Source organism: Poseidonibacter lekithochrous (genome assembly GCF_018861145.1).
Taxonomy (GTDB): Bacteria; Campylobacterota; Campylobacteria; order Campylobacterales; family Arcobacteraceae; genus Poseidonibacter; species Poseidonibacter lekithochrous_A.
The window spans coordinates 57,672-115,342 of the sequence record NZ_JAHKQT010000009.1 but is presented as its reverse complement, the minus strand read 5'-3'; the positions used below and the strand labels follow the sequence as shown (position 1 = coordinate 115,342).

The window sequence follows — 57,671 nt, the reverse complement described above, 5'->3', positions numbered from 1 at the left end:
ATATTAATGCAAATGCGAATAAAGAAGAGAATACTGAATTATCAAGATTATCAATAGATATTGAGAAAGCTACAAAAGAAGTATTTAATGGCTTAGATAATGTTCTAGTTGAAAATTGTAACTTAACTATGAAAGATTAAAAATAATTAATAAGCCTTATTTTACGGGCTTATTATAATCTCCTATATTCCAACCTTTATCTTCTTTATATTTCCCTAAATTGTAATCTTTCCAAACCTTTTTACATACTTTATTTCCCTGTTTATATTCACTTTTAGCAAAAACATGTGCTCTTCCGAAGTTTGGAAAAACACCTTTTCCACTTGCATACATATATGCAATATAACAGTTTGCTGTATATTCTTTTTGTTTTGAGGCTTCTTTAAAATAATATAAAGCTTTTTCATAATCTTTTTCAACTGCTAGACCAATCAAAAAGAATCTACCAATCAAGATTTGTGATTTTGCATGATTTTCATTTACATTATCTACTAAAAGATTATATGCTTTTTTTATATCATACTCTTTATTTTTTTTTGATGAGTATTTTTTAGCAAGTTCATATCTTATATCTAAAGTATTTAATGTATCAGAACTTAGATTAGTAATAAAAGTTGAAATAAGAATAAATTTTAGAATAGTTTTTTTCATTATTATCTAGTCCTTATAGAGATAAAAGTTTTTCACATGGCTTTTTCACATTTTCTTTTAGAGCCCATAAAATAGAAGTTTGTATAAATAAATTATTATATAAATTATATATATTAATAAGATAGAAAAAGAAATTATTTATTATATAAATTGTCTTACAATACCTATTTATAGGGATTCTTATTGTTTTTATTGAAGTTAGGAAAATGTAAGTTTTTTTACTTAGTTCAATATAAAACTCAGTTTTATATAAGATGTTATTTATTTGATGAATAAAATTTAAAACTATGTGAAAAGTATGTGAATAACTTTTTGTAATTATCAAATTTCTATTCATTTTGATTTTTTTCACCTTTAAAATAATCAATAATAACAAGAGCATCTTTTTTATTTAGCACTTCAGTTAACTCTTGTTCTGTAGCACTTTTGATTTTTTCAAATTCACCAAAATATAAAAGAAGTTTTTTCACTTTAGCTTCTCCAATTCCTTTGATTTGAAGTAGTGAAATTTGCTTATCTTCTTTTCGTTTTTGTTTCTTATGAAAGTTTATTACAAATCTATGAGCTTCATCTCTTTGTCTTTGTACAAATTGTAATCTTTGATCACTAGTTTCTAATTTTAAAGCTCGATACTCACCTTTATCATCTTTATAGTGAACTATATCTTTAGCAGCACCCTTAGCTCTATGTGCTTTTGCATCTACTTTTTCTTTTGCAATCGCAATAACATCAAGATTTACTCCAGTTGAATTTACAATATCATAGGCTAATTTTAAAAGAGTTGACCCACCATCAAGTATCCAAAGATCAGGAGCTGGATTCTTTTCAAAGCTATCAACTCTTCGCATTAGCATTTCTCTCATTTGTGAGTATTCATCTTTTGATTCAAGATTATAATGTCTAAAGTCCTTTTTATCAAAGGCATTTAGCTCTTCATTCCATACAACCATAGCTCCAACAGTTGCTTGTCCCATCATATGAGAGTTATCATAAGACTCAATTCTTGATGGAGTTGTTTGTAATGAAAAAAGTTTTTGAAGCTCTGTATATATAGTACTTTGATTTTTTGATGAGTCAATTCTAAGAAGTTCATCACAGTTATTTAAAGCTATTTGAACTAAGTCTTTTTTCTTATCTTTCTTAGGATTTATAAGTTTGATTTTTTTAGAGAATTTATTATATAAAAACTCTTCAATATCTTCTTTCTCTTCTATTTCTATCCCTGTTAAGACTTCTTTTGGTAATACAGGAATTTCATTATCATAGTAGTTTATAATAGCTCTTTGATATGCTTCATTTAAATCTATATTTAATTCTTCATCTAAGAAATTGATTTTTATAAAATCATAAGAAGAAGAAGTTAGTTTTCCATCACGTATAAACATTCTTACAACAACAGCTTTTTTATTTGAAGCTTTTATTGCAAAAACATCTAGATTTTCGTTTGTTGCTAAATCCATTCCTGATTTTATTTGAGATTTCTCAATAGTTTTTATTCTATCTCTTAACTTCATAGCTTCTTCGAATCTAAAATCTTCAGAGTATTCCATCATCTTTTCATTTAATTTTGAAATTAGTTTTGATTTATTATAAATATAATCAATAGCCGTATCTACAATCTTTGAATATTCTACTGTTGAAATTTTATCCTCACATGGAGCATGACATCTTTTTATTTGATGAAATAGACAAGCTTCTTTTCCTTTAATACAGGATTTTTTTTGAACAAGTGGAACTATTTCATAAATACTATCAAGCATATCTCTTGCACCTGTAGAGTAGGGACCAAAGTATTTTATATTTTTATTCTTATAAACCTTTCTTGTGATTTCAAGTCTAGGAAATAACTCTGCGTAATCTATATAAATATATGGATAGGTTTTATCATCACGAAGTAAAATATTATATTTTGGTTTTAGTTGTTTAATAAGAGAATTTTCTAAAATCAAAGCATCATGTTCATTTGGAACCACAATCCATTCAATCCAAGTTGTTTGACTAATCATCCTATAAATTCTAGGACCTAGTTTATCAGAAGGAAGTAGTTTTGGAGTAAATTTAAAATAAGATTTAACTCTATTTTTTAATACCTTAGCTTTTCCAATATATAATAATCTTCCATCTTTATCAAAGTATTGATAAACGCCAGCATCGTTTGGTAATTGTTTTAATTTCTCTTCTAATTGCATTGTGGAATGATATCTAAATTAAGCTTTTTACTTGTGAAGATGTAAGAAAAGATACTGTTGTAAGTTTTTTGTTTATTTCTCTTGATATTTTATTATATTTAATGAGTAGTTATATTAAAAAATAATAAAATATTATAATACTTAATTATCAAGTTTTAAGGAAAAAATTTTATGAATAAAATCTCAATTAAATTTACTGTCGTTTCCCTTTTTCTTTTTTTATCTGCATTGATAATTTTATCTATGTTTTATATACAATATAGCTTTGGTAAAGAGCTTCTTCAACGTTCAATTAATAATCAAATGAATCTTTTAATCTCAAAAGTAGAAGATAGTATAAATAATATGAATAAAGTAAATTCAAATAATACAATCAATATTAGTAATTTTTTACAAGAAAAATCATTTGATGAAATTCTTGCTAATCAACAACTTTACCTTACAATATTTTCTGATATTCTTATCAATAATAAGAATATGTATGCTGCTTATGTTGGTTTTGAGGATGATAGCTTTTTTGAAATTATCAATTTAAATATTGATAATAATCTTCGTAAAGAATATAATGCGAAACTCTCTGATAGATGGTTACTCATAGTAATTCAAAAAGGGAAGGGAACGATAACGCTTCTGGATAAAAATTTACAAAAAACATCATCCTCAGAATCAAAAAACAGTTATTTATCTACTACTAGACCTTGGTATAAAAAAGCTATAGTTGATAAAAATGTAATTAAAACTAAGCCATATGAATTCTCAAATATTGATTCAAAGGGAGTAACATATGGTAAAAAAATCCCAAATACGCAGAATGTATTTGCATTAGATCTGCTTATTAGTAATCTTAATACTATTTTAAAACAAAATGGAGGTGATGCGTTAACAAATTCTTACCTAATAGATGAAAAAGGATATGTTATAGCAAGTTCTTCAGGAATTACAAATAATATTGTTATCAAGAAAATTAAAACTTTGTTTATTAAAGATATTACAAAAAAACATCTGTTGGAAGAAATTGAAATAGATAATAAAGAATATATTTATTCTATTGTTCCTATAAATGAAGATTTCCTTTATAGTTATAGTGAAGTTGATGCGATTACACAACCTTATAATGAAAAAATAAAAACTATGATTTTTGTTATGCTGGTTCTGATGTTGTTAATTATACCTATCATATTCTATTTCTCTTCTATTATAGTAAAACCTATTTCTTTACTTATGGAAGAGAGTAAAAAAGTAAAAAATAGAGATTTTTCCAAGGTAAAGAAGATAAAGAGTAAAGTTTTAGAGATTGATCAACTATCTACTTCCCTTACTGATATGTCAGAATCTATATCTGAATATCAAACAGACTTAGAACAAAAAGTAGAAGATAGAACAATCCAACTTAGAGAGAAAAATAAACAATTAAAACAACTCTCAATTACAGATAAATTAACAGGACTTTATAATCGTATTAAATTAGATACTGCATTAGATTATGCAGTGGAACAATTTAATCGCTATAATACAATATTCGGAGTTATAATTGTTGATATTGACTTTTTCAAAAGTGTAAATGATACATATGGACATCAAGTAGGAGATACAATTTTAGTTGAATTCTCATCACTTATGAAGAAATATATTAGAAAAACAGACTTTATTGGAAGATGGGGTGGAGAAGAATTTATGATTGTTTGTTCAGAAACAAGTTTAGAAAATATGCTTGTCTTAGCAAATAAACTTCGAGAAAAAATAGAAACTTATAATTTCTCAATTGTGAAGCATAAAACTGCAAGTTTTGGAGTATCCATTTATAAAAAAGGGGAAACTTTAGATAGTATGATAGCTAGAGCAGATCAAGCACTTTATGTAGCCAAGGATCGTGGACGTAATAAAGTTGAAACAATAGAAGAATCAATTTAAAGGTAAAGAAATGGTAAAGTCGAATCTCATTTTTATAGGTTTTTATTTTTTATATATGGATTTTAATTTATGCCAGGACGATTAAGTATATACAAAGACAAAGCATTCAAAGACGATGCAATAGAATTAATCAAAAATGATATGATTGGAGAATTAAACCCTAGATATAATATTCCCCCTACAACTCCAATTCCTGCACTTTTAAACAATGGTAACTATTTATATGCGCACTTTGGTTACTTGCCTTCTTGGGCTAGTTCAAAGACTTCTATGAATATAAATGCACGTAGTGAAAGTATTTATGAAAAGAAAACTTTTAGAGAGTCATTTAAATACAGACGCTGTATCATTCCTATAAATGGTTTTTATGAGTGGGAAAAAGATGATAAAGAAAAAATACCGTATCTTGTAAGTGATTTAAAAAATAACTATTTAGCACTTGCTGGTATTTGGGATGAGTATTTTGATGAGCAGTTAAATATGAAGATTGTTACAATTGCATTAATAACTTGTGATGCAAATGAAAAACTAGGGGAAATACATCATCGCATGCCTATAGTCTTAGAAAAGAAAGATTTTACTACTTGGTTAAAAAGTGAAGATATAAAAGAAGTAAATAGTTTATTTAAAATATATCCAAATGAAAAGATAGATATTTATGAAGTTACGAATGAAGTAAATAAAGTTTTATTTGATGAGGTGATTTGTATTAAAAAAGTTGAAGAAAAGAAAGTAAAAGAGGGGTTAAAAGAAGTAGGGCAACTAACTTTGTTTTAAGGCTTTAAACCACAAACTCCAAAGGTTTTTATATACTATTTTATAGGAAGCAAGTTTTTTAATATCTTTGTTTTTAACTTTTTTTAAATACTTTTTTAAAAGTATTTTTTCTTCATTTTTATCTAATTTAAATTCAAAGCAAATATTTGCAATATCAAAAAATCTATCATTTACACATGCAAATTCCCAATCAATAAACTTTACTATGTTTTTATTAAACAAAATATTGTTCTGATTTAAATCATGATGACATAAAACTTTTTCAAACTTATATTTTTTTATTTTTTTTAATTCTTTTACAGATGCTTTAATAATCTGTTTTGATTTCTTATCTTTTAGTATTTTTTTATAGTTTTTAAAATCATCTTCTATCTTATATGGAGTATCTTTTATTTTTATTTTATGAAGTTTTTTAAGACTTTTTACTAAATCTTTTATATCTTTTTTCTTTAATTTTTCTTTATGATGACCTTGTAAAAAATCACAAATCATCAAAGAATTTTTTTCATCATGAACATAAACTTTTGCAGCTATATTTTTTTCAAATGCTTTATTTTGGATTCTAATTTCATTTTTTCTTGATTGCTCATTTGTATGAGCATATTTAAAAACTCTTAGAATATAGTTTTTTTCAGGAGTTTGTATTTTATATAAAATATTACAAACTCCTTGATTTTCAAGTTTTTCAAGTTTTAGTTTTTTAGTTTTTTTTAATAAATTGTATTTTTTTAGTTCGTCTATTTGCATCTATATTATTAATCTACTTGCTTAAAAGTTTTTTTATATCATCTTCTATATCTTCAGGTTTTGTAGTTGAACCAAATCTATCAATAACTTTTCCATCTTTATCAACTAAAAATTTTGTAAAATTCCATTTAATACTTTCAGTTCCTAAAATTCCAGAAGCTTCTTTTTTTAAATATGTATACAATGGAATTTCATTTTCTCCATTTACATCAACTTTTGCAAACATATCAAACTCAACTCCATATGTTAAACGACAAAATTCTTGAATTTCTTTATTCGAACCTGGTTCTTGATTTGAAAATTGATTTGAAGGGAAACCTAAAACCATGAAATCTTCATCTTTATACTTTTTATATAAGTTTTCTAATCCTTCATATTGACCAGTAAAGCCACATTTACTTGCTACATTTACAATTAGTAAAACTTTATTTTTGTATTTTGACATTGAAATTTCATTGTCTTTTATATCTTTTACATTATAGTCATAAATTGACATTTTATTTTCCTTTGCTATTAAAATTGAAAATGAAAGAATAAATATTAAAAAAATTCTTTGAATCATATTAAATTCCTTTTTTTAGTATTTTAGCCTAAATTATTGTTAATTTGTATAGTTTGTGTAATAGTTTGATAGATTAGTATTGTTTATATTTAGTAAAAAAGTAGTTTCTAAAAAAGTTAGTTTAAATGGTCGGAGTGAAAGGACTCGAACCTTCGACCCCCTGGTCCCAAACCAGGTGCGCTACCAGGCTGCGCTACACTCCGACGATTAATAGGACGGAATTGTAGTATTATTTTTACTTTTTGTCAAGGGTATTTATAAAATTTCTTTAAATTTATTTATTTTTTATTATTTTTATTGAGTTTACATCTTCAATCAAAGACTCTAATTCTCCATCTTTCATCTCAAAATAACCTTTACTTTTTATTCTATTTCTAGAGTTATAAATAAATTTAAAATTTTTATCAAATTTTACATCAATAAACTTATCTTTTTTTACTTCTATTCTCTCATCTTCTGTATTGTTTGAAAAAGCTTTATTTAGTATATAAACTATTGCATAGTTATCTTTTTTGTATTTTGTATTTTCATCATCTTTTTTACCTTTATAATCTTCATTATAAAATACAAACTTATCTTTTCCTAATAAAAACCGTGCAATTTTATTTGTTACACTTGCTTCTAGATAATTGTCTTTTAGTGTATCAAAGTTTTCAATATTTCCAAGTGTTAAACCTTGGTATTTTATAGTATAACTTGCAAATACAAAGTTAGTAAATATGAGTAGTATTAATAAAAATTTCATTTTGTTCCTTTAAAAAAGTAATAGTATATCTAAAAAGTAGAATCATTGTGAAAAATCAAAGTAAGAGATGAATTAATACTTTTTACTTTTAAGTATTTATATTATAAAAACTTATATGCAACTAAGTTGCATTTAATAATTAAAACTATATTATTTCACAAATTATACGACTAGGTTGCATCTAGATTGTAAATAAAGGAAATAAATGAAATACATTGGTTTATCAATAATATTACCATGCTATTTAGTAGCACAAAGTGCAATAGTATTAGATGAAATAAGAATTGAAGAACAAAGTCAAAGACAAACAAATTCTGTTTCAATTGATTTAGAAAAAGAAGAACAAAATCAAGCAAATTCAGTTTTTGATCTTTTTAAAAAAGAAGCATCAGTAGAACTTGGTGGAGGTGGTTCTTCAAATGCAAAAAGAGTTTATGTAAGAGGAATTGAAAGTTCAACTTTAAATATAAGTCTTGATGGTGCTACGCAAGGAACAAATATTTTTCAACATAGAGGTAATGAATTAGGAATAAATCCTGATATATTAAAAGTTGTAAAAGTAAAAACTTCTCCTGATGTATCAAAAGGCGGTTCACTTGGTGGTTCTGTTGAGATGACGACTAAAGATGCACAAGATTTTGTAAAAAATGGAAAAAATGTTGGTGGTATTGTAAAGGCTGGGTATAGTACAAATACTAATTCAAAAAGTGGAAGTTTAACTGCTTATGGTGTTTATGATAAACATTATGGGATTTTAGCATCAGTTTCAGGTGTAAATAGTGATAATTATGAAGATGGAAATAATGATGAAATGTTAGCAACTGCGTACAAAGATAGAAACTATCTTTTAAAATTGACTCTTAATGATCTTAATAATCATGATTTAAAACTATCTTTTAATCAAAACTCAAATAGTGGAGATATGCAATGGGGTAAAACAGGAAGTGATAAAGGACTAAATGTAGACCCAACATTATTAGAAAACGTACTATCAACAACTACAAATTATACCCTTCAACATAACTATAGTAATGGAAATTTACTTAATCTTGATACAAATATGTACTTTACTAATATAGAAGTGGATAGAGAAAAATACGATTATCAATATGATAATGATACAGTAGGCGTAAAACTACAAAACCACTTTTATTTAGATACTGAGTCTATAAAAAATAAAATCTCTTTAGGTGTACAAGTAGAAGATGAGGAATCAACTTCAAATGCATCTGTTACAAGTATTGCTGCTACTCCATCACATTATGCTCCAATTAGTTCAAATAACAAAGCAGTATTTATTCAAAACAAAACAACTATAAATAATCTTGATATTAATTATGGAGTACGATTTGATAAGTATGAATTTGAAACAGGTTTAGGAGAAGTAAGTGATACTACAACTTCTCCAAATTTTGGACTTGATTATAAAATAAATGAAAACTCAAATGTATATGCAAACTATGGACAATCATCAAGAATGAGTGGAACAATTCCTTTTACATGGGCAATGAATATTAGAGATGATACTACATACTCAAAAGATTTAGAAGCTGAAAAATCAACTAGATATGAAATTGGATATGAACTAAGAGGTGAGGAACTTTTTACTAATACTGATGGTTTTATTTTTAATGCAAATATCTTTAGAACAGAAGTTAATGATTTAATAACTTCATACTCAGGTCTTACAAACGCAAGTGGTAAATTTAGTTATTCAGGTGAAGCAGGATTAGCATTAACTGATATTTATAATTCTGATTATGAATATGTTTTAAAAGGTTTTGAGATAAAAGGGTCATATTTTATAGATAACTATTTTGCATCACTTTCTTTTTCTCAAGTTGATACAAATGTTTATGATGAAAAAGATGCTGGACAATCTGGTGAACCATTGGCAATAAGAAGAGTTGGTGGATGGGATAGTAAAAAAGTTGTATTAAATCTTGGAGCAGAACTTTTAGATGGATTGAGTATGGATTATACTTTAACAGCTGTTGCAGGTATTGATAATGCTGATCAAGTTACAAGAGGTGGATATACAACACATGATATTAGTACAAAATATCAAGTAGGTAAAAAATGGACATATTATGCAGCTGTGACTAACTTAACAAATAAATATTATGCTCCTCATACAACATTATCAGGTTCTAGTGATGATGATTATAGAAGAGATATAGGTAGAGATTTTAAATTTAGTGTAAAATATGAATTTTAAAAGAGATTATCTCTTTTAAAATTCTTTAATATTTTTTACTTAAATAGATTTGTTTTTTCAATCAAAATATCTTGATGATTAACAAATCTATCACATCTTAATCCATTAAGTTTTTTGCAAATATTTTGCCATTTTTTTGAATGACCTTTATTTTCATCAGAAAAATCTCTTATTTCAAACATAATTGCATGTGCATATTCGTGAGGCATTACATCATTTATCATATAATCTTCATTTTCTTTGAATCTTTTTTTATTTAAATAAATTGTTATTTTAGAATCTTTTGAAAAAACTGCCATTCCAAATCTACTAGAAGGTAATTCATCTGAGACTATAATAGGAAAAACTCTTTTAATTTTAAAATATTTTGATGTTAAGTATTGTAATTCTTGATGCTTTTTATATATTTTTACTTGTATGTTTTTTGATAGAGGATTTGAAGCAAAAGAGTAATCGTCATACCAAAGGTATGAAAGTAAAATAGAAGCAAAAATAACAACTACTAAGAAAAAATTTCTAAGCTGTTGAATAAACATTAGTTATTCAACAGTACTCATTAAAACATCTTTATAATGATTTAAATCTTTCATCATAGTGTCATCATGGTCGTTTATATCTGGATGATATTTTCTAGCTAATTCTTTGTATCTTTTTTTAATCTCTTCTTTTGTTGGGCTTCCTGTTAATCCAAAGAACTCTTTAGCTTTTTGAACTTCATCCACTCTTGGAGCATTTGAAAAACCATTGAAATTTGAGTTATTAAAATTTGCATTGTTAAAGTTAGCAAAGTCATTTGGGTTAAAATTTGCACCTTGTTTAAATTGAAAATTAAAACCACTTGTTTTCATCTTCTTTTTTAGATTATAAATAAACATAAATCCAAGTATTAATAACACTCCTATGATCATTAGGAAAGTTCCAAAGTTTGTAAAAATTAAGTATAAAATAAAAAATAAAATTGCTACACGAATAATTCTGTTAAAAATATATATAATTGTATAATTTGGCATATAAAATAAGTCCTTTAAAAAAATAGTAAGTATTATAGTATTGTTTACTCTAGAATTAAATTAAACATGTCTATGTTACAAAAGTAATCATTTGAAATGTAAATAAATGCTATTTTAATGCTATTTAGTTTTTATCATAAAAATATCATATCTTAGGATTATTCTTCGCTTTGAAATAAAATCAAGGAGAATCTAATGGATATAGGTTTACAAGCTTTTTTTGCTTCATTACCAATTATATTAGCAGGTATATTACTAGTAGGACTTCGAGTTTCTGCAAAAAAGGCAATGCCTTTAGTTTACATTGCTACAGTAGCTGTTGCTTTTGTAGTATGGGAAGTTTCTTTTAATAGAGTATTGGCTTCATCAATACAAGGTCTACTTATTACAGTTGCAGTTCTGTGGATTATATTTGGAGCAATTTTGCTTTTAAATACATTAAAACATTCAGGTGCAATTGCAGTAATTAGACAAGGATTTAATAATATTAGTGCAGATAGAAGAGTACAAGTAATTATTATTGCTTGGTTATTTGGTTCATTTATAGAAGGTGCTTCAGGATTTGGAACACCAGCAGCAATTGCAGCTCCTTTACTTGTAGCTATTGGTTTTCCTGCAATGGCAGCTGTTATGGTTGGTATGATGATTCAAAGTACTCCTGTATCTTTTGGTGCAGTTGGTACTCCTATTTTAATAGGCGTTAATAAAGGTTTAGATTCAGATGGAATTGGAGCAACTTTACAAACTATGGGTTCTTCTTGGGATGCTTACTTACAAATTATTACATCCCAAGTTGCAATTACTCATGCTATTGTTGGTACTTTTATTCCTTTATTTATGGTTGTAATGTTAACAAGATTCTTTGGTGAAAATAAATCATGGAGTGAAGGTTTATCAATTTTACCATTTGCAGTTTTTGCAGGTATTGCTTTTACAATTCCTTATGCCTTAACAGGTGTTTATTTAGGTGCAGAATTTCCATCATTAATTGGTGCACTTGTAGGTCTTCCTATTGTAACTTTTGCTGCAAAAAAAGGTTTCTTAATTCCTAAAAATACTTGGGATTTTGCTCCAAAAGAAAAATGGCCAGTTTCATGGGTTTCAAAATTTGAGTTTAAATTAGAAGATATGAGTGCTAAAATACCAATGTCTTTAACAAAAGCTTGGATTCCTTATGTATTAGTTGCAGCTATTTTAGTATTAACAAGAGTATCTGCTGAAGCAAAAGCTTTTGTTAATTCTTTTGTTATTCCATTTAAAGATATTTTAGGTGAAGGTTTAGGTTATTCTATTTCTCCATTATATTTACCAGGTGGAATATTAGTATTTGTTGTTTTAATTACTTATTTCTTACATGGTATGAAATTAAAAGAAATTGGTGCAGCTGTTGGTGAATCTTCAAAAGTAATGCTTGGAGCTGGTTTTGTATTGATTTTTACTATTCCACTAGTTAGAATTTTAATTAACTCAGGAGTTAATGAATCAGGATTTGACTCAATGCCAGTAGCCATGGCAAATTTTGTTGCAAGTTCTGTTGGTGATATATATCCATTATTTGCACCACTAATTGGAGCATTGGGTGCTTTTATTGCAGGAAGTAATACAGTTTCAAATATGATGTTATCTCAGTATCAGTTTGGTGTAGCTGATGCTTTAGGTGTTTCAACTGCTTTTATGGTAGCTCTTCAAGCAGTTGGAGCAGCAGCTGGTAATATGATTGCAATTCATAATGTTGTTGCAGCCTCTGCTACTGTTGGATTACTTGATCAAGAGGGTGAAACTTTAAGAAGAACAATAATCCCAACTATTTATTATTGTTTACTTGCTGGAATTATAGGTTTAATTGGTATGTATGGAATAGGATTAATTGATCCATTAATGAAATAGTCAAGAATTAAAAGGAAAAGATATTTTATCTTTTCCTTTTCTTTTTAAAAATAAGTATTTTCAATCATATCTTCAATTTGAGCAAGCATATCTTTATGGTTTCCAAATTTTATATTTATTGGATAAGTCTCTTTCTTATATTTTAATACTAAAGATGGAAACCCTCTAACATGAAGAGAACGTCTGAAATTTAACTCATTATGTAAATCTTCTTCAATTTTTTGTGAATGTAAGTCTTTTTCAAATTTAACTTCATCCATTCCTATTTGTTTTGCAAGATGAACTAATGTTGAAGAATCACTTGGATTCATTGTTTTTAGATAATAAGCTTCTTGAATAGCTTCAATCATTGCATCTTCTTTATTTTCATAACGTGCAAGCATTGTAGCTTGGCATGAAAGATAAGTTGATCGTCTTGGTTTACATTTCTTCCAAAAATCATGATTGAATTTTGTTCCAACTTTTTCTTCTATTTCATGCCAAATATTACTAATCATTTTTTGTTGTTCTTGTGGCATATCTTCATTTGAATGCTTAGCAAGACCTCCAATAACGTGAACTAATTTGATATTATCTTTTAAATTTTTTCTAAGCTCATCAAGTGTAGGTTTAAAAGCATAACACCAAGAACACATAGGGTCATGTACATGATAAAGTGTATAAATCATTAAAATTCCTTAATATAAATGTTAAATTTTATTTTACAATAATTGCACAATAATAACATACTATATTCGTTTAAATAAAATATAGTAGAATGTTATTCATAAAAATATCATAATAGGAAATATTATATGGATTATGAAGAATTTGAAAAAGCTGTTGATACCTTAGGGATATTATCTCGTTTATCAAAAAAAGATGTAAAAGAAAAGTATTTAAAACTATCAAAAAGATACCATCCTGATATGCCAGAAGGTAGTGCTGAAAAGTTTTTAGAAGTAAAAGAAGCCTATGACTTATTATGTAAATATATGGATTCTTATTGTTTTTCATTTGATAAAGAAGAGTTTATTAAACAGTTTCCATCATTTACAAATTACAAAAATTGGAATAGGTAGAAGGTTATGAAAAAAATAAATAGTTTATTAATAGTATCGTTATTAAGTACAGGTGCATATGCAAATATTGATGTAAAAAGTTTAGATATTTATAAAAATAGAACTTTTATTAATCAATACTTAGATACTGAAAAAAACAGTGTAGATTTAATAGGAAAAGTTAACTTTGAAGATATAAGGTTTTTAAATACAGTAGATTGTAAAATAGATAATATATCTGTTATTTCAAATAATTATTCAAATGATGCCTTATCATCAAGAATAAAAGAATATAAACAAAATATAGCGTTTAAAACTAATGAAATAACAAGTATAAAAAATATAATACAAAATTTAAGTTCAATAAAGTTTGAAAAAGATGCAGTAAATTTAAAAAATATTAAAGAAGTATCTTCTTATACACAAAAAGAGATTGAAAGAAATCACAATTTAATCTATAAATTACAACTTGAATTAACAAAATATAATCAAGAATTAAATGAATTAACAAACAAAAAAAATTCAAATGTATACTCAAAGTTAAATTACAATGCCACTTGTAAAAATGGTTCAAATTTAACAGTTTCATATCCTACTTTTAATGTATCAAAAAGTAGTTTTTATGAAATAAATGCAAATTCAAAAGATAAAAATGTAGAGATAAAAAATAAATCTTTTATTACACAAAATTCAGGATATGATTTTAAAAATATTGATATAAATATGTATACATATAATTATTCAAATGCAGTAAATCCACAAATATTTAGAGCTAAATATTTAGATATCATAAAACCAAAAGTTGTTTCAAATACATATGCACAAGCAGATGCAATTGCTATGGAAATGGCACCAAAAAAAATGATGAAATCATCAGCAACAGCTCCAGCTTTTTCATATAATGAGACTACGACAAAAGCATTTTTTAAAGCTTCACACATTAATTTATTAAGTGGTGTTAAAAATGCAGTTATTTTCTCAAATGATAAGTATAAAGCAAATAATCAAATTGAAATTGATGGTTATTCAAGTTCAAATGCTTTCTATAAAGTTGATTTTAAAAGTGATAAATTATATAGTACTCAAAATACTAAGCTTTATCTAGATGGTACATATATAGGACGATCATATATAGGCGAGATTAGAAAAGATAAGGAAACTTCACTTTATTTAGGTATTGATAGTTTTATTGATGTTAAAAAAGATTTAATTAAAGATATGAAAGAAAAACCATTCTTTTCAATGTCTAAATTAAAAACTGAAAAATTATGGAAATACACAATCATAAATAATAGTAAAGAAGAAAAAAATATAACTTTAGTTGAAAGATTACCTATTAGTAAGCATGAAGATATAAAAGTAAAATTAATTTCAAAAGTTAAATATACAAAGAAAGAAGATAATGGAAAAATTAGCTATGATATTAAATTAAAACCAAATGAAAAATTTTCATTTGATTTTGGGTATACAATTGAAAAACCTTATAAAAAATAAAAGGATTTATATATGTTTGATGAAAAAAAAGTAAAAGAATTAATATTAACATCATTAGTTACAGATGCGTACTGTTTAGGTTCACATTGGGTTTATGATGAAAAACAATTAAAAGAAAATGATTTAAATTGGAATGAATTAAATAATCCTTTATCTGTATGGCATAAAGATAAAAGTGCAGGAGAATTTACTCATTATGGAGACCAAACATATTGGCTTTATGAATTTTTACAAAATAAAGAAACTTTTGAAGAAAATGAATATATAAAATTTTGGGAAGAAAGAATAAAATCATATGATGGATATATTGATGGAGCGACTAGAGAAACTTTAGAAAATATTAAAAATAATGTAACTCCAAGTGGTTCAAACTCAAGTGATTTATCTATAGTTGGAAGAATCGCACCTTTATTATTAGTTTCTAATTCTAAAAAAGAGTTTGTGGAAAATGTTGAAAAATTTGTAAAACTTACTCATAATTCAGAAGAAGCTGTAAATGCTGCGATATTTTTTGCTAAAGTATTATTAGAGTGCTTAGATGGAAAAGATGTAATAAGTGCAATTGAGAGTATAAAACAAGAATCAAATACTACAATACAAGCTTTTGTTCAAAAAGGGCTTGAAAGTAAAACAGATGATACTTTTGAAGCAATAAGAGAATTTGGACCCGCTTGTGATGTATCAGAAGGTTTCTCTGGAATTATTCACCTTTTAAGTAAGTATACAAACTTAAAAGATATGTTAATTTGTAATGCAAGAGCAGGTGGAGATTCAAGTGCTAGAGGTATGATTGCTGCTATTATTTTTATGGCAAATCAACCAAGTAGTCAAATACCACAAAGTTGGTTGGCAATTAAAAAAGTAATATAAAATAGAGATAATATGAAAAAAACAATATTAAACTTTTTTAATGATAAATTGTATATAGAAATATCAATAGCAAGTGCTCTTTTTATAATTGCACTTGCCACAAATATGCTTATGGATTTTATTATCTATATGCTATATTTTATTATCTTTTTAGAAATAGTTCGAGCTGTTGTAAACTATGTTAGAGAAGAGAGAGTTGCTTTATCATTACTTGTTGATGCTTTTATAATATTAGCTTTAAGAGAGTTTATTGTAAATGTGGTAAAAGTTAATAAGGAAAATTTATCAACTATAAATGAGCTATTTTCAAGTGCTGTAAATTTAAACTTATTCGTTTTAGCTGGAGTTATTATTTTTTTATTAGGGGTTAGATACTTGTCTGTGAAAACTTCACAAAAATACTTATTTGGAAAAAAAGAAGAAAAAGAAGTAGTTGAAGATGAAGTAATACATGAAAATATAGTAGATTTAACTACTACAAAATGATTGAATATAATCAACCTTTATATCGACCACCTGCTGAAGCAAATTCTGTAATTATACAAGCTACATTAGGCTGCAGTTTTAATAAATGCACCTTTTGTACAATGTATGAATCAAAAGAGTTTATAATAAGACCACTAAAAGATGTTTTTTTAGATATAGATAAAATGGCATCTTTTTATTCAGATGCTAATAAAATGTTTTTAGCAGATGGTGATGCTCTTGCTCTTGATACAAATCATTTAGTAAAGATTTTAGAATATGCTTATAGTAAATTTTCTAAACTAAGAAGAGTGTCTGTTTATGCTTCTGCTTTTAATTTACATGATAAGAGTTTAGAAGAGCTATATTTATTAAAAGAAAAAGGCTTAACTTTAATTTATTATGGAATTGAAAGTGGTTCTTTTGAAGTTTTAAAAAGAATACAAAAACCAATTTCAAACAAAAAAATGTGTGAAGGTCTAAATAAAGCTTATGATGCAGGTATGAAAATATCAGTAACCGTTATACTTGGAGTTGCTGGCAAAAAATACTCAAATCTTCATATAGAAGAAACTGCAAAAATCTTAAATCAAATAAAAATTACATATCTTTCAACTTTACAACTAATGCTAGAAGCTCATACAAAAGAAAGATTTATTAAAAACTTTGATGGGGAGTTTGAACTTTTAAGTACAAAAGAAATGCTTGAAGAGCAAAAGTATTTTTTAGAGCTTTTAAATCCTATAAATAAAGTGATATTTAGATCAAATCATGCTTCAAATTCTTTAGCACTAGCTGGAACATTACCAAAAGATAAAAATAGGTTAGTTGATGAGGTAAATTATGTAATAGAAAATTATCTATAAATAAGCATGTTATTAATGCTTATTTATTGTGATTTTTTTTAAGTTTAGCTTTTTTCTTAGCTTTCTTTTTCTTAGCTTCTTTTCTTTTTTCAAAAGCTTTTTTATCTTCTTTTTTAGCTTTTCTTTTTTTATTTAGTTTTGTGATTTTTGGTTTTCTAGGCTTTTTTACAACTTCCCATTCTTTTTTTTCAACAGCTGGAGTTGGGATGATTTCAGTTGATTCTTCTTGAATTTCATCTATTTGGATTTCTTCTTCTTGCGACATTATGTCTCCTATTGTAATAATTACGTGATTATACCTCTTTTTTATAATATTTTTAATAAAACAAAAAAGACCTAGTGTTTAATTAGTTTATAACCTTCTCCTCGAACATTTATAATCATACCACTTTTGAGTTTTTTCTTTAACTTATGAATCAAACTTCTCATGCTTACAGCTTCCATTTCTTTTGAATCCCAAACATATTCATGAATCATTTCAATTGATGTAATATTATTTAAATTCTGAACAAAAAGAGTCATTAAAAGTTTCTCTTTTATACTTAATTCTATAGCTTGCTGTTTATAATATAACTCTTGTTTTAATAAATCATAAGTGAATGAGTTATCAAGATTTGTTAGAAAATTATCACTAACTTTTAGTTTTTGTACGTGATATTGTATTCTTAAAAATAGTTCTTCAAAATCAAAAGGTTTTTTTATATAATCATTACATCCTAGATTATAGGATTTTTGGATGTTTTCAATATCAATTTGAGCACTTATAATTATAACAGGTATGTCTTTATCACTTTTTCTAATAATCTCTAAGATTTGATGACCATCAAAACCAATTACATTTAAATCTAGTATAAAAAGATCATAAGAGTTATTTAAAATCATTTCAACGGCTTTGTATCCATCATGATAATTATGAACAAAGAAACCTCTATTTTTAAGTGAGTTTGTAATGATTTTATTTAATGAAAAATCATCTTCTAGTAAAAATACTTTCATATTTTATCTTATCAAAATTTGTGAAAAGTCATATGAGAATTCTGTATATTTTTTATCTGTATGTAAATTTATTATTATCTTATATTTTTCACATATCTCTTTTATAATACTTAATCCTAAACCTAAGCCTTTTTCATTATCATCTTGATGAAAAGCTTTAAAAACTTCATCATTTGATTTTATTTCATGACCACTATTTTGTACTCGTATTTTATTTTTTTCTAAATAAATATTTATTATTGTATTTTCAAAAGAGTGTTTTATTGCATTTGATAGGGTGTTATCAATTACTCTTTCAAGTTCATATTTATTCATATTTATAGAGAAATTATCTTCTAAATGTAATTCCATATCTATATTTTTAACATTTGCTAATTCATCAAAAAAAGAGGCTCTTTTAGATAAATAAAGCATCATATCAATTTCTTCTAAAGCTAATATTCTTTTTTCTTTTTTGCTTAAATAATAGATATCTTCATAAATTGAAGATAAAGATTTACATGAAGCTTTAATAGCTTCAAACTCATCTTTTAATCCTATATTCGATTCTAAACTATTAACATTTAAAGTAATTATTCCAAGAGGTGTATTCATCTCATGAATAATCTTTTTTAAAAAAAAGTCTTGTTGTTTATATAAGTTTGCAATAGTTTTTTTACTTCCTGCTAATTCTAATTGGGTTTTAATTCTAGCTTTTACTTCTCTTTGCTCAAAAGGTTTAGTTATATAATCAACCCCACCATTTTCAAAAGCTTTAACTTTGATATCAACATCATCTAAAGCACTAATAAAAATTATTGGTATGTCTTTTAAATTATCATTTTGCTTTAAGATTTTACAAACTTCAAAACCATTTAATACAGGCATTTTAATATCTAAAAGAATTAAGTCAACTGGATTTTCTAAAATTGAATTAATTGCAAACTGGGCATCTATTGTAGCTTTGATTTTATAGTTTTCTTCTTTTAATACTTCATTTAAATACTTTAAGTTTTCAACTTTATCATCAATTATTAGTATTGTATATTTTTTATCCATTTTAACTTCTCTTGATTGTTTTTTATTGTTAAAATTATAAGTAAAATTTAATAAGATAGATATAAGGAAATAGCGTGAATTTGAAGAAACTTTTTATGTTTCTGTTTATTTTAAATACAGTTTCATTTATTTTTGTTGCAGTTGTGGTTAATAAATATCAAAAAGCTACATTAAAATTAGAAAATGCATACCAAATGCAATATAACTCTTTACTTTTAGTTCAAGAATTAAGACAAAGCAGTGATGACTTAACAAGAATGGCTCGAACTTATGTAATTACAGGTAATCCTATGTTTGAAAAGCAATTTAACACTGTACTTGATATTAGAAATGGTGTAAGTCCAAGACCTGTAAGATATAAAGGGATATTCTGGGATTTCTATACTTTAGATGATAAAAAACTAATACTAGAAGGAGAAAAGGTATCTCTTCGTGAACTTATGAAAAGAGCAAACTTCTCAAAAGAAGAGCTTATTTTACTTATTGAATCACAAAAAGAGTCTGATGCTTTAACCTCTTTAGAACTAATTGCAATGAATGCAGTAAAAGGAATTTTCAAAGATGAAAAGGGGCAATTTACAATAAAAGACAAGCCAGATTTTAAACTAGCACGTGAACTTATGCATTCAGATGAATATCATGAAGCAAAAATTAGAATAATGCAACCTTTAGATAAATTTTACAAAGCCTTAGAATTAAGAACTAAAAAAGCAGTAGATGAATCACAAGAAAAAGTAAAAGAGTTAGAGTTTTATGTAAATGTTATTGTTTTATTTTCAGTAATTATCTTTTTACTATCATCTTTTATTATTCTTTTTAGAATTGTATATCCTATTGATTTATTAAGAATTTTGATGCTTAAACTTTCATCAAATGATATGGATGTTGATTTAGACAGAAGTACTTATCAAGATGAAGTAGGTGATATGATAGGAGCAGTTAAAATATTTAAAGATAACACTCAAAAATTAATAGCCAGTCAAAAAGAACTCAAACTTGCGATTAATGATGCCCAAAGTGCAAATAAATCAAAGTCAATATTTTTAGCAAGAATGAGTCATGAGTTAAGAACTCCTTTAAATGCAATATTAGGTTTTTCAAATCTACTTTCTAAATCAAACAATATTAATACAAGTGAAAAAGACAATCTTCAAACTGTTAAAAAAAGTGCAAACTATTTACTAAACATTATAAATGAGATTTTAGAGTTATCAAAAATAGAAGCAGGAAAAATAGAAATTATTCCAAAAACAATTGATCTTTATGAGACTATACAAGAAATAGAAGCTTTATTTTTATTTAGATCAAAATCAAAAGGTTTAAGTTTTAATATTAAATATGATGAAAATCTACCTAGATATATTACTTTAGATGGACAAAGATTAAAACAAATACTAATTAATCTTTTAAGTAATGCTTTAAAATTCACACAAAAAGGTGAAATAAATTTATATATATATGAAAGTATGAATAAACTGTTTTTTGAAGTTAGCGATACAGGAATTGGTATAAATAATATAGATTTAAAAAAGATATTTAAACCCTTTGAGCAAATTAAACAAGAGGATTACAATAAAAATGGTACAGGTTTAGGTTTAGCAATTACTAGTGAACTTATTAGTTTAATGGGTGGTACCATTTATGCAAAAAGCCAAGAAGGAAAAGGAAGTAAGTTCTATTTTAGTGTTTCATATGAAAATGCTACAAAAGATTTTATTCAGACAATAAAAGATAAAAATTTAATACTTGGAATTAAAAATAAAGAGTTTAGTAAAACTATTTTAGTTGTGGATGATATTTATGAAAATAGAAAACTACTTGTTGAATTATTAAACTATTATGGTTTTAAAACTATTCAAGCTAAAGATGGTTTAGAAGCCTTAGATATTTATAAAAAAGAAAAAATTGATTTGATTTTCATGGATATTTTAATGCCTAAATTAAATGGAATAGAAACTATTAAAAGAATTAGAATAGAAGATAAAAACACACCTATAGTTGTAGTTTCTGCAAATGTGTTCAATGAAGATAGAAAAAATGCCTTAGATAATGGTGCAGATGGTTTTATGGCTAAACCAATAGTTGAGAGTGAACTTTTACTAATTTTGCAAAAGTATGTAGATGCAGATTTGATATATGATAAAGAAACAAAAAAAGATATTCCTATAATTTACTGTAATATTGATAAAGAGCTTTTAGAAAAATTAATTCTTTACTGTAATAACATGGATAATGAAAAGATTTATGAGCTATTAAATAATACAAACTTAGAAAAAGAGTTTATACAAGATATAAAAACTAAAATAGAAGAGTTTAAATATCATGAGATAATAATTCTTTGTAAGAGTGCAATAAATATATAAATTTTGTAATCAAAAAAAGCTCTTGTCTAAAAAAGAGACTATTCAGAGTTTTATGATTTTTACAAAAATATCTTTTTATTCATCTTTTTAAACTTTAAAAATAACATTTAAAAGAACTTAAGTTTAATATTTGTTTCTTAGAAAACTTATACTTTAGGCATTCAATTTTTTTTCTATTATATGCTATAATAAAAAAATTAAATAATTATAAGAAACGAGTTTATATGGCAAGAATTACAAAAGAAGAACGAAAAAGTATTATAGTTTTATCTGCATTGAAATTATTTTCGCAAAAAGGTTTTTATACGACAACTATCCCTGATATTGCTAAAAATGTTGGAATGAGTGTTGGAAGTTTTTATAATTATTTCACGTCAAAAGATTTACTAGCAAAAGAACTTGTTTTATTTATCTCTGAATACCTTGGTAAACGAATTAGAAAGATCAATGAAGAAGATATAAGTACGGAAGAAAAGATTTCAAAAATTGTTTCAATGTATTTTGATATGGTTGAAGAAAAACCTGAAATGATAGAATATTTTCTACGAGTTTATTTATCAAATCGTGAAATTTTTGGAGAAGAATGTAAGGGAATGATTTGCGTTTCTTCTTTTGTTACTGAAATGATGATCTTTTTTGATGAAGGAGTTGAATGTGGTAAGTTACATAACCAAGATTTCTTTAGTGCTTTTGGACTTTTTATGGGTTACTTAGGTGGTATGGCTTTTTTACATGGCGAAGAAATTTTACCTGAATCTTTAAACGAATATAAAAAAAATATTTCTGAAAACATTTTTAATGCCCTTAAATCTCGAAACTAAACTTCGTCTTATTTGGATACAAGGGGTTACTTGTAATGCAAATATACATTCTTTTTTAAACTTACCATCACTTCCATCATTACTTAGTAATATTGATATGGTGTATCATCCTTCTTTGGAATGTTCCAATACCCTTGAAGAAATTACTTTGTTAGAAACTTCATGCGATGTGCTAATTTTTGAAGGAGCATATGATCCTCTTTTAAAAAGAAATGATGTATTAGTTAAAGATATTTTGAAATATTATTCAAAAAACGCAAAATATGTTATTGCTTTAGGGAGTTGTGCAAGTTTTGGTGGAATATTTAAGGCTTCTGCTCCTGAACGTAATAGTGGGCTTATATTTAATGAAGAAGAAGAATATGGACCATTACTTAATTCTAAAACTAAAGTGATTAATCTCTCAGGATGTCCAATTCATCCTGAATGGCTTAGTTATACATTAAATATGATTATAAGTAAAAGAGAAGTACTACTTGATGAACTTCATAGACCTTTAGAATTGTATAGTAACCTTGCTCATCATGGATGTACAAGAAATGAATACTTTGAATGGAAAATTGATACAAAAAGTTTTGGTGAAAAAGAAGGTTGCATGTTTTACGAACAAGGATGCCGTGGTCCTATGACACATGCTTCTTGTAATAAAATTCTCTGGAATGAAGTTAGTTCTAAAACACGTGTTGGAACGCCATGTTTTGGTTGTACAGAACCTGATTTTCCAAGATCAAACCTTTACAGTACAAAAACAAATATGTCAATACCTCAAGATGTGCCTCTTGGCGTACCTAAACGAGCATATTTAACTGTTACAGGGATAACAAAAACATTTAGTATTAAAAGATTAGAAGGAAAACTTATTGATTACAAAACAACTGATTGATCAAATTGAAGGCGAAGCCTCTGTTTATTTTGATATGAAAAATGAGAAAGTTAGTTTTTCTACTATTGCATTTCCCCATTTTCGTGGTATTGAAAATATTTTAAAAGGAAAAGATGCTCTTGATGCATTGGTAATAACTCCTCGTGTATGTGGAATATGTGGACATGCACATTTACTAGCAAGTGTAAGAGCTATTGAAGATGCCTATAAAAATGCTGGTTATGAAGTACAATTAAGTACAAAAGCAAAAAAAATACGAGAGTTTACTTTAGTAATGGAGATTATCCAAAACCATTTAAAATGGGTATATATGGTACTGATGCCAGAACTTTCAAAATTAAGAAAGTCTAATGAAGAAAGTCGTGCTTTAAAAGGTGCCTATGGAGCTAGTTTAGCCACTAAGGCAATAGCACTTCTTGGAGGACAATGGCCTCACTCTTCATATATGATTCCAGGTGGAATCACTTCTGACCCAACATATATAGAAATTTTGCAGGCACAAGGCTTACTTAAAGATCTTATACATTTTTTTGAAAAAGAAAGTTTGGGTGTTAACTTAGATGATTTTTTAGCATATAAAACACCTAAAGAACTATCTTTAGGTAATGCTGATGTATCCAAAATTGTAGAACATTTACTGGAATTAGGCATGCAAGAAAAAGGATTAGCTTATGATAGATTTATAGTTTTAGGTAATCATCTTTTTTCTAAGCCTATTAAAATGAATCAAACACGTCCTTTTAGTGTTGATGTTAAGCATGTAAGCACAATAAAGTCATACTCTCCAAATGAAAAAACTTATGCAAGAAATGCCATGTATAAAGATGATTATTACGAAGTTGGTTCTTTGTCTAGGATGATGTCTTTACAAATACCTTTAATTAAAAATATTCATAGACGATATAAAGATAGTGCTTATTCTCGTGTACTTGCACGTATATATGAATTAGCACATTTAATGAAATATGCTAATGAACTGTTGAGTTCAGTTTCTATTACAGAGAATTCATACAATAAACCTATGCCTATAGAAAAAATAACTGCGAGTGGAGTAGGTATAGTTGAAGCACCACGTGGACCTTTAATCCATAAAATCACTATAGAAAAAGGAATGATTAAAAATTATGAAATTATTACTCCTACTCAGTGGAATATTGGAAGTTCTTCTAAAAATAAATTAACTCCTGTTCAAAAAACAATGCTTGGAAATACAAAAGAAGAAGCACTTTTTATCTTCCGTACATTTGATGTATGCTCTGTATGTACAACACATTAATCTCTTTCTCTTAATTATTCCCAATAATTTAAAGTAATATTACTTAATATTAAAAGTGATTATTATTAATGTATCTTTAAGTTATTATAAAATACTATAACTGAATGGTTATTCAATTGAATGAGTATTCAATTGATTAAAAAAAGGGGAAGATAATGAATATAGCAAATGATGAATCTGTCAAAAAACTTTTTACAGCTGAAAGTGCACAAGTTGATACAAATAAAGGTGATACTTATTATGAAAATTTATATGCATCCTGTCAAGAGAGGATTGAGGATTTAAAAAAACTCGCTCCCCTTAATAATAGAATGGATTTTACTGAGAGTATAGAAGAACAAGGTCTTGAACGACGAGATTTCTTGAAATGGGCATCAGCAACTACAGCTATGTTAATGCTTCCTGCTTCATTTACACCACTTGTAGCCGAAGCTGCCGTACTTATGAATAGGGTGCCAGTTATTTGGTTAGAGCTTCAAGATTGTGCAGGTAACTCAGAAGCACTATTACGTTCTGATGGACCAAAAATTGATGAGATTATTTTAGATATTATTTCTTTAGAATTTCATGAAACACTTCAAGCTGCTTCTGGTCATCAAGCTGAAAAACAAATGAATGATGCAATGGAACACTTTAAAGGTAAGTATTTACTTTTTGTTGAAGGTGCGGTACCTTTAGGTATGAATGGAAATTATGGAACTATTGGTGCTACAGGAGAAACTTTTGTTGAGCATTTACATAGAGCTTCAGAAGGTGCAGCTGCAATTGTTGCTGTAGGTTCTTGTGCTACTTATGGTGGTATTCCAGCTGCAGCACCAAACCCAACTGATGCAGTTGGAGTAATGGATGTAGTTAAAGGTAAGCCACTTATAAATATTCCAGCTTGTCCTGCAAACCCATCTAATATGGTTGGTGTAATTTTACACTATGTACTTACGGGTTCAATTCCTGAACTTGATTCACTTTTACGTCCTAAATTTGCATTTGGATATAGAATTCACGATAACTGTGAAAGACGTGCACACTTTGATGCAGGAGAGTATGTTGAGGAATGGGGAGATGAAGGTGCTAAAAATAACTTCTGTCTTTATAAAGTAGGGTGTAAAGGTCCTATGACTTTTAATAACTGTTCTATTATTCGATATAACGAAGGTGTCAATTGGCCAATTGGGGTAGGTCGTGGTTGTATAGGATGTTCTGAACCAGATTTCTGGGATAAATACGCGTATGAAAGACCAATGGCAAACGCTAATATTAAAGCTCCAACGGGTGGAGTTGAAAAAACTGTAGATGAATTTGGACTTGGATTATTAACAGCAGCTGGTGTTGGTATAGCTATACATGCAGCAGCAAGTGCAGTTGCGGGGAAAAAAGAAGCAGGAGAAATAAATGAGTAAATTACATGGAAAAGATGGTAACTTCCATCAAACAGATGTAAACGGTAATAAACATATTATTGTTGATCCAATTACTAGAATTGAAGGGCATTTAAGAATTGAAGCAGTAATCGATAAAGATAATACTATTACTGATGCATGGAGTTCTTCTACAATGTTTAGAGGGATTGAAACTATTGTAAAAAATAGAGATCCTAGAGACGTTGGTTTAATGACGATGCGTATTTGTGGTGTTTGTACAGGTACTCACTACCAAAGATCTATTGAAGCTGTTGAAGATGCATTTAATGTAACTATTCCAAAAAATGCTCGTATTGTAAGAAATCTTATTCAAGGTGCACTTCAAGTACATGATCACTTTGTTCATTTTTATCATTTACATGCTTTAGATTTTGTTGATATTATATCTGCAACTAAAGCAGATCCAGAAGCTACTGCAAAAGAAGCTGTAAAATGGGCGAAAGCAGCAGGAACAACACCTTATATATCAGGTGCTACAGACTTTAAAAATATACAAGACCGAATTGTAAAATTTGCCAAAGAAGGTCGTTTAGGTATCTTTGGAAATGGATATTGGGGAAATAAAGGCTATAAGTTAACACCTGAACAAAATCTTATTGGTGTGGCTCATTATCTTCAAGGACTTGATGTACAAAGACGTATGTCTAAAATGCATGCACTTTTTGGTGGTAAATCACCACATCCTCAATCAATAGTTGTAGGTGGAGTTACATGTGTTCAAGATATACAAAACCCTGCTCGTATAGCACTTTTTCAAGAGTTATTAAGAGAAACAACAGATTTTGTTAAAAGAGCATACCTTCCTGATATTTACATGGCTGGTACAGCATATGCACCAGAAGCAACAGATTCTTCTCAATCTTTTCACGCTACTAAACATAAAGGTACACTAGGAAAAGGTATTGGTGGTTCTGGTGGAGGACTATTATCTTATATGTCATATGGTGATTTTAGACTTGATGATACTGGTTTTTATAACTCAGCACTGTTTTTACCATCTGGTGTAGTTCTTGATGGAGATATCTCTAAAGTATATGAACTTGACGAAGATAAAATTACTGAAGATGTTACTCATTCGTGGTTTGAAGGTACTGGTGCTCCAGAACATCCTTATGTTGGAACAACTGTTCCTGAATATACAGGACTTGATAAAAAAGATGATGGATATGCTTATTTAAAAACTGAAGGTAAATATTCTTGGATAAAATCTCCACTTTATGATGGACGTAAAGTAGAAGTTGGACCTTTAGCTCGTATGGTTATTGGATATGTAAAAGGGGATAAAAATATTAAGAAGTATGTTGGTAATTTCCTTAAACGTTCTGGTTTACCTATTACCGTACTTTTTTCTACTGTTGGAAGAACAGCAGCTCGTGCTATTGAAACAGAAATGATTGCTGATGGTATGGAGGTTTGGGCATCTGAACTTGCAAAAAATGCTGCATCTGGTGACCTTAGTACTTGGACAAAGTTTGATTTTGATGAAGTAAGTAAAGACTGTAAAGGTAGAGGTATGGCAGAAGCTCCTAGGGGAGCATTAGGTCATTGGATTGTTATTAAAGATGGATTAGTATCTAACTTTCAAGCGGTTGTTCCATCAACTTGGAATGCAGGTCCAAGAGGACCTAATGGTGAAATTGGAGCCTATGAAGCATCGCTTATAGGAACTAAAGTTGCCAATCCTGAAGAACCACTAGAAATTATTAGGACTATACATAGCTTTGACCCTTGTATCGCTTGTGCTGTACATGTTATGGACACTAATGGTAAGGAGTTAGCTGTATATAAAGTTGACCCTACTAGTGCATTTTAAGGAGTAAATTGTGGCGAATAAAGAAGGATATAAACGTATAAGACGTATGACTCCTGCAATGAGAATTATTCATTGGGTTAATGTTTTCTCTATGATAGTAGCAATTGCTACTGGTCTTTATATTGCTGCACCGTATTATCAGACTTTTATGGCTGATGATGCTGTGGACAAATATGTAATGGCTTGGAATCGATGGGGTCACTTTATGGTGGCTATTATTTTTGATGTTACTTCTGTTATTATTGCTTATCTTTTTTTCTTTTCACGTTTTGAAAAGCCATGGAAAAAGGTTATCCCTACATGGAAAAATATTAAAGAGTTTGCTGAAGTATTTTTAAACTTAGTAACACTTAACCGACGGAAGGAATTTGATTCGACACATAGTGATAGTTTCAATTCTGTTTATTTTTTGATTTTCCATTTGCTTTTAGGATGGATGCTTTTTACAGGTCTACAAATGTATGTACATGGCTTAGGATCAGGAGAAAGTAGTATTGGAGCATGGTGGCCTTGGATGTTACATGCAACAACAGACTGGACTCAAGTTGTTAGTTCATGGATGGTTGGTACAACAGCTACGGGTGCAAATATAATGGATGTACGTATTTCGCACCATTTGACTATGTGGCTTTTAATTACATGGATAGTTTTCCATGTTTACTATCAAGTATGGCGTACAATCTTTTGGAAAGAAGGAGATATTGCTATTGTTATTGGTGGTGATAAATTTGTAAAAACTGATAAAGAAGCGTAAATTGGAGTATGAAAGAATAGCACTTATTGGCATTGGAAACATAATGTTTCATGATGAAGGATTAGGTGCATATCTTGTAAAATATATTGAAGAAAATTATGAAGACCATCCTAAACTAACTATTGTTGAGGGTGGTACTTTAGGATTTACTCTTATGACTTATTATCAAGAATATGACAAGGTTATTATTGTAGGAACAGGTTCTAAAGAAGGTCCTGTTGGTACAATTAGTTCTGAAAATTCTGAGCAAGTAATGGCAAATGATTCTGATACACGTAAAACTGCTAATGAAGTAGAAATTACAATGATGATTGAAATATGTTCATTTCATGAACAGATGGGCGAAGTACAACTTATTACAATGGTCCCACACGATATTATTGATGTTAAAAATGCTATGACTCCAGAGGCATTAGAACATATGCCTGCACTTGTTGAAGAAACACTTTATGAATTAAAAAACTCTGGTATTGAACTTAAAAGAAAAAAATCTGCTGAAGTAAGTTTTGTAAGTATAATTGAAGACTATGCAAATCCTAAAATTGCAGACTTTACAGATATGTCAAAACTTATTTAGTAAATAAAAATTTAAAATCAGGAAAATCAATGTACTTTATCTTTGAGATAGAATTTAGTTCCAATAAGAATTATATAACAAACTTAATACGTGGATATGCAAAAAAAGTAAGTATTGAAGTAGATATAATTCAAACAAAAGATAAAATAGTTATGATTTTCAATCAAGACGATGAAAAATTAGAAACTTTTTTATTAGATATAGAAAATATTTTACCTGCCTCATTGTTTTTAGGTAATGCAAAACATTATTTTAGCGAAGATAAACCATCTATCTTACCTTTAGAGGAAGCGAATCTTCCTATTAATATTGCACCTTGTCCAAATTGTCAAAAAGAGATGTTTGATGTAAGTTCACGTCGTTTTTATTATCCTTTTACTTCATGTAATAGTTGTGGTTCTCAACATCAATTTTTAAGTAAATATCCGTATATTCGAGCAAATACAACAATGAAGTTTTTAGTACCTTGTTTGGCATGTGAAAAGGAGAAAGCAGATAATTCTTTACGTAAAGATTACCCTCTTATATCATGTATTGAATGTGGTATAGGTTTACGTATGCTTAATACTGAAACAGAATATATGGCTTTAAATAAGGGTGATTATCACAACCTTTTTAAAGTAAGTGCAGGTGCTATAAGCAAAGGTAAAACTGTTCTTATGAAAACAATGCATGGGTACAGAAAGTTTTTTTATCCTAATCATAATTCAGATGGAATAGAAAAAATGAAATTTGGAACTAGTAAAGTTGATTTAGGTTTAAATACATTAGCACATAATTTAGATAAGTCTACAAAAGAAAGTATTGGATTATCAACACTACTTATGGTAAGTACTTCTGGTTTTAACCAACATTTAATGCTAGTTGAACAAGAATTTAATGCCTTAATGAGTATAGAACGTCCATTGTTAAGAGTTGCAACAAAAAGTGACGTAATGAAAAAACTTTATGGTTCTTCTGCTTTAGTTAAATATCCAGATGATGGAATGACTATGCTTTTAGCAGCTGAAGCGGTGAAACATGGTTTAGAGTATATGGCTTATATAGAATGTAGTAGTGATGAACAAGCTGATTTCTTAGTTGATTTTGATATGCCTATTAATACACAAAAAGATACAAAACTGTTTATAAATCAAGATAAAAAGTTTTTTATTTCAGGTGAACGTATTATATATCCTTCTTTAGTTGAGAGTGAAAAAGACAGAGTTACAGTAGCTCATGGTTTAGCTTGTGTAAGTGTTGATGAAAAACAAATTATAGATTCATATAACTTGTTTGATTCTGTATTTACCTCAGAACTTTATGTATTAGATACAGAAGGTTTTGATAGTGGACATCCCAATGAAAAACAATTTGAACAATATAAAGCTTCGATGTTATCTGTACTAGCAGAACATGGTAAAGTTGGGAAAAAAGCTATTGGTGTTCACTTTGATGGAACGTTGAACTTTTTGTATTATAATGGAAAACAGGTTATTAATGCAGTGCCAGCTATACCATTTGAATCTGATAACTTATGGGAAAAAATAAGTACACTTAGAGATGGCTCAGATAGATTAGTCAATAATTATAAAAAGGTTTATCCTGATGTTTGGGAACGTTTAGATAATTTAGAAGGAAATATGGATATCTTTGAAGTAACAGCTATTACGCTTGGCCTTGAAAATGAAAGTTTTGAGGGAATATCAGCTGAGGCAGTTAGTTTTTTAGGTAAAGGTGGATTACAAATAGATACGAAAGTTAAAGATAACCGTTTTGATAATTATGCATTTTTAACAAGTATTATGTCTTATCAACTGGGAGATGTAGCAAATAATTTTATGTGTTATAGTATTTATGAATCTTTTGGTGATTATATTGGAGAACTTGTTCCTCAACTTTGTGATAAAGTAGAAAGTAATATTGTAGTTCTTACAGGTGAAACTTTTGCTAATCAATCACTCTATGGAAGAATACAAAAAACTCTTGGAGTAAAAAATCCTCTTATGAGTAAAAATTTCCCTATAGGTAAGGAGAATGCGGCACATGGAGCTTTGTACTTATAAAATAAATATTACAGGTACTGTGCAAGGTGTTGGTTTTCGTCCTTTTATTTACACCTTAGCTCAAAGATACCTATTAACAGGTACTGTGAGTAATAATAGTAGTGGTGTTGAAATAATTATTAATAGTGATGTCCTTACACTTAAACAGTTTTTAATAGCCATAGAATATGAATATCCTCTTTTATCTAAGATTGATACTATTGAACATAAAGAGATTGAATATAAAACTTTTGATAGTTTTGAAATTATCAAAACTAAAAGTAAGGGTGATGTAGTTGTTAATATTCCTCCTGATGTAAGTATTTGTAAAGAATGTGAAAGAGAACTCTTAGACCCTAAAAATCGTCGATATGGATATCCTTTTATAAACTGTACGCACTGTGGTGTACGCTACTCTATAATCTATAATTTACCTTATGATAGAAAACAAACATCAATGAAAACATTTAAGATGTGTAAGACATGTGAGTTAGAATATAATAACCCCTTAGATAGACGTTATCATGCCCAGCCTATTGGATGTTATGATTGTGGACCAAAACTAAAATTAATGGATAATTTAGGTAAATTAGTAGATACAAGAAATGAAGTAGATAAAACAGTTAAATTATTACAAGAAGGTAAAATTTTAGCACTTAAAGGTGTAGGAGGATACCACTTAATATGTGATGCAAGTAATGAAAATTCCATACAAGAGTTGAGAAAAAGAAAGAAAAGAGAAACTAAACCTTTTGCAGTAATGGTAAGCGATATGAAAATGGCAAGAGAACTTGCAATTATTTCTAAACAAGAAGAAAATCTTTTACTTTCTAAAGAACGACCTATTGTTATTGTTAAAAAAAAGAATAAGCATTTAAATAATATTGCACCAAATATTTCTTATATAGGACTTTTCCTACCATACACTCCACTTCACTTACTTTTGTTAAAAAAGCTAAAGTCTCCTATTGTAGCTACTTCTGCTAATGTCACAGATGAACCGATTTGCACTAATCTTGAGAGTTTAGAGAAGTTACAAGAAATATATGACTATGTGTTAGATCATAACCGTGATATTATCAATGGATGTGATGATTCTGTATTTATGGTCGTAAAAGAGAAAGAAGTTGCGATTCGACGTTCTCGAGGTTATGCTCCCATACGTGTTACTATACCTTTTTTTCTAAAAAATAATGTTCTAGCTCTTGGGGCTAATCAAAAAAGTACTATAGCTATTGGTTTTAATAATCAAGTTATCTTATCTCCTCATATTGGAGATTTACATAGCATCTCATCTGTTGAATATTATGAAAAAAATATTGAAACTTTAGAGCGTATATACAACTTTAAAGCAAAAGTTATTGCTTATGATAAACATCCAAATTATGAATCAACAAAGGTTGCAAATAAAATAATAAAGACAAATAAAGACATAATAGCTAAAAAAGTTCAACATCATTATTCACACATATTAGCAGTAATGGCAGAAAAAAACATAAAGAGTAAAGTCTTTGGCGTAGCATTTGATGGTACAGGTTATGGAGATGATGGTATGCTTTGGGGTGGTGAGTTTATGGTATGTGACTTTGAAGATTATAAGAGAATTGCTTCTCTAGAATACTTTAAACTCCTAGGTGGTGCAAAAGCTATTAAAGAACCACGACGTGTAGCTCTATCAATACTTTTTAGTCTTTATGGAAAAGATGTTTTTAACTTGGATAATCCTACTACAAGAGCATTCTCATCTGTAGAACTTAGAGCGTATTATACGGCATGGGAAAAAGGATTAAATTCACCATTAAGTTCTTCAGTAGGAAGATTATTTGATGCAGTTGCATCCTTACTTGGTATTTGCCAAGTTATGAGTTTTGAAGGTGAAAGTGGAATGTTACTTGAAGAGTTATTTGATAGTTCAGTTATAGGATACTATCCTTTTAATTATGAAAATGAAAAAATAGATATACTTCCTATTCTTCCCTTACTGTTAAAAGAAAAAGATATCTCAATTGCTGTGAGTAAGTTTTTTTATACTTTAGTTGAAGTAATAGTTAAAGTATATGAACCTTATGATTTACCATTAGTTTTAAGTGGTGGGGTATTCCAAAATAGGGTACTTTTAGGTCTAGTCTTAGATAGATTCCCTAAGGCTATAATCTCGAATGCAATTCCTCCTAATGACGGTGGAATTGCTCTAGGTCAAGTTATGGCGACAATAAATACAAAGGAATAAGATGAGTAGAAAGAAGAAAAAAATAGCCATTTTAGGATGTGGATGGGTAGGCAATGCCTTAAAAGAAAAAATGCAAAGTCAAGGAGATGAAGTCAATTGTCTTTGTCGTGATATTAACATGGATTCATTAGTAGGCTTTTACAATTGTGATGCATTAATTATTGCTGTTCCTCCATCAGATGAGTACTTAGATGTAATTGAAGATGTGTTTTTTTCAGTTTCTTTAAATGAGGCTATTGATACACAAATGATACTTTTAAGTTCTATGTCTTTTTATGATAATAATAAGATTATTAGCGATGCAGAAGAATTAGCAAAGATAAAAGATGAAAATACAGTAATTTTAAGACTTGGTGAACTAATGGGATATGATAGAATAGCAGGTGAATCTACATCTGGCAAAACTATAGAAGATGGCCCTACAAACTATGTACATCGTGATGATGTTATAGGAGTTATTGAAAGTATAATAGATCAAAATATTAAAAATAAAATATTTAATGTTGTAGCACCCATTCAAGCAACAAAAAAAGAGATATTTACTCAAAATAGTAAAAAGTTTGGTTTTCAAGAAACATATTTTAGTGATAAAGTTAATAAAACAAAGTCTTTTTCATCTGATGTTCTTTGTGATGTTTTAGGATATAAATTTCAAAAAGAAGACGTACGAAATTTTTGGAGTTAGTTTAGTATAGATTATTCACAGTTTTGTACAAGTAACCGTTAGTTATTACAATCATATGATAGTGTATTTTTCCCTACTTATTTAATGAAAGTTACAAAAGGTACAGGTTGTTGAACTTGTTTTTATGAGTCATCTTTGTAATAAGTTTTACCTATTATAATTCATAATAAACTGCAATTGGATCAACTACAATTTCATTTTCTAGTAGACCAGTGAATTGACTTTCAATATTAGCAATATGATTAATCATATTATATATAGCTTTTTTTATTGACTCATAATTTTCTTCATGATCATCTAAATTAAATTTATTATTAGATTGTGTTACAATGCCAAGTAAAGTAAATTCAATTTCCGTAAACCTTGAATATTTTCTTATTAATAATTCTTCATCTTCTCGTAAATATTCTCTTTTTAAATTAGAAGATATATATTTATTTTTAAAATTCATTTGTATTTCAAATTGTTCTTTATAACCATATTTAATTAAATAAGTTAAATCCTTTATAAATTCATCATCTAATGCATTAACTTTATTATTAGTTAATTGCGATAATTCTCTTTTTAATATGTTTTTTTCATTGTTATTTGAACTATTTGCAATTAAATCCTTTAATTTATTTTTAGCCTCCGAAGTTGTAATATTGTGTAGTGATTTAGTAGTAGTATTAAAATTTTCAAAAGTATTTAAAATTGTTTTATTATCATTAATAATAATTTTAGATTTAACTTTTATAAATTTTTGTTCATAACTAATTTCCTCAATATCAATATCATTAAAATTAACTATTTTATCATTCTCTAATAATTTTTCTTCAAATAGTAAATATAAATAATCATCTAAAAATTTCTTTTCTGATTCTGAATTATTTTGATTTAAAATATCTGCTATAATAGTTTCTTTAGTAATAGACTTTGTTTTGTTTTGGCTATTTGCACTTTTATCAGTCGCAGATTTTGTTATAATATATTCTGTGACACCATTAAACAATTGAGAAGATAAAGATTGTAACTTCTGTACATCTAAGTATATAAAATTTTTAATCATTATTATTTTTCCTTTTATAATAAAAAAATCTTACAATAGCAATTATCCCTGAAGCAAAAAGAGAACCAATTACTCCAAGTATAAAGCCTATAGTTCTATCAGAAAATATATTTTCTTGAATTTTTGTATTTTGATATTCTAATATAGCTTTAATTGCTTTTCTATCAGAATTTACAATAGGTTCTAGTTTATCTTTTTCTGTATATAAGTCATTTAGAGTTTTTTCTGTTTCAATTATTTTTTGTTTCTGGTTAGATACAAAAAGCAAAACATTATTTAAAGACTTTTCAGTATTTGATAATTCATTAAATTGTTCTTTAAAACTTTTACTATTATCCAATTCATCTAATGAAGTTTTAGTATTTAAATTAAAGTATAAAAGCGTTGATATTAAAATTGTAATAAATAGAGTAATAATAGAAGTTAACAAGGGTTTCTTAGTAAAGTAATGTATCTAAAGTTTAACAGCAGAACTAGTTAAAGGTGACATATTCATACTATTAAGTATTTTATCAGCCTTTAATATATTACATTTATTACATAAAAGAACTAGATTATCTTCATTATTAGTTCCACCTTTTGATAAAGGAATTATATGGTCTATTGAAGAATTACTAAAACTCACGTCACAACCACAATTAAAACATTTATAATTATTATTTTTTAATAAATTTTCTTTTATATTTGACAATTTAGTATCTTTATAAGAATTTCAATTATTATACATTAATATAATAAAATTACTAATTACTAATTACTAATTATTAAAAAGATGCGTTAATTTTGCATAAACTTTTAATGTAATTGATACATCTTTATGACCTAACATTTGAGAGACCCAAAGAATATTGATATGTCAACCCCAAATAGGACATAAAATTTTGAATAGTCTCTTCCTCAAACTCTTACTTTTAGAACGCGAAGCACTCATATTAGTTTTACGTCTTCCACAAAGTGTTCAAAAAGTAAAAACTGCAAAGTTCAACAAACCTTAAGGGATTATGGAACAACTAATAAAATTATGAACATTCCTATTTATTCTAATAAAAAATCTAAATCTAATTTTTCTCGTTTTGCATGTGCACCATCACAAAAAGGTGTACATGTACTGTTTTTACATAAACATAGGTGAAACTCAGCATTTCGTGTAGCAATAAATTCTTTAGGTGTAAAGTCTGTGCCTTTATGTTTTCCATTACAAAGTACACCATCATCACTTTTCCCACAAGTACAAAAGTAATAAGTTTTACCTTTCTCAAGGTATGTTCGAACAGGATGTTTCATATCTTTTCCTTTAGTTATTAGATTTGTTTTATCTTTAGATTAAATCTCCACTCTGCTTCTTTAAGATAAAAGATAAATTTTTCATTACTTATACCTTTATAGCGACAAATAAATTCTTCAAAATAATCCCAAAATTTAGTAATAGTATTTTCGGACTTTGAAAGTTTTGAGATGGTATTAAATTTTAGATACTTTAATAAGAGTTTATTCTCTTTTTCATCTTCTTTTTTAAGTAAAGAAACTTTTATTTTAGGCATCATAATATTATAAATCGTATCATCATAACAAAAGGTTAGAAAATGTTGAAGTTTATCTGTATTTTCATTTATATTAAGACTGCGAGGTAAATAAAGATACTCATCATAATCTGTTACTCTATGTGCATTTTGTTGATATAGTTTATCTGCATATATAGCAATATTTTTTCTAAATTTCTCAAAATAATTTTGAACTGTTAAAAAGTGCATTTTACAATCTAAGGCTGTTTGCCTTGCTGTGAAACCTTTTTTAAAATAGGCAAAAAGTTTTTCTTCTCTTTGTATTTTTTTTAGGCTAAACTTTCTCTTACATTTACTACACTTACGTTGATTATTGCTAAGAATATAAGTATGAGGATTGTTACAATAAATACATTTCATAAGAACATTATAGTATTTAGTTCCTAAAATAGAGTAGAAAACAATTTTTTAATAAATATTTAATTATTTAATACTATCATAGTGAATATATATTCATTTTACTGGAGAAATAAATGGAACTATCATTAATTGTTATATTTTGGTATGGAATAATTCATGCCTTTGGTCCTGATCATTTAAGTGCGATAGCAGATTTTTCTATTGGGAAAAATCGAAAGAAAACATTAATTATTACATTTTTATTTGCATTAGGACATGGTATAAGTCTTTTTATTTTTGCAAAATTATTAGAATCTGTAGAAATATCAGAAGAATTATTATCTTATGGAGATATTGTTTCGGCTAGTGTTATTATAGCTATGGGTATTTATTTACTTTTTATGGTTTTTACAAAACGTATCCAATTAAATAAGCATACACATGGAAATAAAGAGCATGTTCATATTTACTTTGGCAAATCACATGAACATAGTAATGATTCAGTTTCAAAAACTTCATCTCTTACTTTAGGTCTTCTTATGGGAGCAGGTGGTGTAAGAGGTATGCTTGTTACTCTTGGTGCTGTAAGTGGAGGTAATGTTGATCTTACAATGGTTGGATCATTTACTTTAGGAGTTATAATTGTTTTTGCAGCATTTGGAATGCTTATGCTTTATATAAACCAAAATTTTTTAGGTAATCTTACAAATGTAAGACGAACATTTACTACAGTAGGAATTATTTCTCTTATTGTAGGAACAAATATTTTATTAGGATAGGAGAGTAGATATGTGTACAGATTGTGGATGTAGTATAAGAGGTATGGAAGAACACGTTGGAGAACATAGTCATGATGGAGGAAAAACATTTCACTCTCATGAAAATAATACAGAAGATAACAGTAATTCTCATAGTCATCAACAAGCACATGAGAATTTACATCATAATCCCCAATTAAATGATAGTAAAACTATTTCTGTTATTCAAAAGATATTGGATAAAAATGATCAAGAAGCAAACCATAATAGAAAGCACTTGGAAGAGAATAAAATTTTAGGTGTTAATCTTATGTCTAGTCCAGGTTCTGGAAAAACTACACTTTTAGAATATCTTAGTGATGTGGCAACGTTTAAATTTGGAGTTATTGAAGGTGATTTAGAAACAGAAAGAGATGCAAACCGTTTACGAGCTAAGGGAATACATGCTGAACAAATTCAAACAGGAACAGCCTGTCATTTAGATGCTTTTATGGTACATAAAGGTTTACACCATATGCCACTTGAAGATATTGATATTTGTTTTGTAGAAAATGTTGGAAACCTTGTTTGTCCTGCATCGTATGATGTTGGAACACACTTAAATATTGTTCTTGTTTCTGTACCTGAGGGTGAAGACAAAATTGCTAAATATCCTGTGATGTTCAGACAAGCTGATTTAGTTCTTATTACTAAAACAGATTTATTACCACATTTCAAATATGATATTGAAGCAGAAAAAGCAGAAGCTAGAAAACTAAAACCAAGTGTGGATATTCTAGAAGTAAATGTAAATGATCTAGATTCAGTTAAAGCAGTTGCTAACTGGATAGAGTTTAAACGTAAAATGAGAGCTTAATATGTGTTTATCAATTCCAAGTAAAGTTGTTAAGATTTCAGATGATCAAACTATGTGTACAGTTGATACAATGGGTGTACAAAGAAATGCTAATCTAATGATGATGGAAGATGGTGAAGTATGTTTAGGTGATTATGTACTTTTACATATTGGCTTTGTTATGAATAAAATTGATGAAAAAGAAGCTCTCTCTTCTATTAATACCTACAAAGAAATACTTGAACATATGAATAATGAAGAAAGACAAAGAGCAATATTAGAAGATGATGAATGCCAATCCCGTGGACAAAAATATGCAGAGGAGATTACGCTCTAATGGAAGAACTTGAACTTAAAAATCTCTATGATAATTTTCGTGATAGTGAGACAATCAAAGCATATGCTAAAATTATTGCCCAAGATGCAAAAAAATTAGAAAAACCTATTAATATAATGGAAGTATGTGGGGGTCATACTCATACTATAATGAAGTATGGTCTTCCTCAACTTCTTCCTAAAAATATAAATTTTATTCATGGACCAGGTTGTCCTGTATGTATTATGCCAAAAGAAAGAATAGATCATGCCTATGTTTTATCAATGCAAGAGAATGTTATTTTAGTTACTCTAGGTGATATGATAAAAATACCAGGATCAAATGGAAGTTTACAAGATGCAAGAGCAAAAGGTGCAGATGTTCGTTTTGTATATTCTCCTATGGAATGTATTAAAATTGCGGAAGAAAACCCTGAGAAAACAGTAATCTTTTTTGCCATAGGTTTTGAGACAACTACACCTATGACAGCAGTACTTGTACAAGAAGTTATAAACCGAAAACTAAAAAATATCTTATTTCATATAAATCATGTAACCGTTCCTGAAGTAATGGTTGAACTAATAGATAGTCGTGATGTGCATGTAGATTCTTATAATAATCAAATTGATGCTTTTTTAGGGCCAAGTCATGTAAGCGTAATAGCAGGTTCTAAGATTTATGATAAATTTCCAAAAGATTATGCTCGTCCTGTTGTTGTAACTGGATTTGAACCCGTAGATGCAATGCAGGGTATTAGTATGATAATTAAGCAATTTATAGAAAAAAGATGTGAACTGGAGATACAGTATAAAAGAGTGGTAAGTACAGAAGGGAATCTTAAAGCTCAAAATTTGATTAATACTTACTTTGAAAAAATGAGTCTTTTCAGATGGAGAGGGATTGGGAATGTACCTAATAGTGGTTTAAAATTGAGGGATATTTATGCACAATATGATGCAGAAAAAGTATATAAAGATGTACTTCCTATCTCTGAGATAGAAGACCACAAACTTTGTATTTGTGGAGATATATTAAGGGGAATGGCTAAACCTCAAGAATGTACTATTTTTGGTACAGCTTGTAAACCTACAAAGCCTGTTGGTTCATGTATGGTAAGTAGTGAAGGTGCTTGTGCTGCATATTATAAATATGGAAATTTAACTTTTAGTACTAGTGCTTAAAAAAGGAACGAGATGACAAAAACAATTACACTTGCCCACGGTAATGGTGGAGAAGAAAATAATGAGCTAATAAAAAAAGTATTTTATAAACATTTTGAAAATGATATTTTAGCTAAAAGTGAAGATGCCGCTATTATTGAAGAGGGAAAACTTGCTTTTACCACTGATTCTTTTACTGTAAGTCCTTTATTTTTCCCTGGTGGGGATATTGGAAAACTAGCAGTTTGTGGAACTTGTAATGATCTTGCTATGATGGGTGCTAAACCTAAGTATCTGACATGTTCTGTTATTATTGAAGAAGGTTTCTCTACACGTGAATTAGAAAAAATAGTTAAATCCATGAAAAAAGAACTTGATATTAATGGTGCTATTGTTGTAAGTGGTGATACAAAAGTAGTTCCAAAAGGAAGTGTTGATAAGTTATTTATTAATACCACTGGTATTGGTGAAATTCAACATAAAGAAATCTCCGCTTCTGCTTTAAAAGAAGATATGAGTATTTTAGTAAGTCGAGATATTGGTACACATGGAGCTACAATTTTTGCAGCACGTGAAGGTATAGAACTTACGAGCACTTTGCAAACTGATTGTGCATCACTTTATCCTGAAATAAAAAAACTTATAGATTCAGGAATTAATATAGTTGCAATGAGAGATGCAACTCGTGGTGGAGTTAGTGCTGTTTTAAATGAATGGGCAAAAAGTTCAGATGTTTGTATCGAAGTTAAAGAAGAAAATATCCCTGTTCAAGAAGAGGTTCGAGGTATTTGTGAAATGTTAGGTTTTGAAGCACTTAACCTTGCAAATGAGGGTACTTTTCTTTTAGCAGTATCAAAAGAGGATGAGTCTAAAGCCTTAAAAGTACTACAAGAAACACATAATACGTCAACACTAATAGCTAGTGTAAGTACTCAATATAAGGGAAGGGTATTATTAAACTCTTCATGGGGAACAAAACGTTTTTTAGATTTACCTACGGGTGAATTATTACCTCGTATTTGCTAAGTGTAGTGCATGAGAATTCTTCTTTTAGTTACATCTTTTAATTCACAAACACAAGCTGTATATACAAAACTAAAAGATTTAAAACATGAAGTTTCTGTATGCTTTTATACGGATGAAGAACAAACTCTCAATGAAATTGAATATTTTGAACCAGAATTAATACTTTGCCCATTTTTAGAAAACTATCTTGGTGCTAAAATTTATGATAAATATCCTGTTTTTATTTTTCATCCTGGTCCACGAGGAGATAGAGGTCCTCATTCTTTAGAACATGCTTTGAAAAGTCATACTAAGAAATGGGGTTTAGTAATTCTTCGTGCAAATAAACTATATGATGGTGGGAATATTTATGCACAAGAAGATTTTAATGTTCGAGATACGTATAAATCTTCTATTTATAGGCAAGAGATTGTATCTGCTTCTCTTAATGCTTTGGATACTTTTTTTGAAAATATAAAAAGTGATAACTTTGTAGAACAAATACCTAATCCTATTCATAAAAAATTAAGTCATGAAGACGAAACTATAAACTGGTCAACAGATGTAACACAGGAAATAATAGAGAAAATACATCTTTGTGATTCTGTTCCTGGAATACTTGATGAAATTCTAGGTTTACCATGTTATCTTTATGGAGCACATAAAGAAAGTAAGCTTAAAGGTAAGCCTAAGGAAATTCTAGCAAAAAGGGATGGAGCTATTTGTTTAGGAACAGTTGATGGAGCTTTATGGATTACTCATTTAAAACAGCTTGATGGATTTAAACTACCCTCTACTTATGTACTTAAGGAAAGACTTCAAGGTATAAAAGAAGAACGTTTACCACTTATTTTTGACAAAAGTTATGATACATTTTATGAATTGAGTGTGGAAAAAAAACAGAATGTTGCTTATGTATATTTTGATTTTCATAACGGTGCTATGAACACTGCACAGTGTATTCGTCTTAAGTATGCAATTGAGTATCTTAAAACAGAATGTGAGGTATTAGTACTTATGGGTGGAGAAGATTTTTTCTCAAATGGAATACATTTAAATATTCTAGAAGATAGCCAAAAACAAGGTGAAGATGGTTGGGCTAATATTAATGCAATGAATGATGTAATTAACGCAATTATTTATGCCGATGAAGTTGTTACAATTGCTTCTTTTTCAACTAATGCAGGAGCAGGAGGTGTTTTTATGGGATTAGCATGTGATTATGTTGTTGCAAAAGAAGGTGTAGTTCTTAATCCTCATTATAAAACATTAGGATTAAGTGGAAGTGAATATCATACATATACTTTGCCTAAAAGAGTTGGCGATAATATAGCAAAAAAATTACTAGAAGAGTGTTTACCTATATCAGTTTCAAAAGCTAAAAAGTTAGGAATAATTGATGAGGTATTTTCTCATACACAATATTTAGAATCACTCCATTGTTTTGCTTTATCGAAATATGATGATGAGTTTCTATGGGATAAAGAAGAATTTTTAGAAGAAAACAAGGCAAAAATTGAAGATTTAAAAGAAAAAGAACTCAAAGTGATGTATTCCGAGTTTTGGGATAATGAAAGTAAGTTTCATAAATTACGTCATGAGTTTGTTTATAAAATATCTCTAAATCATACCCCTTTGAGGTTAAAGTTAAAATGCTAAAGGATGACAAAAATGCATGAATACAGTGTTGTACAAGCATTATTAAACCAATGTGAAGAAGTAGCTAAGCAAAATGATGCGACTAAAGTTGTTAAGGTAATTGTCAAAATTGGTGTTATGGCTGGTATTGAAATACATCTTCTAAAAGTTGCTTTTGATACATTTAAAGAAGGAACATTATGTGCTGAATCTGAGTTAATAATTAACCCTCAAAAACTTAAACTTGAGTGTAAAGAATGTGGTAATGTTTTTGAAGTAGATGAAGTTAGATACTTTTGTATAAAGTGTGAAAGTCTTAGAGTTAAAATACTTGATGGGGAAGATATGTACCTCATGAGTTTAGAAATGAAATAAAGGAATTAGCATGCAAGAATATTGGGAATTATATATGAAAAGTTTAGAGGGGAATCCTGCTTTAGTACAGTTTAATGCTGGGATATCTATGGAAATGGAAGATCTAGAATATACTCATCAAACAGTAGGTTTTGTTAAAGCGAAACTAAAAGAGCCAAATGAAAAAGGCTTCCTATCTCAAAATGAAGAGCCAGAAATACTTTTTATGGAAGATAAACTTGAATCATCTATGCTTAAATTCCGTATAGGAAAGTATGTAGGACGTATTGTTTCAGATGGTTATGTTACCTTTTTATATTATTTACAGTTCACTTATAATTGGCCAGACTTTATAGAATATGCATTGAATGAGCATACTTCATATGAGATAAATAATGGACATACACATGATCCAGAGTGGAATTACTATAAGAACTTATTGTATCCAACATCAAAAGAATGGCAAATTATACAAAATCATAAAGTATGTGATAATTTAAAAGAGCAAGGTGATAATTTACAGGTTAAACGCGCTATTGAGCATAAAGTTTATTTTAAAAATGAAGAAATCCAAGATTCTTTAACTCAAGCATTAGAAAAAGAAGGTTTTAAAATTAAAAAAGAGATTAAAAATGAAGATGGAATAAAAGGTTTAGAATTTTATCGTTTAGATAAACCTTTTTATCATGATATAGATGAAATAACATTTAACTTAATAGAAATAACAGAATTCCATGAGGCACAATATGATGGTTGGGAAACAAGTGTTGTTAAATCAGTAATAAAGCAAAATATTTAGGCGTAGATACTTTTAGATCATAACTCCAGAAGGATCTTTCGCTTTATCAATAATTTGTAAGAGTTCTGTTGTAGAGGGTTTCTTTGTTGCTTTAATACCATTTTTTTGAAGATATTGTAATATAACAGAAATATATCCTTGAAATGCATCTAAAAGCTCTTGACTTAATCCAAACTCAAAGGTAACAGATGCTGGAATTATTCCAATTACTATTGCTTCAGGAAGTTCCTTACCTTGAAGTTCCATCATATCCATACACTGCAAAATACCAATTTCATGAGCACCTCCATTATTAAGACCATATCCAGAAATCTCTTTTGCTGGAATAGCATAAATAGAAGCAGGGGTATCATTAAGCTGCAAACAATCTAAAATTATAATGTGTTCATTATCTTCAAGGACATTGTATAAATGGATTCCTTCAACACCACCATTAATAATTTCAACTTCTTCTGAAAAAGTATAGTTTTCATGCAAATATGTTGCTGCATATACACCTAAACCATCATCTTTTTGTAATATATTACCTATTCCTACTATAACCATAAATATCCATTTTAATTGTATGTAATTCACGTGTAGAGTGATACTCTAAAAGAAGATTATACAATATTAGGAATTAATTATTATTAGTTACATTAGATATATAATCTCAATTAACATAAAAATAGTGATCTGCTTACCCTAAACAGGATATAATATTCTGTAAAGTCTCTTTCTTAACCTCATACTTTTGAAACTTGTTATTTTAACTAAATTTTGTCCGATTCTCTTTTCATCATACTTTTATCAAAATATATAAAGTGCTCTTTTCTATTCTTTTTCGCTTCATACATCGCTATATCAGCTGATTTGATTAGTTCCTCTTTATTATTTGCTGTATCAGGATATGAAGATATACCTATACTTACAGAGAGTTTCATTTTATGAGTACTATAATTTATCGGTTCAATTGTAGTATCTAATAGCTTTTTAATGATTACGTCTATTTGGGATTGTTCTATAATATTTTGAATAACTATTAAAAACTCATCTCCTCCAATTCTAAATAATTCATCTTCTTCTCGAAGAATACTCTTAAATCTTTTTGCTGCAGTTTGAAGCATAAGATCTCCTGCTTCATGACCAAATGTATCGTTGATAATTTTAAATTTATTTAAATCCATAAATAATACATATGTTTGTGTATTTGTGTCATTTGCATTTTGTAAAGAGGTATCTAAATATTCATATAGTTTTTCTCTATTTAGTAAAGAGGTCAGAGTATCATGTGTTGCAATATGGGATAGGTGCTCTTCTCTTTCTAAGATTTTTTCATGCATTTTATAAAAATTTGCTATTAAATATCCCATTTCATCTTGTGTTGTGACCTCATTAATATCTATTTTTTCTCCACTCTCAACTTTTTTAGTACTATTTAGAAGAAGTTTTAATGGTTCAAAAAATGATTTTGAGACGATAACCCATGCTAATAAACTAAACAATATAATAAAAGTAAGTTCTACATACATAAGGGTCATAATAGTTACTCTATTTGATTTGTAGTTCCCTTTCCGTGTTTGTAATAAAAAATTTTCTCTATAGATAAATTTTGCTGTTATAGCTTTCACTTGATCCATATAGTTTTTACCTATACCTCTTTTTACATAGTTTATAGCTTCATTAAATTGATTGTTTTTTCCTAAATCAATTGTTTTTTGCATATCAGAAAATTTTTCTGTGATAAGTTTTTTTAAATTTTCTAAATTTTCTTTTTGTTCCTCATCTTGAACCTGTTTTGTTAAAAATTCAAGCACTATAAAAAGATCCCTTTTACCTATATGATAGGGTTCAAGATATTCTAAATTTTGAGTAAGTAAATATCCTCTTTGACCTGTTTCTGCATCATTAATGTGACTTATTAGTTTATTAGTAGCGATAATAATCTCATGTGTATTATTTACTGCAAGAAGTTTATTTGAACTATATTTCTCCAATAAATAGATAAATGATATATTAATAAACACAGATGTCAATAAAACAAATATCATAAAACTAAATTTAAATCTAATGCTCATAACTTATCCTTTTGATACCTTTAGTCTATCTTAGCTTTGTAAAATTTGTATTAACGTACAAAATTATATAATATTGATCTTGTTTTAGTCTAAAATTACTTGATTATTTTAATAGTTCGTCTGACATAAGTGAAACATTGAAAGCAAAACTAGGGATTATATAGTCTGACAAAACAATTTATAGTATAATAATATCTTTAAATTTTCAAGATGCTTTACAATTTACAAGATTTTTTAAAAAAATGTTGAAATAACACCTAAAAGGTATCGATTAAATATTATATAAGTAACATCTTTCATGACCTTGTAAAATAAACTATTCTTCCTTCTGTATATTTAATATACAAAAAACATCTTAAATTATTTTCAAAGCAACACTTAAACAACACTTCTTCTTTATACTTTCAAACATAGGTCACAAAGACTTAATTTTGAAAGGAAAATTAAAATGAAAAGATTTACGAAAGCATTAGCCGCTTCTGCGTTACTTAGTCTGACAATATCTGTAGCAACTGCAGCTGAAACAATTAAAGTAGGTGTTTTACACTCACTGTCTGGAACAATGGCAATTTCTGAAACTACATTAAAAGATACAGTTTTAATGTTAATTGAAGAGCAAAATAAAAAAGGTGGAGTTTTAGGTAAAAAACTAGAACCAGTTGTTGTTGATCCTGCATCAAACTGGCCATTATTTGCTGAAAAAATGAGAGGATTATTAACTAAAGATAAAGTTGATGTAACATTTGGTTGTTGGACATCAGTATCTAGAAAATCTGTTTTACCAGTTGTTGAAGAGTTAAACGGTTTATTATTCTATCCTGTTCAATATGAAGGTGAAGAATCGAGTAAAAATGTATTCTATACAGGTGCTGCACCTAACCAACAAGCAATTCCTGCTGTTGATTACTTAATGAATGAAATGGGTGTTAAAAAATGGGTTCTTGCTGGAACTGATTATGTATATCCAAGAACTACAAATAAAATCTTAGAATCTTATTTAAAAGCTAAGGGAGTGCCTGCTTCTAATATTATGATTAACTATACACCATTTGGTCATTCTGATTGGCAATCAATTGTTTCAGATATTAAAAAGTTTGGTTCAACAGGTGCTAAAACAGCAGTTGTATCTACTATTAATGGTGATGCAAACGTTCCTTTCTATAAAGAATTAGGTAACCAAGGTATTTCATCTTCAGATATTCCTGTTGTTGCTTTCTCTGTTGGTGAAGAAGAATTATCAGGACTTGATACTAAACCATTAGTTGGACATTTAGCTGCGTGGAATTACTTCCAAAGTGCTGAATCAAAAGCAAATGATGAGTTTATTAAATCATGGAAAACATATATTAAAGATGATAAAAGAGTTACTAATGACCCAATGGAAGCTACATACATTGGATTTAAAATGTGGGTAAAAGCTGTTGAAAAAGCTGGTACTACAAATGTTGATAAAGTAAGTGATGCAATGATTGGTATTACTGTTCCTAATTTAACAGGTGGAACTGCAAAAATGCTTAAAAATCATCACTTAACTAAACCTGTTTTAATTGGTGAAATTCAAGAAGATGGTCAATTTGAAACTGTATGGGAAACTGATGGAGAAATTGCAGGTGATGCATGGTCTGATTTCTTACCAGGATCTAAAGATTTAATCTCTGATTGGACAAAACCAATGAACTGTGGAAGCTATAACACTGTAACTAAAAAGTGTGTAGGTGCTAAATAAATTAAAATATGAGAGTTTTAACTCTCATATTTTAAAAGAAAGGTAAACATGAAAATTATAAAAATAATATTACTTAATTTATTAATACTAAGTATTGCATTAGGTGCAAGTTTAGAAGAAGATTCTACTGGACTACTTACAAAAAGTTTCAAGAAAAAGCAAACTACAATTGAAGAGCTTACTTTAAAATATAAAGATGATAAACGATTAGAAGACTTACTTCAAAAGATGTTAGTTGGTGAATTGTATTATGTAAAAGCTGATAAATCTTTAGTTTATCTAAAAGATAAAAAAGATGATGAGTATTTAACTACAAATCTTTTTACAAATAAAGATTTAAATGTAGCTTCAAAATATGATTTTAAAAAGATTAAAATAAATAATAAATTAAGAAGTGTTATAAAAAGTTCTTTAGCAAAAATAAATCTATTCTCATCAAATGTTGATACTAGATATAAATCAGCTAAAAATCTTCTGAATAATCTAGATGTAAAAAATAAAGTTTTGATAAATGAAGCTTTATTAAATGAAAAAGATAGTGGTGTTAAAGAAGTATTAGAAGAAGCTAGTACAGTTTTAATAGCAAAATATGCAACAGGAAATGATAAGCTTGAAGCAGTAAAAAAGCTAGGGGAATTTCTATCTCCCAAAGCTTTAGAAATTTTAAATGAGATTAAAGCAACATCTGAAGATAAAGATATTCAAGAAGCAACGATTAAATCAATTGCTTCAATTGAAACATCAAAATCATTTTATTCCATTTTAGAAAAAGCATTTTTTGGTTTAAGTATGGGTTCTGTTTTACTATTAGCTGCAATTGGATTAGCAGTTACATTTGGTGTTATGAAAGTGATTAATATGGCTCATGGTGAGCTTATTATGATTGGTGCATATACAACTTATACAATCCAACAAATTATGCCAGGTCTTATTGAGTACTCAATAATTATAGCAGTTCCTGCTGCTTTTATAGTAAGTGGATTAGTTGGTATTCTAATTGAAAGATTAGTAATAAGACACTTATATGGAAGACCATTAGAAACATTACTTGCTACTTTTGGTATTTCTTTAGTCTTACAACAAGTTGTAAGAAGTATTTATTCTCCTTTAAATCAAGAGGTTAAAACACCTGAGTGGATGAGTGGAGCATTAGAGATAAATAGTGTTTTATCTCTTACATACAATAGGTTATACATAATTATTTTTGCAATTATTGTATTTTTACTTGTTTTGTTTATTTTAAATAAAACATCTTTAGGATTAAAGGTGCGTGCTGTTTCACAAAATAGAGAAATAGCTCGTGCTATGGGTATTAAAGCTTCATGGATTGATGCAATTACTTTTGGTATTGGTTCAGGAATTGCAGGTGTTGCAGGTGTTGCTTTATCACAACTTACAAATGTTGGACCAAACTTAGGTCAAGCCTATATTGTTGATTCATTTATGGTTGTTGTATTTGGTGGTGTTGGTAACTTATGGGGTACTTTAATTGCAGCGTTTACATTAGGTGAAATTAATAAATTTATAGAACCAATTTCAGGAGCAGTTCTTGCTAAGGTTATTATCTTAGTATTTATTATTTTATTTATTCAAAAAAGACCTAGAGGACTGTTCCCTAAAAAGGGTCGGGATGCAGAGGATTAGAAGATGAATAGAAAATCAATTATATTAAAAATTTTAGAAAATGATAAGGGTGGTAAGATTGTATTATCAACTCTTTTCTTTGTTGTTCTTTTAGTATCAATATTAAATTTACTTGTACCAGAAAGTTCAGCTTTCCATATATCAACATTTACAGTTACACTTCTTGGAAAGTATTTGGCATTTGCACTTTTAGCACTTGCTCTTGATTTAGTTTGGGGATACTTAGGAGTTTTAAGTCTTGGTCATGGTGCATTCTTTGCCCTTGGTGGATATGCTATGGGTATGTATTTAATGCGTCAAATTGGTGATAGAGGTGTTTATGGAAATGCGGAGTTACCAGACTTTATGGTATTTATGAACTTAAAAGAGTTGCCATGGTTTTGGTATGGATTTGATAATCCAATTTTTGCTTTTTTAATGGTGATGTTAATTCCTGCAATACTTGCTTTTGTATTTGGTTGGTTAGCTTTTAAATCAAGAGTAACAGGTGTTTATTTATCTATTATTACACAAGCTTTAACATATGCATTAATGTTAGCATTTTTTAGAAATGATATGGGCTTTGGTGGAAACAACGGACTTACAGATTTTAAAGACATTTTAGGCTTTGATTTACAAAGTGATGGAACAAGAATAGCTTTATTAATCATTTCATATTTTGCCCTATTAGGTGGATATTTATTGTGTAGATTTATTATGAACTCAAGATTAGGACGAGTTGTAATATCTATTAGAGATTCAGAAAGTCGTGTTAGATTTATAGGTTATCAAGTTGAGCAATTTAAACTATTTATTTTTATAGTATCTGCTGTCTTAGCAGCAATTGCAGGGGCTTTATATGTTCCTCAAGTTGGAATTATTAATCCTGGTGTTTTTTCACCTTTATTTTCTATTGAGTTGGTTATTTGGGTAGCTGTTGGAGGAAGAGGTACTTTATTTGGAGCTATTATTGGAGCAATTATAGTTAACTTTGCAAGTTCATATTTTACATCAGCACTTCCAGAAGTTTGGTTATATGCTTTAGGTGGATTATTTGTACTTGTAACACTTTACTTACCAAAAGGTGTTGTTGGGTTAATCACTAATATAAAAGAGAAAATGAACACTAAGAAAGAGGTAGCAGTATGATTATATTAGATCATGAAAATTCACATAATATTGGTGAGTTAAAAAAAGGTAAAAGAATACTTCTTGTTGATGGTGTAACTGTTAGTTTTGATGGTTTTAAAGCTTTAAATAATTTAAGTTTTTCTATTAATTATGGAGAACTAAGATGTATTATTGGAGCAAATGGTGCTGGAAAATCAACTATGATGGATGTAGTTACAGGAAAAACAAGACCTGATGAAGGTAGTGTAGTTTTTGGTGAAGCTGTAAATTTACTAGAAATGGATGAACCTGCAATTGCACAAATTGGTATTGGAAGAAAATTTCAAAAACCAACTGTATTTCAAAATCATTCAGTTTTTGAGAACCTAGAACTTGCAATGCAAGATGATAAGAGATTTTTTAAAACACTTTTTTCAAAAATTAGTTCTGAGCAAAAAGATAAAATTGAACAAACAATGGATCTTATTGGTTTAAAAGAACTTTACAAACAAGATGCAGGAATATTATCACATGGACAAAAACAGTGGTTAGAGATTGGTATGCTAATTATGCAAAATCCAAAACTTTTATTAGTTGATGAGCCAGTTGCTGGTATGACACCTCAAGAAGTTGATAAAACAGGTGAAATTTTAACTAACCTTGCCAAAGAGCATGCCGTTGTCGTAGTTGAACATGATATGGAGTTTATTAGAAGTATCGCTTCTAAAGTTACTGTGTTGCATGAAGGATCTGTTTTAGCTGAAGGTGATATGGAAAGTATCCAAAATAATGCAAAGGTACGAAAAGTATATTTAGGTGAATAATAATGATACAAATAGATAAATTAAATCAATTTTATGGACAAAGTCACACTCTTTGGGATCTTACTTTAGAGATTAAAAAAGGAAGATGTACTTGTCTTATGGGAAGAAATGGTGTTGGTAAAACAACTCTCTCTAAAGCAATAATGGGATTACTTCCTATTCAAAGTGGAGAGCTTATTTATGATGGTAAAGATATTTCAAAATTATCTGCACATCATAGAGCAGGAATTGCTATAGGATATGTTCCACAAGGTAGAGAAATATTCTCTCAACTTACAGTTAAGGAAAATCTTGAAATTGGTGTTTTAACAAATAGAAATAAAATCAAAACTGTTCCTGATAAAATCTATGATTTATTTCCAGTTTTAAAAGATATGGCACATAGAAAAGGTGGAGATTTATCAGGTGGTCAACAACAACAATTAGCAATTGGACGTGCACTTTGTATTGATCCAAAGTTTTTAATTCTTGATGAACCAAGTGAAGGAATACAACCTAATATTGTTGCTCAAATTGGTGATGTTATTGACTATCTTACAAAAGAAGAACAAATGACAGTAATGCTAGTAGAGCAAAAACTACCATTTGCTAGAAAACATGGAGATGATTTCTATGTAATTGATAGAGGTGCTGTTGTTGCAAATGGTGAAATATCAGAACTTAGTGATGAAATCGTTAAACAACATTTATCTGTATAAATGAGTATATTAATAGTATAGGAATGGATTTGTAAGAATCGCAATGTTTTTGGATAATCAGTATTCCATGTTTATTTAGGAAAAATAGTTACAGATAATAAATCTATTGTATCTATATTATTTTTATTGGGAACTAGTATTTTACTTAGTTGAAGTTTAAAGAAAAACAGAGTTTTTAGGGAAAGTTTTTCCCTAAAAATAAAATATTTTATAAAACAGAAGATAAAAAATTTTGCAATTCAGTAGTTTTTGGATTAGCAAAAACTTCATCACTAGGTCCAGTTTCCCAAACTTTTCCATTATGCATAAATATTACTCTATCTCCAATATCTCTTGCAAAATTCATTTCATGTGTTACCAATATTAGGGTAATTCCTTCTTTTGCAAGTTCTTCTAAAACTTTTAAAACTTCACCAACTAATTCAGGGTCTAGAGCAGATGTGATTTCATCACAAAGTAATACTTTTGGTGACATTGCAAGTGATCTTGCAATTGCAACACGTTGTTTTTGTCCACCTGATAAACTACCAGGATATTGATCAAAAAATTCATCCATTCCAACTTTTTTTAGACATTTTAAAGCAATTTCTCTTGCTTCTTTATCTTTTTCACCCAGAACTAGTTTTGGAGATAACATAACATTTTCACCAGTTGTTTTATGCGGATATAAGTTAAAACCTTGAAAAATCATTCCACAAACTTTACTTATCTTTTGAAGTTGCAAATCATTTGTAGTAACCTCTAAGTTTCCTACAATAATATTACCTTCTTGGTGATTTTCTAAGCCATTTATACATCTAAGAAGTGTACTCTTTCCTGAACCTGAACGACCAATGATAGAGATAACTTCTCCTGCTTTAACTTTTAAGTCTACACCTTTTAATACATGTTTTTCTCCATAATATTTATGCAAACCTTCAATATTAACTAGTGACATTTAATTTCCTTTCTAAATATTTGCTATACCTTGTCAAAGGATAACAAATTATAAAATATAATAGTGCAACAAGTGCAAAAACTTTAAATGGTTCAAATGTTACATTATTTAACATCGTTCCAGCTTTTGTAAGTTCCACAAAACCAATAATAGAAGCTAAGGCAGTTCCCTTTACTACCTGAACTGAAAAACCAATAGTTGGTGCAGTGGCCACTCTAATAGATTGAGGTATTATCACATGAATCATTGTTTGATAATAGGTTAATCCCATAGTTTTACTAGCTTCCCATTGTCCTTTTGGCACAGAGTCTAAACAACCTCTCCAAATCTCACATAAAAAAGCACTTGTAAAAAGTGTTAAAGCTAAACTAGCAGCACTCCAAGCACCGATATCAATTCCAAGTAAAGATAAACCAAAAAATGCAATAAAAAGTTGCATTAATAAAGGTGTTCCTTGAAATATTTCCACATATACATTTATTAATATTGTAAGAACTTTATTATTTGTCATTCTTAACAAAATCAAAAATCCTGCAACAATTCCACCTCCAATAAAAGCAATTAAAGATAATAAAATTGTCCATCTTGCAGCTAATAGAAGATTTTGGAATATTTCTAATGTTGTAAATTGTTCCATTTCTAACTCTCTTTCATTACATTCATTTTAAATACTTTTTTACTTATATATGTCAAAATATATCTAAGAGATATAGCAAGTAATAAATAAACAAATGTAATTATAAAATATGACTCAAAACTTAAAAAAGTTCTTGACTGTATAAAGTTTGCAGTAAAAGTTAATTCTTCAACTGAAATTTGTGAAAGTACAGAAGAACCTAACATCACTATAATACATTGACTTATAAGCGCTGGCGAGATTTTATGAAATGCTTGAGGTAATATGATATGCATAAATATTTGATACCATTTTAAACCAAGTGTTTTCCCCGCTTCCCATTGTCCTTTAGCTGTAGACTCGACACCTGCTCTTATAATTTCAGTAGAATATGCTGCAAGGTTAATTATCATTGCAATCATACCTGCTTCTAAGGCTGTTAATTTTATACCAATTGCAGGCAAACCAAAAAAGATAAAAAAAAGTTGAACTATAAAAGGAGTATTTCTTATAACTTCAACAAAACCTCCAACAAGATTTTGTAAAACTTTATTTTTCCCTACTCTTAAAGCAGCTCCAATAATTCCTGCAGCTATTCCTAAAATAGTAGTAGCTACAGTAATTTGGATTGTCAATAATATACCTTTTAGTATCTCTTTATAATAAGGAAGAACACTAACAAAATTTAATTCGTAATCCATTTTATATTACTTCTATAAATCTTTTGGAAGATCGATTTTCAACCATTTTTTTGAAGTTTCATTTAATTTCCCATTTGCTTTTAATTCACTAATTAAATCATTTAAAAATATTTCTACCTCTGGTTGCTTTTTCTTAATTCCAATATAACAAGGAGAATTTTTAATTGTAAATTTTGTTTCTGGAGTTGAATCTGGAAATTTATTTGCAATATCGCTAATAATTACATTTCCAGTTGCAATAAGTTTTGTTTGACCAGATATAAATGCAGAAATAGTTGTACTATTATCTTCAAATCTTTTAATTGTTACATCAGAACCAGCAATTTTACTTAATTCTAAATCTTCAACTGAACCTCTTGTAACTCCTACAGTTTTACCAGATAAATCTTTTATAGATGAAACTGCTATATCTTTACTTCCAAATACTCCTAAGAAAAAAGGTGCATATGCATTAGTAAAATCAATAACTTTTGCTCTCTGTTCATTTTTGCCTAAACTTGAGATAATTAAATCAGCTTTTCCAGTTTGTAAATAAGGAATTCTATTTGCACTCGTAACTGGAACTAATTTTAGTTTAACACCTAACTTCTCAGCAATATATTTACCCATATCAACATCATAACCTTGAACACTCATATCTTTTGACGCAGAACCAAATGGTGGAAAATCTTGAGGAACAGCAATTTTAACAACTCCAGACGCTTTAATATCATCTAGTTGATTTGCAAATAGACTCATACCTGCTATGGCACCTAACGCTAACACTCTTAATAGTACATTTTTAAACATTTTTTTACCTTTTCTCTTTTAATTGTTGACACTTTTATAGTAGTAAGTCAAATTATTTACTATTTATTGTCAATCTTCTCGTACATTTTAAAGGAACTTAAATATTTTGTCAACATATATAATGTATAATAAGTAGACAATTTAATGCATTAGGTACTAATATATGGTTTAAATAGATCTTTTAATAAAAATATAAAATTTTATAATGGTTATTTATTATACAAAAATTGTATATTATTATTGTAGACAATCTGATATACTTATTAAAAGATTATAAAAGGATATTAATGAAAGGTATTATTGAAGAACTTTCAATAGAAGAGACCATCATCAATTATATATTTGATGAGATATTTGATAAAAAATTTCATCCAGGGATGAAGCTTTCAGAGAGTGTTTTTGCACAAACTTTTGATGCGAGTAGGGATGCTGTAAGAAAAGCATTCTCTCAATTACAAAGTATGGGAATAGTAACTTATAAAAAGAATCAAGGTTTTTTCCTAAGATGGTTAACTAAAGAAGATACGGAAGATGTATATGCAGCTAGAAATATAATAGAAGCTGGGATTATTACACTGGTTACGCAAAAACATGCTATTGGTTTAATTGATTTATCATATTTAAAAAATGAAGTAGAAACAGAAAAGTATTTAAAAATCTCCCTTAGAAAGGGAGAATATGTAAAAACATCATGTGATTTCCATTTAAACTTAGCCTTTCTTAGTGGAAATGATTTTTTAATAAATGCTTTAAAACCACTAATACCCCTAAGTATCTTAGCAGGTTTGGTATATGAAGATAGTAGTTCTCATTTTTGCTCTTATGATGAACATAATAATTTAATAAAAGCAATAAAATCAAATGATATTGATTATGCAAAAAGTATTATGAATCATCATTTACATCATTGTGTAGAAGCTCTTGACTTTAATAAAACTATTAAAAAAAAATCACTTATTAGTTTAAGAATAGAAGAATGATATATAAAGAGTCTTATCCAAGAGATATGATAGGTTATGGAAATAATCCAATACAAGCGAAATGGCCAAATAAAGCAAAAATAGCAGTACAATTTGTACTAAATTATGAAGAGGGTTCAGAAAACTGCATACTTCATGGGGACGAAGCTTCAGAAGTTTTTTTATCAGAGATGAATAATCCAAAAGCATTTATAGGACAAAGACATAAATCCATAGAGTCACTTTATGAATATGGTTCTAGAGTTGGAGTATGGCGAATTTTAGAGCTGTTTAAAGAGTATCAAATTCCTGTAACAATTTTTGCAGTTGCAATGGCCGTTGCACGAAACCCTAAACTTGCAGAATATCTTGCAAAATATGATTATGACATCTGTTCTCATGGCTATAGATGGATTAATTATCAAAATATTAGTAAAGATATTGAAAGAGATCATCTATACAAAAGTATAGAAGTATTAGAAAAAATGATTGGTAAACGTCCTCTAGGTTGGTATACAGGTCGAGATAGTGAGAATACTAGGCAACTAGTAGTTGAAGAGGGTGGATTTTTATATGATAGCGATGCGTATAATGATGATTTACCTTATTTTGCAACAGATGTACCAAAAGATATTCAGCACTTGGTAATCCCCTATACCATGGATAATAATGACATGCGATTTGGTCCTAGTGGATTTAATCATAGTGATCAATTTTTTAATTATCTAAAAGATAGTTTTGATGCTCTTTATTTAGAAGGAAATAAAACACCAAAAATGATGTCTGTGGGTATGCATTGTAGGATTTTAGGAAAGCCAGGACGTATTATGGCTATGAGAAGATTTTTAGAGTATGTAAGAAGTTTTGATGATGTTTGGTTTTGTTCAAGATTAGATGTGGCAAATCATTGGATAAACAACTTTGGAAAAAATAAAAGGTAATTTATGATAAATGTTACAAGTTTAGATTTAGGAACAAAAATTTTATATAAAAGTGATGAGTTTTTTGCAAATGCAGAGAGAATGTTAGAAGAAACAGAAGCTGTATTTAAAGATGAATATGATGACAATGGTCACTGGATGGACGGATGGGAAACTAGAAGAAGAAGAGATAGCCAAAATGATTTTTGTATTATAAAACTTGGGTCTATTTCTAAAATAAACTCTTTTGTAGTAGATACGGCACATTTTAAAGGAAATTATCCTTTGGCTGTTTCTATTAAAGCTTGTTTCAAAAAAGATATTAGTGATGAAGATATGGTAAAAAATCATGAGAGTTTTGAGTGGAAAGAGCTACTAATACAAAGTGATTTAAAAGGAGATACTAAACATGATTTTGAATCTTCTTGTCAAGATGAAATTACACACATAAGAGTAGATATTTTCCCTGATGGTGGAATTGCAAGATTTAAAGCTCTAGGAACAATATGTTTTGATGAAAAACTTTATGAAGAAGAGAATATCAATGTAATCTCTATGTTAAATGGTGCAAGAGCAGTTAGTACAAA

General features: G+C 28.3%; 59 protein-coding genes and 1 tRNA gene (2 of these 60 cut by a window edge). 37 read left to right on the top strand and 23 right to left on the bottom strand.

From position 1 onward, the window contains the following. Nucleotides 1-140, top strand: partial view of a nitrate- and nitrite sensing domain-containing protein gene (locus KO488_RS04300; RefSeq protein ID WP_216057563.1) — the 3' portion only. The gene continues 2,827 nt to the left of window position 1, outside the view; 140 of the gene's 2,967 nt are visible here — the last part of the coding sequence; its start codon lies beyond the left edge, outside the window; the stop codon is at nucleotides 138-140. Nucleotides 141-156: 16 nt separating this feature from the next. Here KO488_RS04300 and KO488_RS04295 read toward each other — a convergent pair whose 3' ends face one another. Both KO488_RS04295 and uvrC read right to left on the bottom strand, forming a co-directional pair. Then, nucleotides 157-651 (bottom strand): tetratricopeptide repeat protein, encoded by a 495-nt coding sequence (locus KO488_RS04295; protein ID WP_216057562.1) that lies wholly within the window; start codon nucleotides 649-651, stop codon nucleotides 157-159. A gap of 329 nt (nucleotides 652-980) precedes the next feature. Continuing rightward, on the bottom strand, nucleotides 981-2,840 hold the full coding sequence (uvrC, locus tag KO488_RS04290) for an excinuclease ABC subunit UvrC (protein ID WP_216057561.1): 1,860 nt from the start codon (nucleotides 2,838-2,840) through the stop codon (nucleotides 981-983). 171 nt (nucleotides 2,841-3,011) lie between these two features. On the opposite strand from uvrC, the gene KO488_RS04285 reads away from it, so the two are divergent. Both KO488_RS04285 and KO488_RS04280 read left to right on the top strand, forming a co-directional pair. After that, entirely contained in the window at nucleotides 3,012-4,751 is a 1,740-nt protein-coding gene (locus KO488_RS04285; RefSeq protein WP_216057560.1) for a diguanylate cyclase, read from the top strand. Between the two features lie 69 nt (nucleotides 4,752-4,820). Beyond that, nucleotides 4,821-5,528, top strand: a complete 708-nt coding sequence (locus tag KO488_RS04280) for an SOS response-associated peptidase (RefSeq protein WP_216057559.1) — start codon at nucleotides 4,821-4,823, stop codon at nucleotides 5,526-5,528. Here KO488_RS04280 and KO488_RS04275 read toward each other — a convergent pair. From KO488_RS04275 to KO488_RS04260, 4 genes are all read right to left on the bottom strand, one after another. After that, entirely contained in the window at nucleotides 5,514-6,275 is a 762-nt protein-coding gene (locus tag KO488_RS04275) for a phosphotransferase (protein WP_216057558.1), read from the bottom strand. The two genes, KO488_RS04280 and KO488_RS04275, sit on opposite strands and share 15 nt — an antisense overlap. Nucleotides 6,276-6,288: 13 nt before the next feature. Then, nucleotides 6,289-6,771 (bottom strand): glutathione peroxidase, encoded by a 483-nt coding sequence (locus tag KO488_RS04270; protein ID WP_216057614.1) that lies wholly within the window; start codon nucleotides 6,769-6,771, stop codon nucleotides 6,289-6,291. Nucleotides 6,772-6,963: 192 nt separating this feature from the next. Next, nucleotides 6,964-7,040, bottom strand: a tRNA-Pro gene (locus KO488_RS04265). A gap of 71 nt (nucleotides 7,041-7,111) precedes the next feature. Further along, a complete protein-coding gene (locus KO488_RS04260; RefSeq protein ID WP_216057557.1) occupies nucleotides 7,112-7,582 on the bottom strand; it encodes a hypothetical protein in 471 nt (156 codons plus the stop codon). A 205-nt stretch (nucleotides 7,583-7,787) separates the two neighbouring features. On the opposite strand from KO488_RS04260, the gene KO488_RS04255 reads away from it, so the two are divergent. Next, a complete protein-coding gene (locus tag KO488_RS04255) occupies nucleotides 7,788-9,800 on the top strand; it encodes a TonB-dependent receptor domain-containing protein (protein WP_216057556.1) in 2,013 nt (670 codons plus the stop codon). Nucleotides 9,801-9,835: 35 nt separating this feature from the next. On the opposite strand, the gene KO488_RS04250 is transcribed toward KO488_RS04255, so the two are convergent. Both KO488_RS04250 and KO488_RS04245 read right to left on the bottom strand, forming a co-directional pair. Beyond that, nucleotides 9,836-10,336, bottom strand: a complete 501-nt coding sequence (locus tag KO488_RS04250) for a SprT-like domain-containing protein (protein WP_216057555.1) — start codon at nucleotides 10,334-10,336, stop codon at nucleotides 9,836-9,838. Nucleotides 10,337-10,339: 3 nt separating this feature from the next. Then, complete coding sequence (locus KO488_RS04245) at nucleotides 10,340-10,810, bottom strand: J domain-containing protein (RefSeq protein ID WP_216057554.1); 471 nt, start codon at nucleotides 10,808-10,810, stop codon at nucleotides 10,340-10,342. Nucleotides 10,811-11,005: 195 nt separating this feature from the next. On the opposite strand from KO488_RS04245, the gene KO488_RS04240 reads away from it, so the two are divergent. Further along, nucleotides 11,006-12,697, top strand: a complete 1,692-nt coding sequence (locus KO488_RS04240; RefSeq protein WP_216057553.1) for an L-lactate permease — start codon at nucleotides 11,006-11,008, stop codon at nucleotides 12,695-12,697. Between the two features lie 44 nt (nucleotides 12,698-12,741). Here the strand turns inward: KO488_RS04240 and KO488_RS04235 are convergent, their stop codons facing one another. Continuing rightward, nucleotides 12,742-13,365 (bottom strand): DsbA family protein, encoded by a 624-nt coding sequence (locus tag KO488_RS04235; RefSeq protein ID WP_216057552.1) that lies wholly within the window; start codon nucleotides 13,363-13,365, stop codon nucleotides 12,742-12,744. Between the two features lie 126 nt (nucleotides 13,366-13,491). Between KO488_RS04235 and KO488_RS04230 the strand changes: the two genes are divergently transcribed. The 5 genes from KO488_RS04230 to KO488_RS04210 are packed head-to-tail and all read left to right on the top strand — an operon-like array spanning nucleotide 13,492 to nucleotide 17,432. Then, nucleotides 13,492-13,758: a DnaJ domain-containing protein gene (locus tag KO488_RS04230; protein WP_216057551.1), complete on the top strand. Its 267-nt coding sequence runs from the start codon at nucleotides 13,492-13,494 to the stop codon at nucleotides 13,756-13,758. 6 nt (nucleotides 13,759-13,764) lie between these two features. Beyond that, nucleotides 13,765-15,231, top strand: a complete 1,467-nt coding sequence (locus tag KO488_RS04225; protein ID WP_216057550.1) for a DUF4139 domain-containing protein — start codon at nucleotides 13,765-13,767, stop codon at nucleotides 15,229-15,231. Nucleotides 15,232-15,243: 12 nt separating this feature from the next. Then, on the top strand, nucleotides 15,244-16,101 hold the full coding sequence (locus KO488_RS04220) for an ADP-ribosylglycohydrolase family protein (protein WP_216057549.1): 858 nt from the start codon (nucleotides 15,244-15,246) through the stop codon (nucleotides 16,099-16,101). A gap of 12 nt (nucleotides 16,102-16,113) precedes the next feature. Further along, a complete protein-coding gene (locus KO488_RS04215; protein ID WP_216057548.1) occupies nucleotides 16,114-16,587 on the top strand; it encodes a phosphate-starvation-inducible PsiE family protein in 474 nt (157 codons plus the stop codon). Then, nucleotides 16,584-17,432, top strand: a complete 849-nt coding sequence (locus tag KO488_RS04210) for a radical SAM protein (RefSeq protein ID WP_216057547.1) — start codon at nucleotides 16,584-16,586, stop codon at nucleotides 17,430-17,432. Before KO488_RS04215 ends, KO488_RS04210 begins: the two co-directional genes overlap by 4 nt. 19 nt (nucleotides 17,433-17,451) lie before the next feature. On the opposite strand, the gene KO488_RS04205 is transcribed toward KO488_RS04210, so the two are convergent. The 3 genes from KO488_RS04205 to KO488_RS04195 all read right to left on the bottom strand — a co-directional run bounded on the left by KO488_RS04205 (nucleotide 17,452) and on the right by KO488_RS04195 (nucleotide 19,466). Further along, nucleotides 17,452-17,697, bottom strand: a complete 246-nt coding sequence (locus KO488_RS04205; protein ID WP_216057546.1) for a hypothetical protein — start codon at nucleotides 17,695-17,697, stop codon at nucleotides 17,452-17,454. 71 nt (nucleotides 17,698-17,768) lie between these two features. Next, complete coding sequence (locus KO488_RS04200) at nucleotides 17,769-18,428, bottom strand: response regulator transcription factor (RefSeq protein ID WP_216057545.1); 660 nt, start codon at nucleotides 18,426-18,428, stop codon at nucleotides 17,769-17,771. A gap of 3 nt (nucleotides 18,429-18,431) precedes the next feature. Then, complete coding sequence (locus KO488_RS04195; RefSeq protein WP_216057544.1) at nucleotides 18,432-19,466, bottom strand: hybrid sensor histidine kinase/response regulator; 1,035 nt, start codon at nucleotides 19,464-19,466, stop codon at nucleotides 18,432-18,434. Between the two features lie 74 nt (nucleotides 19,467-19,540). Here KO488_RS04195 and KO488_RS04190 point away from each other — a divergent pair, with 74 nt between their 5' ends. From KO488_RS04190 to KO488_RS04140, 11 genes are all read left to right on the top strand, one after another. Beyond that, on the top strand, nucleotides 19,541-21,829 hold the full coding sequence (locus KO488_RS04190; protein ID WP_216057543.1) for a response regulator: 2,289 nt from the start codon (nucleotides 19,541-19,543) through the stop codon (nucleotides 21,827-21,829). Nucleotides 21,830-22,053: 224 nt separating this feature from the next. Next, on the top strand, nucleotides 22,054-22,650 hold the full coding sequence (locus KO488_RS04185; RefSeq protein ID WP_216057542.1) for a TetR/AcrR family transcriptional regulator: 597 nt from the start codon (nucleotides 22,054-22,056) through the stop codon (nucleotides 22,648-22,650). After that, nucleotides 22,628-23,533, top strand: a complete 906-nt coding sequence (locus tag KO488_RS04180; protein WP_216057541.1) for a hydrogenase — start codon at nucleotides 22,628-22,630, stop codon at nucleotides 23,531-23,533. The genes KO488_RS04185 and KO488_RS04180 overlap by 23 nt, the downstream gene beginning before the upstream one ends. After that, a complete protein-coding gene (locus tag KO488_RS04175; RefSeq protein WP_216057540.1) occupies nucleotides 23,511-24,809 on the top strand; it encodes a nickel-dependent hydrogenase large subunit in 1,299 nt (432 codons plus the stop codon). The genes KO488_RS04180 and KO488_RS04175 overlap by 23 nt, the downstream gene beginning before the upstream one ends. Nucleotides 24,810-24,964: 155 nt before the next feature. Further along, on the top strand, nucleotides 24,965-26,206 hold the full coding sequence (locus KO488_RS04170) for a hydrogenase small subunit (RefSeq protein ID WP_216057539.1): 1,242 nt from the start codon (nucleotides 24,965-24,967) through the stop codon (nucleotides 26,204-26,206). Then, nucleotides 26,199-28,040 carry a nickel-dependent hydrogenase large subunit gene (locus tag KO488_RS04165; protein ID WP_216057538.1) on the top strand — a complete coding sequence of 614 codons (1,842 nt, stop codon included), beginning with the start codon at nucleotides 26,199-26,201 and terminating at the stop codon, nucleotides 28,038-28,040. Before KO488_RS04170 ends, KO488_RS04165 begins: the two co-directional genes overlap by 8 nt. A gap of 46 nt (nucleotides 28,041-28,086) precedes the next feature. Further along, nucleotides 28,087-28,794 carry a cytochrome b/b6 domain-containing protein gene (locus tag KO488_RS04160; protein WP_216057613.1) on the top strand — a complete coding sequence of 236 codons (708 nt, stop codon included), beginning with the start codon at nucleotides 28,087-28,089 and terminating at the stop codon, nucleotides 28,792-28,794. 1 nt (nucleotide 28,795) lies between these two features. After that, nucleotides 28,796-29,371: a HyaD/HybD family hydrogenase maturation endopeptidase gene (locus KO488_RS04155; RefSeq protein WP_228319005.1), complete on the top strand. Its 576-nt coding sequence runs from the start codon at nucleotides 28,796-28,798 to the stop codon at nucleotides 29,369-29,371. 29 nt (nucleotides 29,372-29,400) lie between these two features. Further along, on the top strand, nucleotides 29,401-31,416 hold the full coding sequence (locus KO488_RS04150) for a hypothetical protein (protein WP_216057536.1): 2,016 nt from the start codon (nucleotides 29,401-29,403) through the stop codon (nucleotides 31,414-31,416). Beyond that, nucleotides 31,397-33,625 (top strand): carbamoyltransferase HypF, encoded by a 2,229-nt coding sequence (gene hypF, locus KO488_RS04145; protein WP_216057535.1) that lies wholly within the window; start codon nucleotides 31,397-31,399, stop codon nucleotides 33,623-33,625. The genes KO488_RS04150 and hypF overlap by 20 nt, the downstream gene beginning before the upstream one ends. 1 nt (nucleotide 33,626) lies before the next feature. Continuing rightward, a complete protein-coding gene (locus KO488_RS04140) occupies nucleotides 33,627-34,310 on the top strand; it encodes a hypothetical protein (RefSeq protein WP_216057534.1) in 684 nt (227 codons plus the stop codon). 154 nt (nucleotides 34,311-34,464) lie between these two features. On the opposite strand, the gene KO488_RS04135 is transcribed toward KO488_RS04140, so the two are convergent. The 5 genes from KO488_RS04135 to KO488_RS04115 form a co-directional block, all read right to left on the bottom strand. After that, nucleotides 34,465-35,358 (bottom strand): hypothetical protein, encoded by an 894-nt coding sequence (locus tag KO488_RS04135; RefSeq protein WP_216057533.1) that lies wholly within the window; start codon nucleotides 35,356-35,358, stop codon nucleotides 34,465-34,467. After that, on the bottom strand, nucleotides 35,351-35,788 hold the full coding sequence (locus KO488_RS04130; protein ID WP_216057532.1) for a hypothetical protein: 438 nt from the start codon (nucleotides 35,786-35,788) through the stop codon (nucleotides 35,351-35,353). Before KO488_RS04130 ends, KO488_RS04135 begins: the two co-directional genes overlap by 8 nt. Before the next feature lie 24 nt (nucleotides 35,789-35,812). Beyond that, the gene (locus KO488_RS04125; protein ID WP_216057531.1) at nucleotides 35,813-36,049 is read right to left on the bottom strand and encodes an HNH endonuclease; all 237 of its coding nucleotides are present in this window, start codon (nucleotides 36,047-36,049) and stop codon (nucleotides 35,813-35,815) included. Nucleotides 36,050-36,393: 344 nt separating this feature from the next. Then, nucleotides 36,394-36,642: a CDGSH iron-sulfur domain-containing protein gene (locus KO488_RS04120; RefSeq protein WP_216057530.1), complete on the bottom strand. Its 249-nt coding sequence runs from the start codon at nucleotides 36,640-36,642 to the stop codon at nucleotides 36,394-36,396. A gap of 17 nt (nucleotides 36,643-36,659) precedes the next feature. After that, nucleotides 36,660-37,109 (bottom strand): hypothetical protein, encoded by a 450-nt coding sequence (locus tag KO488_RS04115; RefSeq protein WP_216057529.1) that lies wholly within the window; start codon nucleotides 37,107-37,109, stop codon nucleotides 36,660-36,662. A gap of 284 nt (nucleotides 37,110-37,393) precedes the next feature. Here KO488_RS04115 and KO488_RS04110 point away from each other — a divergent pair, with 284 nt between their 5' ends. Genes KO488_RS04110 through KO488_RS04075 form a run of 8 tightly spaced genes read left to right on the top strand, consistent with a single transcriptional unit; the run spans nucleotide 37,394 to nucleotide 44,124 of the window. Beyond that, entirely contained in the window at nucleotides 37,394-38,038 is a 645-nt protein-coding gene (locus KO488_RS04110) for a hypothetical protein (protein WP_216057528.1), read from the top strand. 10 nt (nucleotides 38,039-38,048) lie between these two features. After that, a complete protein-coding gene (hypB, locus tag KO488_RS04105) occupies nucleotides 38,049-38,873 on the top strand; it encodes a hydrogenase nickel incorporation protein HypB (RefSeq protein ID WP_216057527.1) in 825 nt (274 codons plus the stop codon). A 1-nt stretch (nucleotide 38,874) separates the two neighbouring features. Continuing rightward, nucleotides 38,875-39,189, top strand: a complete 315-nt coding sequence (locus tag KO488_RS04100) for a HypC/HybG/HupF family hydrogenase formation chaperone (RefSeq protein WP_216057526.1) — start codon at nucleotides 38,875-38,877, stop codon at nucleotides 39,187-39,189. Beyond that, nucleotides 39,189-40,349, top strand: coding sequence for a hydrogenase formation protein HypD (gene hypD, locus KO488_RS04095; protein ID WP_216057525.1), 1,161 nt, complete (start codon nucleotides 39,189-39,191; stop codon nucleotides 40,347-40,349). Before KO488_RS04100 ends, hypD begins: the two co-directional genes overlap by 1 nt. A gap of 12 nt (nucleotides 40,350-40,361) precedes the next feature. Beyond that, nucleotides 40,362-41,354, top strand: a complete 993-nt coding sequence (hypE, locus tag KO488_RS04090) for a hydrogenase expression/formation protein HypE (RefSeq protein ID WP_216057524.1) — start codon at nucleotides 40,362-40,364, stop codon at nucleotides 41,352-41,354. A gap of 9 nt (nucleotides 41,355-41,363) precedes the next feature. Beyond that, the gene (locus KO488_RS04085; RefSeq protein WP_216057523.1) at nucleotides 41,364-42,992 is read left to right on the top strand and encodes an enoyl-CoA hydratase-related protein; all 1,629 of its coding nucleotides are present in this window, start codon (nucleotides 41,364-41,366) and stop codon (nucleotides 42,990-42,992) included. A gap of 12 nt (nucleotides 42,993-43,004) precedes the next feature. Next, a complete protein-coding gene (hypA, locus tag KO488_RS04080) occupies nucleotides 43,005-43,346 on the top strand; it encodes a hydrogenase/urease nickel incorporation protein HypA (RefSeq protein ID WP_216057522.1) in 342 nt (113 codons plus the stop codon). A 10-nt stretch (nucleotides 43,347-43,356) separates the two neighbouring features. Next, nucleotides 43,357-44,124 carry a DUF695 domain-containing protein gene (locus tag KO488_RS04075; RefSeq protein ID WP_216057521.1) on the top strand — a complete coding sequence of 256 codons (768 nt, stop codon included), beginning with the start codon at nucleotides 43,357-43,359 and terminating at the stop codon, nucleotides 44,122-44,124. A 12-nt stretch (nucleotides 44,125-44,136) separates the two neighbouring features. Here the strand turns inward: KO488_RS04075 and KO488_RS04070 are convergent, their stop codons facing one another. Together KO488_RS04070 and KO488_RS04065 are read right to left on the bottom strand one after the other, a co-directional pair. Beyond that, nucleotides 44,137-44,670: a HyaD/HybD family hydrogenase maturation endopeptidase gene (locus KO488_RS04070; RefSeq protein WP_216057520.1), complete on the bottom strand. Its 534-nt coding sequence runs from the start codon at nucleotides 44,668-44,670 to the stop codon at nucleotides 44,137-44,139. Between the two features lie 206 nt (nucleotides 44,671-44,876). Then, nucleotides 44,877-46,181: a diguanylate cyclase domain-containing protein gene (locus KO488_RS04065; RefSeq protein WP_216057519.1), complete on the bottom strand. Its 1,305-nt coding sequence runs from the start codon at nucleotides 46,179-46,181 to the stop codon at nucleotides 44,877-44,879. Between the two features lie 448 nt (nucleotides 46,182-46,629). Between KO488_RS04065 and urtA the strand changes: the two genes are divergently transcribed. Genes urtA through urtE form a run of 5 tightly spaced genes read left to right on the top strand, consistent with a single transcriptional unit; the run spans nucleotide 46,630 to nucleotide 52,162 of the window. After that, nucleotides 46,630-47,907 (top strand): urea ABC transporter substrate-binding protein, encoded by a 1,278-nt coding sequence (gene urtA, locus KO488_RS04060; protein WP_216057518.1) that lies wholly within the window; start codon nucleotides 46,630-46,632, stop codon nucleotides 47,905-47,907. Nucleotides 47,908-47,955: 48 nt separating this feature from the next. Next, nucleotides 47,956-49,551 (top strand): urea ABC transporter permease subunit UrtB, encoded by a 1,596-nt coding sequence (gene urtB / locus KO488_RS04055; protein WP_216057517.1) that lies wholly within the window; start codon nucleotides 47,956-47,958, stop codon nucleotides 49,549-49,551. A gap of 3 nt (nucleotides 49,552-49,554) precedes the next feature. Next, nucleotides 49,555-50,679: an urea ABC transporter permease subunit UrtC gene (gene urtC / locus KO488_RS04050; RefSeq protein ID WP_216057516.1), complete on the top strand. Its 1,125-nt coding sequence runs from the start codon at nucleotides 49,555-49,557 to the stop codon at nucleotides 50,677-50,679. Further along, nucleotides 50,676-51,464 (top strand): urea ABC transporter ATP-binding protein UrtD, encoded by a 789-nt coding sequence (gene urtD, locus KO488_RS04045; protein WP_216057515.1) that lies wholly within the window; start codon nucleotides 50,676-50,678, stop codon nucleotides 51,462-51,464. The genes urtC and urtD overlap by 4 nt, the downstream gene beginning before the upstream one ends. A gap of 2 nt (nucleotides 51,465-51,466) precedes the next feature. Next, the gene (gene urtE / locus KO488_RS04040) at nucleotides 51,467-52,162 is read left to right on the top strand and encodes an urea ABC transporter ATP-binding subunit UrtE (protein WP_216057514.1); all 696 of its coding nucleotides are present in this window, start codon (nucleotides 51,467-51,469) and stop codon (nucleotides 52,160-52,162) included. A gap of 208 nt (nucleotides 52,163-52,370) precedes the next feature. Here the strand turns inward: urtE and KO488_RS04035 are convergent, their stop codons facing one another. From KO488_RS04035 to KO488_RS04020, 4 genes are read right to left on the bottom strand one after another with little or no spacing between them, the layout of a single operon-like run. Further along, on the bottom strand, nucleotides 52,371-53,099 hold the full coding sequence (locus KO488_RS04035; protein WP_216057513.1) for an amino acid ABC transporter ATP-binding protein: 729 nt from the start codon (nucleotides 53,097-53,099) through the stop codon (nucleotides 52,371-52,373). After that, nucleotides 53,086-53,736, bottom strand: a complete 651-nt coding sequence (locus KO488_RS04030) for an amino acid ABC transporter permease (protein WP_216057512.1) — start codon at nucleotides 53,734-53,736, stop codon at nucleotides 53,086-53,088. The genes KO488_RS04035 and KO488_RS04030 overlap by 14 nt, the downstream gene beginning before the upstream one ends. A gap of 2 nt (nucleotides 53,737-53,738) precedes the next feature. After that, nucleotides 53,739-54,416, bottom strand: a complete 678-nt coding sequence (locus KO488_RS04025) for an amino acid ABC transporter permease (RefSeq protein WP_216057511.1) — start codon at nucleotides 54,414-54,416, stop codon at nucleotides 53,739-53,741. 12 nt (nucleotides 54,417-54,428) lie between these two features. Next, nucleotides 54,429-55,205: a transporter substrate-binding domain-containing protein gene (locus KO488_RS04020; protein WP_216057510.1), complete on the bottom strand. Its 777-nt coding sequence runs from the start codon at nucleotides 55,203-55,205 to the stop codon at nucleotides 54,429-54,431. Between the two features lie 287 nt (nucleotides 55,206-55,492). Here KO488_RS04020 and KO488_RS04015 point away from each other — a divergent pair, with 287 nt between their 5' ends. The 3 genes in view from KO488_RS04015 to alc are tightly spaced (at most 3 nt apart) and all read left to right on the top strand, a layout consistent with a single transcriptional unit that may run on beyond the window. After that, nucleotides 55,493-56,185 carry a GntR family transcriptional regulator gene (locus KO488_RS04015; protein WP_216057509.1) on the top strand — a complete coding sequence of 231 codons (693 nt, stop codon included), beginning with the start codon at nucleotides 55,493-55,495 and terminating at the stop codon, nucleotides 56,183-56,185. Further along, the gene (puuE, locus tag KO488_RS04010; RefSeq protein WP_216057508.1) at nucleotides 56,182-57,105 is read left to right on the top strand and encodes an allantoinase PuuE; all 924 of its coding nucleotides are present in this window, start codon (nucleotides 56,182-56,184) and stop codon (nucleotides 57,103-57,105) included. The genes KO488_RS04015 and puuE overlap by 4 nt, the downstream gene beginning before the upstream one ends. Before the next feature lie 3 nt (nucleotides 57,106-57,108). Beyond that, a protein-coding gene (alc, locus tag KO488_RS04005; protein ID WP_216057507.1) for an allantoicase crosses the window boundary here: on the top strand, nucleotides 57,109-57,671 show its 5' portion. The gene runs 442 nt beyond the window's last position; the window shows 563 of its 1,005 coding nt (coding positions 1-563); the start codon lies at nucleotides 57,109-57,111; the stop codon falls past the right edge of the window.

What these genes read in the sequence shown, in the direction of transcription:
- KO488_RS04295 (WP_216057562.1), bottom strand. Translation starts at nt 651, where the DNA reads ATGAAAAAAACTATTCTAAAATTTATTCTTATTTCAACTTTTATTACT.
- uvrC (WP_216057561.1), bottom strand. Translation starts at nt 2,840, where the DNA reads ATGCAATTAGAAGAGAAATTAAAACAATTACCAAACGATGCTGGCGTT.
- KO488_RS04285 (WP_216057560.1), top strand. Translation starts at nt 3,012, where the DNA reads ATGAATAAAATCTCAATTAAATTTACTGTCGTTTCCCTTTTTCTTTTT.
- KO488_RS04280 (WP_216057559.1), top strand. Translation starts at nt 4,821, where the DNA reads ATGCCAGGACGATTAAGTATATACAAAGACAAAGCATTCAAAGACGAT.
- KO488_RS04275 (WP_216057558.1), bottom strand. Translation starts at nt 6,275, where the DNA reads ATGCAAATAGACGAACTAAAAAAATACAATTTATTAAAAAAAACTAAA.
- KO488_RS04270 (WP_216057614.1), bottom strand. Translation starts at nt 6,771, where the DNA reads ATGTCAATTTATGACTATAATGTAAAAGATATAAAAGACAATGAAATT.
- KO488_RS04260 (WP_216057557.1), bottom strand. Translation starts at nt 7,582, where the DNA reads ATGAAATTTTTATTAATACTACTCATATTTACTAACTTTGTATTTGCA.
- KO488_RS04255 (WP_216057556.1), top strand. Translation starts at nt 7,788, where the DNA reads ATGAAATACATTGGTTTATCAATAATATTACCATGCTATTTAGTAGCA.
- KO488_RS04250 (WP_216057555.1), bottom strand. Translation starts at nt 10,336, where the DNA reads ATGTTTATTCAACAGCTTAGAAATTTTTTCTTAGTAGTTGTTATTTTT.
- KO488_RS04245 (WP_216057554.1), bottom strand. Translation starts at nt 10,810, where the DNA reads ATGCCAAATTATACAATTATATATATTTTTAACAGAATTATTCGTGTA.
- KO488_RS04240 (WP_216057553.1), top strand. Translation starts at nt 11,006, where the DNA reads ATGGATATAGGTTTACAAGCTTTTTTTGCTTCATTACCAATTATATTA.
- KO488_RS04235 (WP_216057552.1), bottom strand. Translation starts at nt 13,365, where the DNA reads ATGATTTATACACTTTATCATGTACATGACCCTATGTGTTCTTGGTGT.
- KO488_RS04230 (WP_216057551.1), top strand. Translation starts at nt 13,492, where the DNA reads ATGGATTATGAAGAATTTGAAAAAGCTGTTGATACCTTAGGGATATTA.
- KO488_RS04225 (WP_216057550.1), top strand. Translation starts at nt 13,765, where the DNA reads ATGAAAAAAATAAATAGTTTATTAATAGTATCGTTATTAAGTACAGGT.
- KO488_RS04220 (WP_216057549.1), top strand. Translation starts at nt 15,244, where the DNA reads ATGTTTGATGAAAAAAAAGTAAAAGAATTAATATTAACATCATTAGTT.
- KO488_RS04215 (WP_216057548.1), top strand. Translation starts at nt 16,114, where the DNA reads ATGAAAAAAACAATATTAAACTTTTTTAATGATAAATTGTATATAGAA.
- KO488_RS04210 (WP_216057547.1), top strand. Translation starts at nt 16,584, where the DNA reads ATGATTGAATATAATCAACCTTTATATCGACCACCTGCTGAAGCAAAT.
- KO488_RS04205 (WP_216057546.1), bottom strand. Translation starts at nt 17,697, where the DNA reads ATGTCGCAAGAAGAAGAAATCCAAATAGATGAAATTCAAGAAGAATCA.
- KO488_RS04200 (WP_216057545.1), bottom strand. Translation starts at nt 18,428, where the DNA reads ATGAAAGTATTTTTACTAGAAGATGATTTTTCATTAAATAAAATCATT.
- KO488_RS04195 (WP_216057544.1), bottom strand. Translation starts at nt 19,466, where the DNA reads ATGGATAAAAAATATACAATACTAATAATTGATGATAAAGTTGAAAAC.
- KO488_RS04185 (WP_216057542.1), top strand. Translation starts at nt 22,054, where the DNA reads ATGGCAAGAATTACAAAAGAAGAACGAAAAAGTATTATAGTTTTATCT.
- KO488_RS04180 (WP_216057541.1), top strand. Translation starts at nt 22,628, where the DNA reads ATGCCCTTAAATCTCGAAACTAAACTTCGTCTTATTTGGATACAAGGG.
- KO488_RS04170 (WP_216057539.1), top strand. Translation starts at nt 24,965, where the DNA reads ATGAATATAGCAAATGATGAATCTGTCAAAAAACTTTTTACAGCTGAA.
- KO488_RS04165 (WP_216057538.1), top strand. Translation starts at nt 26,199, where the DNA reads ATGAGTAAATTACATGGAAAAGATGGTAACTTCCATCAAACAGATGTA.
- KO488_RS04160 (WP_216057613.1), top strand. Translation starts at nt 28,087, where the DNA reads ATGACTCCTGCAATGAGAATTATTCATTGGGTTAATGTTTTCTCTATG.
- KO488_RS04150 (WP_216057536.1), top strand. Translation starts at nt 29,401, where the DNA reads ATGTACTTTATCTTTGAGATAGAATTTAGTTCCAATAAGAATTATATA.
- hypF (WP_216057535.1), top strand. Translation starts at nt 31,397, where the DNA reads ATGGAGCTTTGTACTTATAAAATAAATATTACAGGTACTGTGCAAGGT.
- KO488_RS04140 (WP_216057534.1), top strand. Translation starts at nt 33,627, where the DNA reads ATGAGTAGAAAGAAGAAAAAAATAGCCATTTTAGGATGTGGATGGGTA.
- KO488_RS04135 (WP_216057533.1), bottom strand. Translation starts at nt 35,358, where the DNA reads ATGATTAAAAATTTTATATACTTAGATGTACAGAAGTTACAATCTTTA.
- KO488_RS04120 (WP_216057530.1), bottom strand. Translation starts at nt 36,642, where the DNA reads ATGAAACATCCTGTTCGAACATACCTTGAGAAAGGTAAAACTTATTAC.
- KO488_RS04115 (WP_216057529.1), bottom strand. Translation starts at nt 37,109, where the DNA reads ATGCACTTTTTAACAGTTCAAAATTATTTTGAGAAATTTAGAAAAAAT.
- KO488_RS04110 (WP_216057528.1), top strand. Translation starts at nt 37,394, where the DNA reads ATGGAACTATCATTAATTGTTATATTTTGGTATGGAATAATTCATGCC.
- hypB (WP_216057527.1), top strand. Translation starts at nt 38,049, where the DNA reads ATGTGTACAGATTGTGGATGTAGTATAAGAGGTATGGAAGAACACGTT.
- KO488_RS04100 (WP_216057526.1), top strand. Translation starts at nt 38,875, where the DNA reads ATGTGTTTATCAATTCCAAGTAAAGTTGTTAAGATTTCAGATGATCAA.
- hypD (WP_216057525.1), top strand. Translation starts at nt 39,189, where the DNA reads ATGGAAGAACTTGAACTTAAAAATCTCTATGATAATTTTCGTGATAGT.
- hypE (WP_216057524.1), top strand. Translation starts at nt 40,362, where the DNA reads ATGACAAAAACAATTACACTTGCCCACGGTAATGGTGGAGAAGAAAAT.
- KO488_RS04085 (WP_216057523.1), top strand. Translation starts at nt 41,364, where the DNA reads ATGAGAATTCTTCTTTTAGTTACATCTTTTAATTCACAAACACAAGCT.
- hypA (WP_216057522.1), top strand. Translation starts at nt 43,005, where the DNA reads ATGCATGAATACAGTGTTGTACAAGCATTATTAAACCAATGTGAAGAA.
- KO488_RS04075 (WP_216057521.1), top strand. Translation starts at nt 43,357, where the DNA reads ATGCAAGAATATTGGGAATTATATATGAAAAGTTTAGAGGGGAATCCT.
- KO488_RS04070 (WP_216057520.1), bottom strand. Translation starts at nt 44,670, where the DNA reads ATGGTTATAGTAGGAATAGGTAATATATTACAAAAAGATGATGGTTTA.
- KO488_RS04065 (WP_216057519.1), bottom strand. Translation starts at nt 46,181, where the DNA reads ATGAGCATTAGATTTAAATTTAGTTTTATGATATTTGTTTTATTGACA.
- urtA (WP_216057518.1), top strand. Translation starts at nt 46,630, where the DNA reads ATGAAAAGATTTACGAAAGCATTAGCCGCTTCTGCGTTACTTAGTCTG.
- urtB (WP_216057517.1), top strand. Translation starts at nt 47,956, where the DNA reads ATGAAAATTATAAAAATAATATTACTTAATTTATTAATACTAAGTATT.
- urtC (WP_216057516.1), top strand. Translation starts at nt 49,555, where the DNA reads ATGAATAGAAAATCAATTATATTAAAAATTTTAGAAAATGATAAGGGT.
- urtD (WP_216057515.1), top strand. Translation starts at nt 50,676, where the DNA reads ATGATTATATTAGATCATGAAAATTCACATAATATTGGTGAGTTAAAA.
- urtE (WP_216057514.1), top strand. Translation starts at nt 51,467, where the DNA reads ATGATACAAATAGATAAATTAAATCAATTTTATGGACAAAGTCACACT.
- KO488_RS04035 (WP_216057513.1), bottom strand. Translation starts at nt 53,099, where the DNA reads ATGTCACTAGTTAATATTGAAGGTTTGCATAAATATTATGGAGAAAAA.
- KO488_RS04030 (WP_216057512.1), bottom strand. Translation starts at nt 53,736, where the DNA reads ATGGAACAATTTACAACATTAGAAATATTCCAAAATCTTCTATTAGCT.
- KO488_RS04025 (WP_216057511.1), bottom strand. Translation starts at nt 54,416, where the DNA reads ATGGATTACGAATTAAATTTTGTTAGTGTTCTTCCTTATTATAAAGAG.
- KO488_RS04020 (WP_216057510.1), bottom strand. Translation starts at nt 55,205, where the DNA reads ATGTTTAAAAATGTACTATTAAGAGTGTTAGCGTTAGGTGCCATAGCA.
- KO488_RS04015 (WP_216057509.1), top strand. Translation starts at nt 55,493, where the DNA reads ATGAAAGGTATTATTGAAGAACTTTCAATAGAAGAGACCATCATCAAT.
- puuE (WP_216057508.1), top strand. Translation starts at nt 56,182, where the DNA reads ATGATATATAAAGAGTCTTATCCAAGAGATATGATAGGTTATGGAAAT.